We start from the raw sequence: 54284 nt of genomic DNA, 5'->3' as shown, positions 1-54284 counted from the left end.
CCGGGGTTGTGCCGCCGTCCCCTCAGGCCGGGTCGCCCGTGTCGGCGAGCAGGCCCGCGGCCTCGATGCCGGCGATGCAGCATTCCTCGTCCTTGGGCGAGGCATCGCCGCTGATGCCGACGGCGCCGAGCAGCACGTTGTCGGTGTCGCGCACCAGCACGCCGCCCTGCACGGGCACCGCCCTGCCGCCGGTCAGGTCCGACAGCGCATTGGTGAAGCCCGGCACCGCCTGGGCGCGGCGGGCGAGTTCCCGCGTGCCGAAGCCCATGGCGAGCGCGCCAAAGGCCTTGCCCGTCGCGATCTCGGGCCGGAGGATCGAGGCGCCGTCCTCGCGCTTGGCCACCTTCAACTGCCCGCCGGCATCGAGCACCACGACGCAGAGCGGCAGCAGACCGAGCGCGCGGCCCTTGGCGAGCGCGGCATCGGCGATCGTCTCGGCCTGGGCGAGGGTCAGGCCGTTGATCGCGGCCGGATGGGCGGGCTGGGGCATGGGCGTCTCCCTTGGGCGGTTTCCCCGCCGATAGGGGTTCAGCGGCGGCGTGTCGAGCCGCGCCCCTGGCCGCAGAGCCGCTCGCAGGGCACGGCGTCCTGGTCGCCGTCGAGCCTGCGCAGGCCGCAGACCTGGAAATGGAACATCGCCTCGGCGCAGCTCGTCATCTGCGTGCAGTATCGCTTGGTGCCGCAGGCGAAGCCGGAGGCGGGCGGCGGCTCGCGGCGCGGCGCCGGCTGCGCCGAGGCGGCGCCGGCGGCCGTCAGCGCCACCGCGATGGAAAGGAAACAGGCGCGCGCCATCGCCGTGGCATGGCGCGCAAGGCGTCGGTCCATGGGGCGATGCTAGGCCGGGCCGCGTCATCGTGCGTGGTGGAAGATCCGTTGCCGATTTGCGCGTGAGGGTTGGCCTTAGCGACCGGGTCGTGGTGGCCGCGTGCCCGTTTCCCGCGGTGGCGGGGCGCGATCCGCCTCGCGCCCGGGGGGGGCGGGGTGGCCGCGGCCCGCTCCGGCATACCGCCGCCGCCCGATCTCGCCGCCCGCCGCCGGCCGTGCCAGAAGGCGGGGATGTCCCAGCACGAGCACAGTGGCGCGCCGCGCAGCCCGCGGGTGCGGCACCCCGCCGGCGAGGCCCCGACCGAGGCGCGGCTGCGCGAGGCCGCGCTCGCGCATCTCGCGCGTTTCGCCGCGACCGAGGCGGGGCTGCGGCGGGTGCTCGAACGGCGCGTGGAGCGCTGGGCCCGCGCCGCCGAGGCCGAGGGCCGGCCGCGCGAGGCCATCGCCGCCGCCGCCGCCGCTGCCCGCGCCGCTGCCGCGCGGGTGGCGCGCGCCATGGTCGCCGCCGGCGCGGTGGACGACGTCGCCTTCGCCGAGAGCCGCGCGCGGCGGCTGATGCGTGCGGGGCGCTCGCGCCGGGCCGTCGCCGCGCATCTCGCCGCGAAGGGCGTGGATGCGGAAACCAGCGCCACGGCCATTCCCGCGGACGAGGAGGCCGAGCTCGACGCCGCCCTCGCCTATTGCCGCCGCCGCCGCATCGGCCCCTTCGCGCGCGCGCCCGAGGATGCCGAGGCGCGCCGCAAGGCGCTCGCCGCGCTCGCCCGCGGCGGCTTCGCCCAGGCGGTGGCGCGGCGCGCGCTCGCCATGGCGCCCGAGGCGGCGGAGGAGCGCCTGCTGGCGGCGCGGCGGGCATGAGCGGCAGCGCCGTCGTCTTCACGCGCAAGGGCGTGCTGCGCGGCGCGCGCGATGCGGTGCCGCTCGTCATCGGCACCTTTCCCTTCGGCCTGGTGGTGGGCGTGATCTCCGACGCCAAGGGGCTTTCGCTGCTTGAGACGCTGCTGATGTCGGCGCTGGTCTTCGCCGGGTCCTCGCAGCTGCTGGCGCTGGAACTCTGGACCGATCCCGCGCCGGTCGCGGCGGCGACGGTGGCGGCGCTGGTGGTGAACATGCGCCTCGCGCCGATGGGCGCGGCCCTCGCGCCCTGGCTCGACCGGCTGCGCGGGCTGCGGCTGTGGGGCACGCTCTCGACGCTGGTGGACCATTCCTACGCGCTCTCGGCGGCCGAGATGCGGCGCGGCGGGCGCGATGCGGGCTACCTGCTCGGCGTGGCGCTGGCGCTGTGGTGCTTCTGGCTGGTCGCGGTGGGCGTGGGGCATGTGGCGGGCGCGGTGGTGCGGCTGCCGCCGGGCCATCCGCTGTATTTCGCCGCCATCGCGACCTTCTGCGCCATCCTGGTCCCGGTCTGGCAGGGCGTGCGGCGGGACCTCGCGCCGTGGCTGCTGGCGGCGGCGCTGTCGCTGGCGGCCTGGTGGCTGGGCCTTGCGGCGCCCTGGCCGCTGCTGGCGGGCGCGCTCGGCGGCGCGGCGCTCGGGGCCTGGCTCGAGATGCGGCGGCGATGACGCTGCGCCTCGATGTCCTGCTCGCCATCCTCGGCATGGCGCTGGCGACCTATCTCTGCCGCGCCGGGGGGTATGCGCTGTTCCGCGCGGTGCGGCCGCCGCGCTTCGTCGAGGTGATGCTGCAGCACCTGCCGGGGCCGATCTTCGTCGCCTATGTCGCGCCGGCGCTGGCGACACACGGAAGCAAGGGCTTCCTCGCGGCGCTGGCGGTGGTGGCCGCGCAGGCGGCGACGCGCAACCTGGCGGCGGCGATCGCCGCCGGGGTGGCGGCGATATGGCTGCTCGGGCTGGTGATCTGACGGCAGGGGGAGAAGGGTCCGGCCTCGGTTTCCCGACACGGCCTTGCCTCGGGCGCGCGGCCGCCCGCCAGCCCGGCGCGCGCCCCGGATGGTCGCGGGAGCCGGCCTCGCGCGATGACCGCGGCAGGCGGATGCCCTGCGATCGGAACGGCGCGAAATCGGGTGCATGCGCCCCTTGCCCGGGGGCGTAGCCGAAGGGGGATGTCCGGATTGAAACCGCCCACCGGCCGCGCGCTGCCGGGCGCGGGTGACCTCCACCATCCAGCATTCGGTGCCCGAGGCCGCGATCAGTGCCAGGGTGACGGTCTCGGGCGCCTCCTCCTCGGCATCCGGCGCGACGAATACCCCGATGTCGGGGCTCGCCCAGCCCGCCTAGCAAGGTGAGCATGCAGCGGCCGGGCTCACCAGGGGCTGGCGGCGAAGGTGCCGCCACTCGTCGCGGCGATGAGGACGATGTCGCCAGGCGAGGCGGTGCCGCCGTTCTCGAGGGTCACGACGGTGGGGTAGGTGAGGTCACCGCTCCTCTCCACCACGATGAGCAGGACGCTCTGCGGCGTGACGCCGCTCGTTCCTGCCCAAGCGTCGTGCTGGCATCAAGGCTACGGAAGGCGATGGCGGGGAGCACCTCGTCGTTGAGGAACGCCCCCGGAGGCCGAGGCGATGCCCCCACACGCCGTTCGCGACGGCCTTCGTCAGTTCGGGCCGCACCGTCTCCTCCCCCGGAGGCGTGTGGTTGCCGACGGCGAAGACCTCGATCACCTGCCCGCTCGCGCCCACGGCGATGGTCGCCGCGTGGAGGGCGGCACTGCCCTCGAGCACGCCGCCAATGCGCGCCGCGCCGAGGACGCATGTCGGTTCGCCCTACCGGGCGCACACACGCCACGCGCGGCGCTGCGATCCGCCGCCGCGGGCGAAGGATCCCGGCGCGTCAGGTCTGGCTCCGCTCCGCGGCAAGACGCCGCATCACGAAACCGACCGACGGCGACGGACCGAGCCTGCCGTCGCGAAAGCAGCCGCGGTGCCGGCGCGCCTTGGCGGGTGGCGCCAGGGCAGGCCGCGTTCCCTACGCCGCGTCCTCGCGCCGGTCGCGCGGCTTCACATAGGCGAGCGCGGCGTGCTCCGCGCAATAGGGCTTGCCCGCCATCGGCTCGGCGCCGCAGAAGCGGAAGGCCGAGGTTCCCGGCTCGCCGATCGGCCAGCAGCAGGTGCGGCTGCCCAGGCGCGGCCGCGCGGCGGGCGCGGGGAAGGCCCTGAGCACCGGAGCGGCCGGCGCGGGCGGCGGCGCGGCCGGCGCGACGGCGGGGGCGGCCCGCAGCATCGGCGGCGGCACGGCTGCCCGCGCCGGCGCCACCGGGCGCGGCGCGCGCGGAACGGGCGCGGGGCGCGGCTGGGCGTCGCGGCGGATCGGGCTCGGCCGCGCCGGCAGGTTCAGCCGGTGCGCCTTGCCCACCACCGCATTCTTCGAGATGCCCATGCGCCGGCCGATCTCGGCCGTGGAATGCCCCTCGGCCCAGAGCGCCTTCAGGCGCTCGATCGCTTCCGCGGTCCAGTCCATCCGGTGGTCCCCCTGTGTCCCCCTGACACAAGATACGGTAGGGCAAAGCCGCGGCGCGACACAAGTTCTGCGATGCAACCGTGCCGCAATTTCCTGTGGACAAGGCCCGGCAGCGCCGGTGCGGACAGGCTTGCATCATGCAAGCCAGCATGCTTGCATCATGCAAGCCCGCCGGAGCCCCCATGCGCCCCACCGATTTCGCCGCCATGCGCTGCCCGGTCGCCCGCGCCATGGCCGTGCTCGGTGAACGCTGGACCCTCCTGATCCTGCGCGAGGCCTTCGCCGGCACCACCCGCTTCGACGCCTTCCAGCGCAACCTCGGCATCGCGCCGAACATCCTCTCGGCGCGGCTCGCGCATCTCGTCCGGCATGGGCTGCTCGCGCGCATCCCCGAAGGCGGCCGCCATGCCTACAGGCTGACGGCGCGCGGCCGCGACGCATTCCCCCTCTACCTCGCGATCCGCGACTGGGGCGTCCGCCATTTCTTCGAAGGCGAAGGCCCGCCCACCATCATGCTCGACCGCGCAACCGGCGCGCCGGTGATGGCCCCTCGGCCCTGCCGGGCGGATGGCAGCGAGATCGGGCCCGAGGATGTCCGCATCCTTCCGGGCCCCGGCGCGGGAGAGGCCATCCGCCGCCGCTTCGGCGCCGCTGCCGAGCGCGCCGCGCCCGCCGAGGATCCCGGCCGCCATGACTGACGCCGCCGGCCTCGCGCCCGCGCGGGCCACGGCAGGGGACCGGCTGCGCCGCATCCTCGCCCTCGCCGCGCCGACCACGCTCCTGGTCGCGACGCAGGTGGCCGCGCAGCTCATCGAGCCCTGGCTGGCGGCGCGGCAGGGCACGCTCGCGCTCGCCGGCTGGTCGCTGGTGCTGCCCTTCGCGCTGCTGCTCAGCCAGATGTCGGCCGGCGCCATGGGCGGCGGCGTGGTCTCGGCCATCGCCCGGGCGCTCGGCGCCGGCAGGCCGGAGGAGGCGGCCGCGCTCGCCACCCATGCCCTGATCATCGCCTGCGCGGGGGCGGCGCTGTTCGCCGTCCCGCTCGCGATCTTCCCCCATGCCGTGCTCGGCCTGATCGGCGGCGCGGAGACGGCCGCCGCGGCGGCCGCCTATGCCGCCTGGACCTTCGGGGCCGGCGCGCTGCCGGCCTGGCTGACCAATACCCTCGCCTCGATCCTGCGCGGCGGGGGGCGGCATGCGCTGGCGGCGCGCGGGGTGGTGGGCGGCTGGCTCGCCTATCCGCCGCTCGCCTGGCTGCTGATGGAGCCGTTCGGCCTTGGCCTCGCCGGGGCGGGGATGGCCTTCGCGCTGGCGATGACGGGTTCGGCGGTGCTGATGGCCGCGGTCTTCCTCGCCGGCGGCGCGGGCTTCGCGCCGGCGCTGCGGACGCCGATCCGTGCGGCGCATTTCTCGCGCATCCTCTCGGTCGGCCTCGTGGCCTGCGCCATGGCGACCATCGCCAACCTCGCGACCATCCTCGTCACGGCGCGCATCGCCGCGCACGGGCCGGCGGCGGTGGCGGGCTACGGCATCTCGGCGCGCATCGAGTTCCTGATGATCCCGCTCGCCTTCGGCGTCGGCTCGGCGCTGACCGCGCTGGTCGGGCGCTCGGTCGGCGCGGGGGACTGGGCGGAGGCGCGGCGGATCGCCTGGACCGGCGGCGCGCTCGCCGTCGCGGTGACGAGCCTGATCGCCATCCCCGTCGCAATCTTCCCCGCGACGACCGCCGCCGCCTTCACCGCGGACCCCGCCGTGCAGGCGGTCGCGACCCGCGCGCTGTCGGTCATCGCCTGGGCGATGCCGGTCTTCGGCCTCGGCATGGCGCTCTATTTCGCGGCGATGGGGGCGGGGCGGATGGGCTGGCCGGTGATGGCGGGGCTGGCGCGGATCGCGCTCGCGGTCGGCGGCGGATGGGTGCTGGCCGACCTGCTGGGCCTCGGCCTGACCGGGCAGTTCGTGGCGGTGGCGCTCGGCATCACCGCCTATGGGGCGCTCTGCGCGGCGGCGGTGCGGCCGGGGGTCTGGCCGGGGCGGGGGTGAGGCCGGCCAGTGGGCAAGACCCTGCCGCCCGCCGCCATCGCGCGGAACGCCCGTCGATCAAGCCCCATCGGAGAACGCGGCAATCATGCCATCGGGCAGGGCAGGCGGGGCGGCCGAGCGCGGAACCGCGCCGCGATGACCGGCGGGCGAGGGTCCGACCATCATCCGCCAGGCACGAGACCGGCCCGCGCCGGCAGGCCCCTCGCAGCAACCGCCACGTCGTGACAGCACGCCGCGAGACGGCGGGCGGCCTTTGGCGGCCGGAACGGAGTGCGGGCGCGCCTATTCCCAATCGATGTCGCGCGGCGCCGGCGCGGGGGCGGAGGCGCCGCTGCGGTCGCGATCCAGGCGCTCGACCGCCGCCACCGCGAGTGCCGCGACCTGCAGGAAACGCAGCCGCGCCTCATCGAGCGCCCCCTCCCGCGCCTTGACGCGCGCCCAGCCGGCGTAGTCGGCGATCAGCCGGGCGAATTCCGTCATCGTCATCGCGTCGTCGTGGCCGGACCCGCCCCAGCGGGCGTCCTGCCGACTGCGCTCGGCCGCGACCTCGGCGAGGATGTCCTTGCTGGCCATGATGCTCTCCCGCTGCGGCGCCCGTGCACCGCGATCATGCTCCCAGTGATGCCGCCGCGCCACCTTGCGCGGGATCAAGGCGAAGCCGGCGCATCCGCCGCCTGCTGCGCCGGACCGGCGGAGCGCCGGCGGTGCGGGTCCTTGCGCGGCAGGGCACGGGCCGCACCGGCCGCCCCGCGCGCCAGACCGGTAGGAGCGCCATGACCGACACCCCTGTGCTGTGGTTCGGCGATGTCGGCATCGCCGATGTCGCGCGGGTCGGCGGCAAGAACGCCTCCCTGGGCGAGATGCTGCGCGGCCTCGCCGCCGCCGGGGTGCGCGTGCCCGACGGCTTCGCCACCACCGCCGATGCCTTCCGCCAGCACGTCTCGGCCAATGCGCTCGCCGCGCCCGTGGCCGAGGCGCTCGCCGCCTTCCATGCCGGCGCCGCCAGCCTGCAGGAGACCGGCGCTGCCCTGCGTCGCCGCTTCCTCGACAGCGAGATCCCGCCCGCCATCGCCGAGGCGATCCGCGCCGCCTACCGCGAGCTCGGCCGCAGGGCCGGCCGGCCCGACCCCGCGGTCGCCGTGCGCTCCTCGGCCACGGCCGAGGATCTGCCCACCGCCTCCTTCGCCGGCCAGCACGAGAGTTTCCTCAACGTGCGCGGGGAGCGCGCGCTGCTCGAGGCCTGCCGCGCCTGCTACGCCTCCCTGTGGACGGACCGCGCCATCGCCTACCGGGAGATGCAGGGCTTCGACCACGGCAAGGTGGCGCTCTCGGTCGGCGTGCAGCTCATGGTCCACGCCGACACCGGCGCCTCGGGCGTGATGTTCTCCCTCGACACCGAGAGCGGCTTCCCCGGCGTGGTCAGCATCAGCGCCGCCTGGGGCCTGGGCGAGACGGTGGTGCAGGGCCTCGTGGATCCCGACCACTACCTGGTGTTCAAGGCTCCGCTGGCCGACCCTGCGAAGCGGCCGATCCTCGAGAAGGCCTGCGGCGCCAAGGCGCGCAAGATGATCTACGCGAGCGGCGGCAGCGCCCGCACCGCCCTCGTCGCCACACGCCGCGCCGAGCGCGAGGCCTTCGTCCTGGCGGATGAGGAGATCCTCGCGCTTGCCCGCTGGGCGGTGGCGATCGAGGCGCATTACGGCCGCCCGATGGACATGGAATGGGCCCGCGACGGCGAGAGCGGCGCGCTGTTCATCCTCCAGGCCCGCCCCGAGACCGTGCATGGCGCCGATCGCGGCGGCACGCTGCGCTCCTTCCACCTGAAGGCGAAGGCGCGGCCGATCCTCTCCGGCGCGGCGGTGGGCGAGGCGATCGCCGCCGGCCCGGTGCGCATCGTGCACGACCCCTCGGGCATCGCCGATTTCCCGGATGGCGCCGTGCTCGTGGCCGAGGCGACCGACCCCGACTGGGTGCCGCTGATGCGCAAGGCCGCGGGCATCGTCACCGACCATGGCGGCACCACCAGCCATGCGGCCATCGTCAGCCGCGAACTCGGCGTGCCCGCGGTGATCGGCACCGGGGAAGCGACGGCGCGCCTGCGGGACGGCCAGGCCGTCACCCTCTCCTGCGCCGAAGGGAGCGAAGGGCATGTCTATGACGGCAGCCTGCCCTTCGAGGCGCGGGAGATCGACCTCGCCGCCATCCCGGCGACGCGCACCGCGATGATGCTGAACATCGCCACACCGGCGGCGGCGATGCGCTGGTGGCGGCTGCCGGCGGCCGGCGTCGGCCTTGCGCGGATGGAATTCATCATCAGCGCGGTGGTGAAGGCGCATCCCGTCGCCCTGCTGCGCTTCGACGAGATCGAGGACGCCGCGGCGAAGCGCGAGATCCGGCGCCTGACGCGGCGCTTCCCCGACAAGGCGTCCTACTTCGTGGACACGCTCGCGCGCGGCGTGGCGCGCATCGCCGCCCCCTTCCATCCGCGCCCGGTGATCGTGCGGATGTCGGACTTCAAGTCGAACGAGTACGCGCACCTGATCGGCGGCCCGCAGTTCGAGCCGGCGGAGGAGAACCCGATGCTCGGGCTGCGCGGCGCCTCGCGCTACTATTCCGATCTCTACCGCGAGGGCTTCGCGCTGGAATGCCGGGCGATGCTGAAGGCGCGCCGGGAACTGGGCTGCGACAACATCATCCTGATGATCCCCTTCTGCCGCACCCCGGCCGAGGCCGACCGCGTCCTCGCCCTGATGGCCGAGAACGGCCTGACGCGCGGAGAGGACGGGCTGCAGGTCTACGTGATGTGCGAGATCCCGGCGAACGTGATCCTCGCCGAGGCGTTCGCGGCGCGCTTCGACGGCTTCTCGATCGGCTCGAACGACCTGACGCAGCTCGTGCTCGGCGTGGACCGGGATTCGGCCGCGCTGCGCGCCCTGTTCGACGAGCGGGACGAGGCGGTGAAGCGCATGATCGCCGACGTCATCCGCCGCGCCCATGCCTGCGGCATCAAGGTGGGCATCTGCGGCGAGGCGCCGTCCAACCACCCCGACTTCGCCGCCTTCCTCGTGGAATGCGGCATCGACTCGATCTCGCTGACGCCGGACGGCTTCGTGGCGGCGGCGATGCGGGTCGCGGAGGCGGAGGCGGAGGCGGGCTGAGCCGAACGCCGCCGCATCCCGGCGGGCGAGGGGCAAGATCCCCTTCATCCGCCGGCATGGGGCCTGCCATCAACCGCCGATACCCGGCCCATGAAACGCGCCCTGCATCCGCCGGGCATCAGCGCGGCAGGCCGCCCTGCGGGCAGCGCGCCGTCGCGGCCGCGAAAAGGTCGGGCCGTTCGGCCATCAGCGGATCCTCGCGCCCGGCCTCGGTCTCGCGCGCGAGGCGCTCCAGCCGCGCATTCGGCAGGTCGCTGGCCAGCAGCAGGTCGAGCAGGCAGACGCGGTAGGGCCGGTTGCGCAGGATGCTGCGCTCGGGCGCTCCGGCGGCGCGGTCCATCTGCTCGGCGGCGGCGAGGATGCGCCCCGCCAATCCGGGCGGCCGGTCGGGCGCCGCCGCCGCGCCGGGCGCGGCGAGGGCAAGCCATGCGGCAGCGCCCCATGCCGCGACAGGCAGGCGGCGCGCGGCCGTCAGGGCGGCGCGCGCCGGCGATCCGGCGCGGTACCGCGCCTTACCGTTCGAGGCACATGGCGACACCCATGCCGCCGCCGATGCACAGCGTCGCGAGGCCCTTCTTGGCGCCGCGCTTCTGCATCTCGAACAGCAGCGTCGTCAGCACCCGCGCGCCCGAGGCCCCGATCGGGTGGCCGAGCGCGATCGCCCCGCCATTCACGTTCACCTTCGAGGTGTCCCAGCCGAGGTCCTTGTTCACCGCGATGGCCTGCGCGGCGAAGGCCTCGTTCGCCTCGATCAGGTCGAGGTCGTCGATCTTCCAGCCCGCCTTCGCCAGCGCCTTCCGCGATGCCGGGATCGGGCCGGTGCCCATGATCGAGGGATCCACCCCGGCGGTCGCCCAGGAGACGATGCGCGCGAGCGGCGTGATGCCGCGCTTCGCGGCCTCGGCGGCCGTCATCACCACCACCGCCGCGGCGCCGTCATTGATGCCCGAGGCATTGCCCGCGGTGACCGAGCCGTCCTTGGCGAAGGCCGGGCGCAGCTTCTGCAGCACCTCGATCGTGGTCTCGGGCTTGGGGTACTCGTCCTCGGAAACGACGACATCGCCCTTGCGGCCCTTGACGGTGACGGGCGCGATCTCGTCCCTGAAGCGGCCGGCCTTCATCGCCTCGCCGGCCTTGCGCTGGCTGTGGAAGGCGAACTCGTCCTGCTGCTCGCGGGTGATCTGGAACTTCTGCGCGACGTTCTCGGCCGTGTTGCCCATGTGGTAGCCGTGGAAGGCATCCCACAGCCCGTCCTTGATCATGGTGTCCACCAGCGCGAGGTCGCCCATCTTCTGGCCGGCGCGCAGGTTCTGGCAGTGCGGGGCCTGGGTCATGCTCTCCTGGCCGCCGGCGACGACGATGCGTGCATCCCCGGTCGCGATCTGCTGCGCGGCCAGCGCCACCGCGCGCAGGCCCGAGCCGCAGAGCTGGTTGATGCCGAAGGCGGTGTGCTCGACCGGGATGCCGGCGTTCACCGAGGCCTGGCGGGCCGGGTTCTGCCCGGCGCCGGCGGCGAGGATCTGGCCCATGATGACCTCGTCCACCTCCGCGCCCTCGACCTTGGCGCGCTCCATCGCCGCCTTGATGGCGACGGTGCCGAGGGCGTGGGCGGGCAGGGACGCGAAGGCGCCGTTGAAGGAGCCGACCGGCGTGCGGGCGGCGGAGGCGATGACGATCTCGGTCATGACCGGGTGTTCTCCCTGGGAGGTCTTGCGGCGCAGCATGCGCCGGGGCGGGGGTCGGCCACAAGCGGCCATGCCGGTTTGCCTGCGTGCCGGAGGGATGCCAGCCTTGCGCCCGCACCGATGCCGAGAACCCCGCCCATGCGGCGCGCCATGCTCGTCCTGCTGCCGCTGCTGCTGGCGGCATGCGGGACCTCCTCCTATCCGCTGACCTATGCGCCCACCACCAGCGGCATCGGCCCGCGCGCGCCCGGTCCGGTCGCCGCCGTGGCCGAGGTCCGCAACCTCAGGAGCACCGGGCGGGAAGACCCGCGATGGCTCGGGACCATCCGGGGCGGCTACGGGAATCCGCTCAAGGGCATCGAGGCCGACCGGCCGATCGACGAGGCCGTGCGCGCCGCCTTCGAGGAGGCGCTCGCCGCGCGCGGCTGGCTCTCGCGCGGGGCGCCGCGGGTGGATGTGCTGCTCGAGATCACGCAGTTCGACGCCAATCGCTACGTCCGCCTCGAAGCCACGGCCGCGATGACGCTGCGTCTGCGCGAGCGCGCGAGCGGACGCATCCTGCTGACCGAGAGCGAACGCGTGCGGAACGTGACCGGCAGCCTCCTCGCGGTGGATACCGGCATCTTCGCATCCCCCGATGAGCTTCATGCGCTGATGCAGCGCACGATGCGCGAGGCGATGGACCGCCTGCTCGACCGGCCCAGTGTCGCGGCCGCGCTAGCCGAGGCCCGCTAGCCAGGCGGCGAGCGGCCGCCACAGGGCCGTCTCGGCCCCGGCCCCCGCGACCATGCCGATATGCCCGCCCGCCGCGAGATGGGTGGTGCCCCGCCGCAGCCGCGCCGCCGCCGCATGGGCCGAGGCCGGCGGCACGATGCGGTCGCGCTCCGGGATGGCGGCGAAGGCGGGGCCGTCCCAGGCGGCCGGGTCCACCACCGCGCCGGCGATGCGCCAGGCGAGCAGGCCGGGCTCGTTGCGCCCATACCAGCCGGCGAGGCATTGCCGGGCGACCGGGGCGGGCAGCGGCACGCCGTCGTTCAGCCAGTCCTCGAGCGCCACGAACAGGGTTGCGCGCTCGCTCTCCGGCCTCAGCCGGGCGAAGGCGCGGAATTTCTGCGCCACCCCGAAGGGGTCGAGCAGCGCGAACAGCGTCTGCAGCGCATCCACCGGCAGCGCGCCGGTCGGCGCCATGACGGCCTCGAGCCCCGGCAGCAGCGCCGCGGCGGTGCGCGCGCGGCGCGCGGCGTCGGGCCCGGCGTGGAAGTCCCAGGGCGTGGCGAGCAGGGCCAGCGCGCGCACGCGGTCGGGCCGGCGCAGCGCGGCGGCGAGGGCGAGCAGCCCGCCCATGCAGTATCCGGCCAGCACCACCGGGCCGGGGGCGGCCGCGAGCGCGCGCTCGAGCCGGCCGGCGACGTAGTCGGTGAGGGTGAAGTCGCGCTCCGCCTCCCCCGGCCAGCCCCAGTCGAGCAGCAGGCTGCGGAAGCCCTGGCCGGGCAGCCAGCGCATCAGCGAGCGTTCCGGCGTCAGGTCCAGCACATAGGCGCGGTTGACGAGGGAGGGGACGAACATCACCGCCGGCCCCTGCCCGCCATAGTCGAGCAGGCGGGAGCCGCCCTCGGCCCAGATCGCGGGCGGGTCGGGCAGGCGTCGCGTCCAGGGGTGGCGGCGATAGGCGGCGATGCCGGCGATCAGCGCGCGGTCGGCGCGCATCAGGCGCGCGAGGACCGCGCCGCGGAAGGCCTCAGGCGCGTGGCCGCCGGCCGCGAGGGCGCTTAGGATCCGCTCCCGCTCCGCCCGGCCGGCCTTCGAGATCGGCCAGCCGGCGCTCGAGCTCGGCGAGGCGTGCGGCCATGGCGTCCCGGGCAGCGTCCCGGCCGCCGCCATCGCGCGCATCCCCGCCAGGCCCAGATGCAGCGGCAGCGGGCGCGGGCCGCGGCGGCGCAGCGGGGCCGTCATGGCCGTCGGGGCCGCGGAAGCGCGGCGCCGCGGCGGCGGCCGCGCGCATCCAGGCCGCGCCCAGGGCGGCCCAGGCGGCCCATTGCTCGGCCAGTTCCGGATCGGCCGCCAGTCCGGCGATCTCGCTCTGCCACAGCGCGATCCAGTCCTCCGCGAGGCTGTCGAGATCCTCAGGGGCTTCCATCGGGGGGTTCCTCGCGCGGCGGACCATAGCGGCACCGGCCCGCGGAAGGAACGTCCGGATTTCACGGCATTTGCGGCTTTCGTTGCACTGCGGTCCGCGTGCTAGGCTGACTGATCGCGCAAGTCGCGAGGGGAGAGCGAGTCGAGATGTCGATGGCGGGCAATGCAGCCGCACCCGGAGCCCCGGCCGGCGAGGCCGGCGGCACGCCGGTCGTGGTCAAGAAATACGCGAACCGGCGCCTCTACAATACCGAGGCGTCGAGCTACGTGACGCTCGACGACCTTGCGAAGATGATCCGCCAGGGGCGGGACTTCGTGGTCTACGACGCCAAGACCGGGGACGACATCACCCGCTCGGTGCTGACGCAGATCATCGTCGAGGAGGAGAGCAAGGGCGGGCAGAACCTGCTGCCCACGACCTTCCTGCGCCAGCTCATCGGCTACTACGGGGACAACCTGCAGGGGCTGGTGCCGCGCTACCTCGAATTCGCGATGGCCGCCTTCGGGCGGCAGCAGGACCAGATGCGCCGGACCATGGAGCAGACCATGGGCGGTTTCATGCCATTTCCTGCATCCTTTCCAAACCTGGAGGAAATGGGTAAGCAGAACATGGCGATGATGGAACGGGCGATGAGCCTGTTCGCCCCTTTCGCCCGCCGCGACGAGGCGCCTTCCGGCGGTCCAGGCGAGGTGGATGCCCTGAAGGCGGAGGTCGAGGCGCTGCGGCGGGAACTCGCGGCGCTCCGGCAGACGCGCGGCAAAGCCTAGGGACGCTGCGTTCACCGGATGGTAATGCGCGCCATGGTAGAGAGAATTGTTTGCTGGCACACGTATTTCGCGTTATCGTACGAAAGACGACATGATGACCGAACGGCCCCCCACCTCCGCCGCCTCAGAGGCTGACGAGGAGCACTCGACGCAGCGCGCGAGCATCGTTGATCATCACGTCGGCGCACGAATCCGCGAACGGCGGACCATGCTGGGCCTGTCCCAGCAGCAGCTCGCCCGGATGATCGGCGTGACCTACCAGCAGGCGCACAAGTACGAGCGCGGCCTGAACCGCATCTCCGCCGGCCGCCTGTTCGAGATCGCGCAGGTGCTGAACGTGCCGGTGTCCTATTTCTTCGAGGGCCTCGGCCCGGCGGGGGAGGCCCAGCCGGTCTCGCCGCGGCAGCGCATGTTCCTCGAACTCGCCCGCAACTTCGCGCTGATCGACAACGACAAGCACCAGGAGGCGCTGAGCCAGATGGCCCGCGCCCTCGCGGCCCAGTCCCAGGCCGCCCAGCGCGACCGGGACGACTGAACGGTCTCGCGCCTCGGCACCGTGCTGCCCCCCCCCCGGCGGCATGACCGCGGGCGCGCGCAGCCCGGAAACCGTGCAGGCCGAAGAATCTTCGCCTTCTTTCGCGCCATTTGCCGCCGCGCTGCCCACGGCGTGATCGCGCCCGTCTAGGCTCCGCCATCGCCCACCGATTGCGGAGCCTGCGATGAATCCCTCCCTCAGCCGTCGCCTCCTTCTGGGTGGGGGCGCCGGCCTCGGCCTCGCCGCCGCCCTGCCCTACGACATCGCCCTGGCGCAGGCCGCCCCCGGCGGCACGCTGCGCGTCGGCATGACCGCCGCCGCCATCCCGCTGTCCAACGGCGTGCCCGACCAGGGTGCGGAAGGCCACCGGTTCATGGGCATCACGCTCTATGACCAGCTGGCGATGTGGGACCTCTCCTCCTTCGACAAGCCGCCGGTGATCCGCCCGGGCCTCGCCACCGAATGGCGGGTGGATCCGGCGGACACGAAGCGCTGGATCATCACCCTGCGGGAGGGCGTGAAGTTCCATGACGGCAAGGTGCTGACGGCCGAGGACGTCGCCTTCTCCTTCGACCGCGCCTTCCGCAGCGACGCGCCCCATTTCGACAACCGCGCCGCGGCGCAGGCGCGCATCCGCATGCCCACCATCGCCTCCTGGCGCGCCGAGGGCGAGAAGACCTTCATCGTCGAGACGCGCACGCCGGACAGCCTGGTGCCCTTCGGCCTGACCTGGATCGGCATCACCCATCGCGGCGCCTGGGAGGCGGCGGGGCGGAGCTGGGACACCTTCCTCAACCGCGCCGTCGGCACCGGCCCCTACCGGCTCGAATCCTTCAGCATCCGCGAGCGCGCGGTGCTGCTGCGCAACCCCGACTACTGGGACGCCGCGCGCATCCCGCGGCATGAGCGCGTGATCCTGCTGCCGCTGCCCGAGGCGAATACCCGTGTGGCCGCGCTGCGTTCGAACCAGGTGGATTTCATCGAGGCGCCGCCGCCCGACGCCGTGCCCTCGCTGCGCCAGGCCGGCTTCCAGATCGTGACCAACACCTACCCGCACACCTGGACCTGGCATTTCTCCATGATCGAGGGCTCGCCCTGGCGCGACATAAGGGTGCGCCGTGCGGCGAACCTCGCGGTGGATCGTTCGGGCATGAAGACCATGCTGGGCGGGCTGATGGTGGAAGGGGCCGGGTTGCTGCCGCCGGGCCATCCCTGGCATGGCCGCCCCTCCGACCCGGTGCGCACCGATGTCGCGGCGGCGCGCCGGCTGATGGCCGAGGCCGGCTTCTCGGCGCGCAACCCGCTGCGCACCAAGGTGGCGATCTCGCCCTCCGGCTCGGGCCAGATGCAGCCGCTGCCGATGAACGAGGCGGTGCAGCAGAACCTCAAGGAGATCGGCATCGAGATCGACTTCGAGGTGGTGGAGTGGAACGCGCTGCTCGGCCTGTGGCGAGAGGGCGCGCGCGCGCTGGCGCCGCGCGGCATCACCGCGATCAACGTCTCCTATTCGGTGCACGACCCCTTCGCGGCGCTGGTGCGCTTCCTCAAGACCGAGATGGCGCCGCCGGCCTCCAACAACTGGGGCTTCTTCAGCGACCCGGCCTATGACGCCATCATGGACCGCGTCTACACCACCTTCGACCCGGCCGCGCAGGATGCGCTGCTGGCCGAACTGCACGCCAAGGCGGTGGACGACCGGCTGTTCCTGTTCGTCGCGCACGACCTCAATCCGCGCGCGATGAGCCGGCGTGTGCAGGGCTTCGTGCAGGCGCAGTCCTGGTTCCAGGACCTGACGCCGATCACGATCCGCGGGTGAAAGGCAGGGCCGCGCCGCGCCTCAGTGCGGCGCGGCCTGCGCCCCGATCAGCCGCCGCCGGATCCGCCCCGAGATGAAGTCGATCACCGCCACCGTCGCGATCATCAGCAGGATGATGAACGCCACCTCGTCCCAGTGGCGCACGCGGATGCGCTCGGCGATCTGCAGCCCGATGCCGCCCGCGCCCACCACGCCGAGGATGGTGGCCGACCGCGTGTTGCTCTCGAAGAAGTAGAGCGCCTGCGCCAGCATCACGGGGGCGACCTGCGGCAGGATGCCGAAGCGCACCGAGGCCAGCCGCCCGCCGCCAGCGGCAACCACGCCCTCCGCCTGCTTCTTCTCGGCATTCTCTATCGCTTCCGCATAGAGCTTCGCCAGCACCGCGATGTCGGCGGTGAAGATGGCGAGCACGCCCGCGAGCGGCCCGAGGCCGACCGCGCGCACATAGGCCAGCGCCCAGATCAGCTGGTCCACGCCGCGGAAGCCATCCAGCAGGCGGCGCAGCGAGAAGCGCCAGAGCGTGGCGGTGACGATGTTGCGCGCGCCGAGGAAGCCGAGCGGCACCGCCACGATCGCCGCGAGGAAGGTGCCGAGGAAGGCCATCGCCACGCTCTCGGCCATGCCCTGCAGGATCTCGACCCATTGCTCGCCGGGCGAGGGCGGCACCATCAGCACCAGGATGGTGCCGAGCCCCGACAGCCCGGCCCAGATCCGCTGCGGCGTCATGTCGAACCACCACAGCGAGGCGACCAGCCAGGCCGCGAAGACCGCCCAGCCCGCCACGCGCAGCGCGCGCCGCCCGCGCGTGGCGCCGAAGGCCGCGGGCATGCGCGCGCGCCAGGTCTCGACATCCGCGCTCATCGCACCGGCGGTGCGTCGGTCACTCATCTTGCCGCCTCCAGCCGCCCGATCGCGGCGTGGCGCAGGCGTTCCGAGAGCAGGTCCAGGCAGGACACGGTGAGGATGATCAGCAGCACGATGGCGCTGACCTCCTCGTAGTAGTTGAAGGAGATCACCTTGTAGAGCTCCTCGCCCACGCCGCCGGCGCCGACGAAGCCGATCACGCTGGCCGAGCGGATGTTCACCTCGAAGCGCAGCAGCACGTAGGACAGGATGTTGGGCAGCACCTGCGGCAGGAGGGCGTAGCGGCAGCCCTGCACCCAGGAGCCGCCGGCGGCGCGCACGGCTTCCCAGGGGCGCAGGTCGGCATTCTCGATCGCCTCGGCGAACAGCTTCCCGTTGGCGCCCGCGCTGTGCAGCGCGATCGCCAGGATGCCGGCGAGCGGCCCGATGCCGAAGGCCCAGACGAAGATCAACGCGTAGACGATCTCGGGCACGGTGCGCAGCGATTCGAGGAAGCGGCGCGTGACGTGGAACACCATGCCCGAGGGCGCGATGTTGCGCGCCGCCGGGAAGGCGAGCAGAAGCGCCGAGACCGAGCCCATCAGCGTCGCCAGCGCGGCCATGTTCGCCGTCTCGAGGATCAGCCAGGACCACTCCGGCAGCCGGTACATCCAGAAGGCGAGCGAGCCCTCCGTCTCGGCATCCGCGAAGAGCACGCCCCAGCGCAGGTCCGGCAGGATGCGGGCGAAGTATTCGCCGATGCGCGGCAGGCCGGCCCAGAGGGTCGCCGGGCGCACCTCGCTCATCCAGGCGGCGGCGAGGAGGCAGCCCAGCAGGATGGCGCCGCCGAGCAGCGCTTGCAGGCGCTTGGCGCGGCGCGCGGCGAGGAAGGCTTCCTCGCCGCGGATCACCGCGGGCAGGCCGGTGGCGTAGGCGGCCTGCTGGCTCATGCGGCGCGGCCGGTGGCGATGCGGGCGGTGTCCGGCCGAGAGCGCATCACGAACGACGGCGGCGCGCGGCGGCTTCCTCGCGGCGGATCTCGACGATCAGCTCGTAGTCCTCGTGGCGCACCTCGCGGTAGCCGGTGCCGGCGCCGCGCTCCACCTGGCGGTAGATCTCGGGATGCGCCTTGGGCAGGGCGAGGTGGAAGCGCTTCCAGTCCTCCTTGAAGGCGGCCGGCAGGTCGGTGCGCGCGGCATGCGGGCCGTTCACGATCGGCTCGCTGGTCCAGATGATGCGCAGGTCGCGCATGTTCAGCATGCCCTTGTCCACCATGGCGCGCAGGTTGCCGCGGGTGAAGCCGGAATTCACGTCGCCCTGGCCCGAGGCCCAGGTCACCGCGGCGTCGTATTGCCGCTGCAGCACGGCGACCACCGCCTGCTCGTGCCCGCCGCCGAAGCCGGTGCGGGAGAAGAAGCCGGTGCCGTCCACGGCGATGCCCTGGCGGCGCAGCGCGAAGCGCGGGATCAGGTAGCCCGAGGTGGAGTTCGGGTCGGCCCAGGCGAGCGAGCGCCCGCGCATCTGCTCGAGGCTGGTGATGCCCGAATCGGCGCGCACCACCATCACCGCGACATAGGAGATGGAGCCGTCCGCCTCCTCGGCGGCGAGCAGCGGCTCGACGCCGCCATTGGTGTCGAGCCAGGCGCCCGCATAGGCCGAGGGGCCGAGGCCCGCGACCTCGATCTGCCGCGCGCTGAAGGCCTGCAGCACGCCGGCGTAGTCCGAGGCCGGGAACAGCCGCGTCGGCACGCCGAAGGTGCGCTCCAGCAACTCGCGATAGGCGCCGAAGCGGCCGAGCCGGTCGGCCTCGTTCTCCCCGCCGAGCAGGCCGACGCGCAGCTGCGGCACCTGCTCCGCCCAGGGCCTGCGGCCGGCCGGCGGGAAGCCTTCGGTGAAGGTTTCCGTGCGGCGGGGGTTCCAGGCCTGCGCGCGCGCAAGGGCGGGCGCCAGCGCGGTGCCGGCAGCGAGCGCGGCAAGGCTGCGGCGGGTGATCATGGCGTCTCTCCTGTGCGGGGGGGGTCAGGCGGCGGCGATGGCGGGGTGGCGGGGCGGGGGCGCACCGACGGCCGCGGCCGCCTCCTCGGCGAACTCCTCCTCCGTCACGCCGTAGATCTCGCGGATGCGCTGCGCGGTGAGCGCCGGGGGCGGGCCGTCGAAGACCACGCGCCCGGCATTGAGCGCCACGATGCGGTCGCAGTAGTCGCGCGCGGTCGCGAGGTCGTGCAGATTGACCAGCACGGTGATGCCGTCGCGGTTCACGCCGCGCAGCGCGTCCATCACCGTGCGGGCATTGCGCGGGTCGAGGCTCGCGATCGGCTCGTCGGCCAGGATGATGCGCGGTTCCTGCAGCAGCGCGCGTGCGATCGCCACACGCTGCTGCTGTCCGCCCGAGAGCGTGTCGGCGCGCTGCAGCGCCGTCTCCGCAAGGTCGAAGCGGTCGAGCGCGGCGAGCGCCATGGCGCGCTCCTGCGCGGTGAACATGCGCAGCAGGGAGGTGAGCACCGGCCGCCGGTTCAGCCGCCCGACCAGCACATTGGTCAGCACGTCGAGCCGCTGCACCAGGTTGAACTGCTGGAAGATCATGGCGCAGCGCATGCGCCAGTCTCGCAGCGCCTGGCCGCGCAGCGCGGTGATGTCGGTGCCGTCGAACAGTACGCGCCCGGCCGAGGGCTCGGTCAGCCGGTTCAGCATGCGCAGGAGCGTGGACTTGCCCGCGCCGGAGCGCCCGATCACGCCCACCATCTGGCCGGCCGGGATCGAGAGGCTCACGCCGTCCACCGCCGTCTTCTCGCCGAAGCGGCGCGTCAGCCTTTCGATCTCGAGCATGGATGGTCGGTCCCTTCTTGCGGCGGTGCGGTAGCACCGCGGCGTGACGCCCGCGTGACCGGCCCTTGACGGAATGGTTGCACCGCGGGGCCGCGCGGCTTGATCGCGGCCTCCGCCCGCGGCCATCATCGCTTCGGGAGACGACAGCCCCGGGAGGAATCACGCCATGACGACAACACGCCGCGCGGCGCTGCTCGGCGCTGCCGCGCTTTCCGCACCCAGCCTGGCCCGGGCGCAGGCCGGCTGGCCCGATCGTCCGATCCTGCTGGTCAATCCCTATCCGCCCGGCGGCTCGACGGAGTTCTCCGCGCGCATCGTCGCGCAGCGCATGGAACGCGAGCTCGGCCAGAGCATCGTGATCGAGCCGCGGCCCGGCGCCGGCACGGCGGTGGCGAACGCGCATGTCGCGGCGCAGCGCCCGGACGGCTACACGCTGCTGATGGGCACCACCTCGCTCGCGGTGGTGCCGGCGCTGCAGCCCACCTCCCAGCCGCGGGATCCCCTGACGGCGCTGACGCCCTGCGGGACCGCGACCGTCTCGCCCTTCGTGCTGCACGTCCATCCGGACCTGCCCGTGCGCAGCGTCCAGGAGCTCATCGCCTACGCCAAGGCCAATCCCGGACGGCTGAGCTGGGGCAGTTCCGGCATCGGCGCCATCAACCACATGTCCTTCGAGCTGTTCCGCGCGCGCGCGGGCATCGACGCCGTGCACGTGCCCTATCGCGGCGGCGCGCCGGCGCTGCTCGACCTGCAGGCGGGGCGCATCCAGGCGATGTTCGCCGCCGTGCAGGAGGCGCTGCCCTCGATCGAGGCCGGCCGCTCGCGCGGGCTTGCCGTGACGGCCTCGCGCCGCATCGCGCGGCTGCCGGACCTGCCGCCGGTGGCCGAGGCCCTGCCGGGCTACGAGACGCTGTTCTGGCAGGGCATTTTCGGACCGGCGGGCCTGCCCGCACCCATCGTCGCGCGCATCGAGGCGGCGGCCGCGGCCGCGACGCGCGACCCGGGCGTGATCGAGCGCCTGGCCAGCGCCGGGATCGAGGCCTGGCCCGGGGATGCCGCCCTGTTGCGCAGCACGCTCGCGCGCGAGCTCGAAACATGGACGCGCATCATCCGCGAGGCGAACATCACCGCCGGATGAGCCGTCCCGCGCGGGCTTGGCGCTGGCCCCGCGCTTGCTAGGCTGCAGATATCGGGGGCGCCCGCGCGGCGCCCCGCTCAACGGGAGAGGCCGATGAAACCGACTTCACGCCTTCTGGGTGGCGCGGTCGCCGCCGCCGTCGCGATGGGCGCCGCCGGGGCGATGGCCCAGCAACCGGGCACGCTGCGCATCGCCATGACGGCGACCGACGTGCCCACCACCACCGGCATGCCCAACAACGGCTTCGAGGGCATGCGCTTCCTCGGCTACCCGATCTTCGAGTCGCTGGTGCTGTGGGACCTGTCGAACCCGCGCGAGGTGGCGGGGCTGCGCCCGGGCCTCGCCGAGCGCTACGAGCAGGACGCGAACGACCCCAAGGTGTGGCGCTTCCATCTGCGCCGCGGCGTGAGCTTCCACGACGGCACGCCCTTCAACGCCGATGCGGTGATCTGGAACCTCGACCGCTTCTTCCGCAACGACAGCCCGCAATTCGACGCCACCGGCAGCGCCATCACGCGCGGGCGCATCCCGGTCCTGCAGTCCTACCGGAAGGTGGACGACTTCACGGTTGAGATGACGACGACGCGGCCCGTCTCCTACTGGCCCTATCTCGTCACCTACATCCTGATCACCTCGCCCAATTCCTGGGAGCAGGGCGGGCGCGACTGGGGCCGCGTGGCCGCCCTGCCGCCGGCGGGCACCGGGCCGTTCCGCCTCTCGCGCTTCGTGCCGCGGCAGTCGGCCGAACTCACGCGCAACGACACCTACTGGAACGAGCAGGGCCGCGCGCGACTGCAGCGCATCGTGCTGCTGCCGATGCCGGAGGCGAATACGCGCCTTGCCGCGCTGCGCTCGGGCCAGGTGGACTGGATCGAGGTGCCGCCGCCCGATGCCATCCAGTCCCTGCGGCAGGCCGGCTTCACCATCAGCACCGGCTCCTATCCGCATGTCTGGCCCTGGGTCTTCGCCGTCGGGCGCGACGGCAGCCCGGTCGCGGATGTGCGCGTGCGCCAGGCGCTGAACTACTGCTTCGACCGCAACGCCATGGTGCAGCTCCTGAACGGCACGGCGGAGCCCTCGGTCGGCTTCTTCAAGGCGAACGACCCGAACTTCGGCAATCCGCAGAACCGCTACCGGCTCGACCCCGCGCGCGGCCGCGCGCTGCTGGCCGAGGCGGGCCACACGCCGCAGCGGCCGCTGACCATCCGCATCGGCATCTCCACCTCCGGCTCGGGCCAGATGCTGCCGCTGCCGATGAACGAGTTCCTGCAGCAATCCCTGCAGGAACACTGCGGCGTGCGCGTGAACTTCGAGGTGGTGGAGTGGAACACGCTGCTCGGCGCTCTGCGCGTGGCGCCGGACCAGCCGCAATGGCTGCGGGCGGATGCGGTGAACATCTCGCTCGTCTCCTCCGACCCGTCGCAGATGGCCCGCTGGTTCCTCTCGGCCAATTTCTCGCCGGCCGGGTCCAATGCCGGCCATTGGCGCGACGAGGCCTTCGACCGCGCCTTCGCCGAACTGGAGGTCGAGCGCGACCCGGCCCGCCAGGCCGCGCTCCTGCGCACGGCGCATGAGCGGCTGGTGGACAATCCGCCCTGGCTCTGGATCGTCCACGACCTGAACCCGCGCGCCATGAGCCGGCGCGTGCGGAACTTCACCCCGGCGCAGTCCTGGTTCCAGGACCTGACGGTGGTGGAGGTCCAGTAGCGCGTGGCCCGGCTGCGGAGGCCCCGGGTGGGCGATCTGCCGGGGTTCCCCCGCCTGCGCTGACGAACCAGTCCTGCCCGCCGGTGGTGCGGCGGGCAGGGTGCTTCCGTCTCATGCAAGCGGGCGAACGGTTTGGCCTTTCGCCCGCTTGCATGGCGCGCGGGGCTGGTGGGGCGGCCGCGCGCGGAACCAAATCCTGATACCCTGCGGACAAAGGATCGACCTTTGTCCGCAGGGTATCAGCCTCCCGATCCGCCCGGAACCACCACCCGCCGCGGCGCCAGCAGCGCGAGCCCGCCCTCCGGCCCCGGTGCCAGGCGCTGGATCCAGAAGCCGCCGGCCTCATCGGGCCGCCCCATCACCGGGGATGGCGCGGAGAGGATGCGCAGGCCGCCGCTGCGCCCCGCCCAGTCGATGTGCCGGTGCCCGTGCAGCACCAGGATGCGCGGGGCCAGCCGCCTGAGCCGCCCCAGCACCCAATGCCCGTTCACCAGCGCCGTGCCGATGCGGTCGGCCAAGGGCGCGCCCGGCCGCGGATATTCCACCAGGTGATGGTGCATCAGCACCAGCCAGCGCGCCGCGGGCTCGGTGCGCATCGCCGCCTCCGCCGCGCGGCACTGCGCCATGCCGACGAGGCCGAGCGCATTGGTGAAGGAGAAATGCGTCTCCGCATTGGAATCCATCAGCACCAGGCCGAGGCCGTCCGGCGTGCGGGGCGGCACCAGCAGCGGGAACACCTCGCCCCACAGCCGCCGCGCCGCGAAGCCCGCGCGGAGGCCGCCCTGGTCCATGAAGCGCGCGAGCCTCTCCCCGCGCCGCTCCGCCGCCAGCCAGGCATTCAGCGTCGGCCCCGCGCGGCCGGTCGCGCGCTCCACCAGATGCACGCGATCGCCCTGCAGCCGCGCCATGGCGGCGAGGAAGCGCAGCCGCCGCAGCGCGCCTCCGGGCGCGACCGGCAGTTCGAGCCGCGACGGATTGGCGCGGTCCACGATGTTCACGTCGTGGTTGCCCGGGATGATCACCACCCGATCGCGCAGCCCGGGCTGGCGCGCGAGGCATTCCTCGAAGGCGATGAACTCGGCGTTGCGGCCGGCATCGGTGATGTCGCCCGTGACCAGAACCCAGTCGAGCGGCGCGGCCGCATCCGCATCGGCCAGCAGCGCCAGGGCGCGGTCGAGGCGCCCGTTGCCGCGCGGGCCGTCGCGCCCGCATTCGAGGCGGAAGCCATGGGCCTCGCCCACCACATGGATGTCCGACAGATGCGCCACCCGCCAGCGCGCCTCGCCCTCCGGCAGCGTGCCGAGATCCCGCGGCGTGCCGGCCAGCGCCTCGGCGATGCTCCAGGCCGGGGCGCCGAAGGTCAGATAGGCCGCGATCACCCAGATGCCGTTGCGGATGGCATCCAGCACCGCATCGGCGCCGAACCGCTCGACGCGCAGGGAGGGCAGCGGCCCCGCCCACCAGGCGATGCCGGCCGCGGCGAGCGCGATGGCCGCGCCCGCGCCCAGGCCCGCGAGCCGCCGGGTCGCCGCGAGGTCCCGCCCCGGGAGGGCGCGCTCCAGCGCCAGCCGCGCCGCTTCGCGCAGCGCGGTGTAGAGCGGCTGCACCAGCGCCGCGTTCAGCGCCCAGAAGTTCCGCTCGACGATCAGGAAGGCGATCCGCCCCCAGCGCCAGGCGACGAGGCCGGCCGCGGCGGCGAAGACCAGCGCGGCGGCGGCGAGGCCGAGGCGCGCCGCCTCGTGCCAGGCGGCCTCGGTCAGCCAGACCACCGCCTTGGGCGTGGCGCCGAGCAGCAGCGCGGGCAGCACGAGCAGCATCGTCGCCGCCAGCGCGAGCTTGGGCAGGCTGATCTCGAGCAGCATGTGCGTGGCATGGCCGAGCAGCGAATGGCGCGAGGTGCTGGAGGCGTCGTCCTCGAGGTCGCCGTCGCGCGGGTCGAAGAAGGTCATGCCGGCATCGGTGGCTGGGCGCGGATCACGCGCCCTCGCGCAGGATCCGGCGGCAGTGTTCGAGCGAGGCCCCGATCAGGTTGTCCGTCGCCTCCGGCGTGCGGAAGGCGGAATGCGAGGTCAGCACCACGTTCGGAAGCGCCGCCAGCGGATGGCCCGCGGGCAGCGGCTCCTCCACGAAGACGTCGAGGCCGGCGGCGCCGATGCGCCCCGCGCGCAAGGCCTCGGTGAGCGCGGCCTCGTCCACGATGGCGCCGCGCGCGGTGTTCACGAAGAGCGCGCCGGGGCGCATCCTCGCCAGCCGCTCGGCGCTGAGGAAGCCGCGCGTCTCCTCGTTCAGCAGCAGGTGCAGCGAGACGACGTGGCTTTCGCGCAGCAGCGTGTCCAGATCGGTGAAGGTCACGCCGGGATGCGCCTTGGGCGTGCGGTTCCAGGCCAGCACCTTCATCCCCGCCCCGGCGCAGAGTCGCGCCATCTCCGCCCCGATGCCGCCGAAGCCGATGATGCCGACCGTCTTGCCGGTCAGTTGCATGCCATCGGTGCGCGGCCAGCCGCCGCCGACGATGCTGTGGTGCATGTGGCCGATGCCGCGCGCGGCCGCCCACATCAGCGCGAAGGCCATCTCGGCCACCGCGGTGTCGCCATAGCCCTTGATGATGTGGACCTTGACGCCGCATTCGGCCGCGAGCGCCTCGGGGTCCATGTAGGACCGCGCGCCGGTGCCGAGGAAGACGATGTGCTTCAGGTCCGGGCAGCGCTTCACCACCTCGACCGGAAAATGCGTGTGGTCGTCGATCGCGATCTGCACGCCCTTGAGCATCGCGGGCAGGGCCTCGGGCGTGATGTCCGGGTCCTCGTGGATCGCCACCGGCAGGTCGTCCGGCCGGTGCAGGCGGCGCATCACCTCGGCGAGGGAGGCATTGGCATCGACGAAGGCTGCGCGCATCGATCGGTTCCCTTCACTCATCCGCGGCGTGCTTCGCGAGCGCCGCCTCGTCCCACAGGAGGCCCATGCCGGGCCGCTCCGGCACCAGGGCCATGCCGTCCTTCACCTGGACCGGCTCGGCCAGCAGCGGCGCGGCGACGTCGAGATGCTCGAGCAGGTGCGCGGTCGGCGTCGCGTTGAGCAGATGCACGCTGGCCTCGACGAAGATGTGGGAGGACATCGGCACGCTATGTGCCGCGGCCATCGCCGCCGCCCGCTGCCAGCCGGTGACGCCGCCGATCTTCATCGCATCCGGCATGCAGAGATCCACGGCACCCGCCATCAGCGCGCGGTGCATCCCGGCCGGGCCCCACCAGTTCTCCCCGCCCTGGATGGGGATGGACAGGCGGCGGGCGAGTTCGGCAAGCCCCGCATCGTCCTGCACGGGCAGCGGTTCCTCGAGCCAGCGCACGCCGAGATCCTGCAGCGCGCGGCCGCGCCGTTCGGCCTCCGGCAGGCTCAGCGCCTGGTTGTAGTCCACCAGGATGCCGACATCCTCGCCCACCGCCGCGCGCACGGCGCGCACGGTGTCGAGATCCTCCTCCAGCCGCGCGTGGCCGAGCTTGAATTTTACCCACCGCGCGCCGAGCGTCGCGACCGCGCGGCCCGCCTCCTCGGCCAGCATCGCCGCACCCCAGCCGCGCAGGGAGGCGTAGATGGGCACCGGCCGCGCCTCGCCGCCCAGGACCTCGCACAGGCGCAGCCCGGCGCGCACCGCCAGCGCATCCCACATCGCCATGTCGAGGGCCGAGAGCGCGATCTGCACCAGCCCCTCGGTGCCGAGGATCCGCCCGGCATCGTGCATCTCCCGCCACAGCGTCGCGGGCGCGAGCGGCCGCCCGATGAGCCCCGCGCCCAGGCTGCGCGCCAGGGCGGCGGTGGGGCCGAGGGCGGCGGGCGTGTAGGGAAACACGTAGGAGGTGCCCGCCGCGCCGCATTCCGTGCGCAGGTCCACGATCACCAGCGGCGCGCGCGGGATGACGTTGAGGCTGTTGCGCAGCGGCGGCTCGAGCGGCGCATCCACCGCGCGCACGCGGACCTCGGCAATCAGCGGCAAGGGCATGGACGGCGTCCTCCGCGCCCGATCCTGCCCGGGGCTCAGCCATCCGTCGAGGCGGCGGCCTCCATCAGCGCGACATTCAGCTCGGCGCCGAGCAGCACGACATAGACGCTGACCCAGAACCACATCAGCAACCCGATCGCGGCGCCGAGCGGCCCGTACATCAGGTCGTAGGTGGCGTAGTTCGAGACGTAGAGCGAGAAGGCCGCCGAGGCTGCCGCCCAGAGCAGCGTCGCGACCACCGCACCCGGCAGCGTCCAGAGGATGCCCGGATGCCGGCCCGAGGGCCCGAGCCGATAGACCAGCACGAGGCCGACGAAGACGAGGCCGAGCAGCGTGCCCATGGAGGCGCCCCGCAGCGTCCAGGCGCGCGGCGCCGGCAGGCCGAGCAGCGCGGCGACGCCCGGCAGCGCGACCAGCGAGGCGATGGCGAGCACCACCGCCACGGTGATGGACAGCGTGATGCCGATGGCGAGCAGGTGGTAGTGGAAGAAGTTGCGGCTCTCGGTCACGCCATGGGCCATGTTGAGCGCGCCGATCATCGCCCGCGTGCCGGCCGAGGCCGACCAGATGGCCACGCCACCCGAGAGGATCGCGCCCCATTCGAGGCGCGGGCGCGGCTGCGTCACCAGTTGGTGAACCCGGGTGGCGATCAGTTCGAAGGTCTCGTCGGGCACGAGTTCGCGCAGCACCTCGAGTTGCGGCTCGACGGTGGTGCTGTCGAAGGCCATGCCGTAGAGCAGGACGAGCAGGAAGATGCTCGGGAACAGCGCCACCATGGCGTAGAAGGCGCAGCCCGCGGCGGTGAGCGAGATGCGGTCCGAGGCGGCCTCGCGCATCACCCGCCGGGCTATGGCGATAGCCCCCTCGCGACGGGAGGGTCGTGTTCCCGCGGGCGGCATGACATCCATGCGCCACCACCTAGAGCAGATGGCGCCCGGATGGAATCGCGGCGGGCCCTCAGCGCTCGCGCGGCGCGGCCTCGGGCGGGCGCTGGCGGCTCGTGGCGGCCCGCAGTTCCAGCGGCGTGATCCGTCCGTCCTGGTCGGTATCGAGCCGCTGGAGCAGGGCGGCGAGCGTATTGCCCGTGGGGGTTCCCGGCCCCGCCATGTTGGCGGGGCGGTGCTGCACTGCTTGCAGCCTGGCGGCGAAGTCCTCTCCGCCGCGTGCAGCCTGAAGCCGAGCCGCGTCCTGCTGGCTCTGCATGCGGAAGGCCCGGATCGCCTGGGGGGCGGTGAGTGTCCTGTCCGGGATGATCGGCATGGCTGCGGACTCCGTGATGGTCTGGCGCCCGTCATCCTGCCGGGCGGCCCCGTCCTGGGGCGGGCAGGGCATTGCATGTGCCGTGCCAGAGAAGGGCGGGGGAGGGTGAACCTCCCCCGCACCCCCTCCCTTCTTTGATCTCTTGGCGCCGGCCCCGGCTGTCAGTCCCCAAGTGCCGAGGAAGGTTGAGGGGGGTGCGGGGGGAGAAGTTCCCTTCTCCCCCCGCCGCGTCACGCCAGCCGCGCGAAGGTCAGCTCGTGCTTGTTGTGGAACCCATGGAACAGTTGGGCTCCCGGGATCGCCGCGAAGGCCGCGGCGGTGTCGTGGTCCGTCTCGCCCTGGAATTTCAGGGTGCAGACGAAGTTCCGCGCCGCGCCCGCTTCCATCCATCGCCGCACGAGCGCCAGCAGCCGCGCCGGGTAGCAGATGATGTCCGAGAACAGCCAGTCCACCGGCACTTCCTGCCGGGGGTCGAGGCCGAAGGCGCTCTCCTGCCGGCAGGAAACGCCGGGCATGGCGGCGATGGCGGGGTCGAGCGGCGCCTTGTCCACCGCCGTGACGCGCGCGCCGAGGCGCGCCAGCGCCCAGGTCCAGCCGCCGGGGGCGGCGCCGAGGTCGAGGCAGGTCTCGCCCGGCTGCGGGTGCCGCCCGAGCCGCGTCAGCGCCTCCCACAGTTTCAGATAGGCGCGGGAGGGCGGGCCGGTGCGGTCCTCGGCGAAGCGCACCTCCCCGTTCACGAAGGGGCTGGTCTTGGTGGGGCTCGCGAGCATCCGCTCGGGCGCGAGCAGCGTCCAGGCGCCGAGATGCGCGGAAGGGGCGGGTTCGGGAAAGACGAGCGGCCGTGCCTTCACCGGCGGCAGGCGTTCGGCCAGCAGGGCGGAGCGGCGATGATGCAGCAGCGGGTAGTGCGCCCAGTTGCGCTGGATGGCCCGCAGCGCATCGGCGCCGGCCTTGACCGAGGGCACCGCGATCTCGCGCGGGTCGGTCCAGGTGTCGAGCGACCAGGGCGCCGGGACCGGCGGCTCGGGCGAGAGGGCGAGGCGGCCGTGCCAGGCGGCGATGGAGGCCCCGGCGCGGCGCAGATCCTCGGCGAGTTCGGCCTCGAACCCCTCGGCGGCGAGGTAGGCGGCGCGGATCACCGCCGCAGGGCCGCCGCCGCCAGCAGCGCCCAGCCGCCCATCAGGAGCATGCCGCCCGCCGGCGCCACGCCGCCGAGGGAAGGATGCCCCAGCGCGGACCACCACACCGCGCCGCAGAACATGGCGGTGCCGGCCGCGAAGGCCGCCCCGGCGAGATGCGCGAGCCGCCTGCCGCCCTCGGCCATCAGCCCGGCCACGATCAGCGCGAGGGCGTGCCAGCCCTGGATCATCAGGGCGTTGTCCACGGCGCGGCGCTGCGCGCCCTCGAATCCCGCCGGCGTGCCATGCGCGGCCCAGGCCGCGAGGCCCACGGCGACAAGCCCGGCGAGCGCGCCGAGCGCCATCCAGAGACGATGCATGCGCGACCGCTTACGCCGCTCAGGCGCGGATGAACAGCCGGCGCATCCTTTCCCGCGCGGCGGCGAGCCGGCGGAAGGCGCTCGCCTCGATCTCCTCGATCCGCGCCACATGCTGCGGCCAGCGCCCCTGCACCCAGGACCAGCGGCGGGCCGCCCAGACATGCTGGTCGCGCAGCACGAAGACGCCGACGGCGAGGAAGAGGAAGCCCTGCAGGAAGGGCAGCACGAGGCCGAGCACGCCGAGGGCGAGGAAGGCCCAGCCGGTGACCTTGCGGGGCAGGGAGGGGCGCAGGATGACCATGGCCGGGCAGATGGGCCGCGGCCGGCGCCGGCGCAACACCTTGACGCCGCGTGCCGGCGCGCACGTGGCGATGGCGGAGGGAGCGGGGCGATGGCCGCGCCCGCCGCGCGAGGCCCGCGCGCGGCGGCACCGTGCGGAAGGGCGGCCCTTCGCCCGCCGGCCCTCAGATGTGCAGCGGCTTGTCCCAGGCCGCCATCGCCGCCTCCTTCACCGCCTCGTTCAGCGAGGGATGGGCATGGCTGACGCGGGCGATGTCCTCGGCCGAGGCGCCGAACTCGATCGCCATGGCGATCTCGGCGATCAGCGTGCCGGCATCGGGGCCGATGATGTGCGCGCCGAGCACCTTGTCCGTCGCCTTGTCGGCCAGCACCTTCACGAAGCCGTCGGTGGCGCCCATCGCGCGGGCGCGGCCATTGGCCATGAAGGGGAACTTGCCGGCCTTGTAGGCGGTGCCGGCGGCGTTCAGCGCCTCCTCGGTCGCGCCGACCGCGGCGACCTCGGGCCACGTGTACACCACGCCCGGGATGGCGTCGTAGTTGATGTGCGGCTTCTGGCCGGCGAGCATCTCGGCCAGCGCATAGCCCTCGTCCTCGGCCTTGTGGGCGAGCATCGGGCCGGCGATGGCGTCGCCGATGGCGTAGATGCCCGGCACATTGGTCGCGAAATGCGCGTCGGTCTTCACTCGGCCGCGCTCGTCCAGCGCCACGCCGAGCGCCTCCAGCCCCAGCCCCGCGAGATGCGGCCGCCGCCCGATCGCGAGCAGCACGACATCGGCGCGCATCTCTTCCGCAGCGCCGCCCGCGGCCGGCTCGACGCTGAGCGTCACGCCGGCTTCGTCGGCGACTGCGCGCGTCACCTTCGATTTGAGGCGGAAGGTCATCCCCTGCTTGGCCAGGATGCGCTCGAACTGCTTGCGGACCTCGCCATCCATCCCCGGCAGGATGCCGTCGAGGAACTCGATGACCGTGACCTTCGCCCCCAGCCGGCGCCAGACGCTGCCGAGCTCGAGGCCGATCACGCCGCCGCCGATCACCACCAGATGCCCGGGCACGGCGTCCAGCTCCAGCGCGCCGGTCGAGGTGACGATGCGCTTCTCGTCCACCTCCACGCCCTTGAGCGGCGTGCTCTCGCTGCCGGTGGCGATGACGATGTGCTTCGCCGCGTAGTCCGTGCCCGCGACATGCACCACCCCCGGCGCGGCGATGCGCCCCTCGCCCTTCAGCCAGGTGACCTTGTTCTTCCTGAACAGGAACTCCACGCCCTTGACGTTGGCCGAGACCACCTCGGCCTTGCGCGCCTGCATCCGCGCGAGGTCGAGCGTGACCTGGCCGACGCCGATCCCGTGCTCGGCGAAGTGCTTGCCGGCCTCCTCGAACACCTCGGAGGAATGCAGCAGCGCCTTGGAGGGGATGCAGCCGATGTTGAGGCAGGTGCCGCCCAGCGTCTCGCGCTTCTCGACGCAGGCGACCTTCATGCCGAGCTGCGCCGCGCGGATGGCGCAGACATAGCCGCCGGGGCCGGCGCCGATCACGATGACGTCGAAGGTTTCGGGCATGATGGAGGCGTCCTGGGTTCGAAGGGGGTCGGTAAGGCGGGCGGAAACTGCCCGGGCGCGCGGCCGCGATCAAGGCGCGGCGATGGCCCTCGCGGGAAGCGCGGCCTGCGCCTATCCTGCCCCCGGCAGGCGCCGCCAGACGCGCCGCCCAACGGAGGACAGGTCCATCATGACAAAGGCTTTTCCGGCCTTCTCCCGACCGGGCCGCCGGTCGGTCCTCGCGGCCGCCGGGGCCATGCTCGCCGCCCCGGGCATCCCGCGCGCCCAGGGCCGCTTCCCCGACCGGCCGATCCAGATCATCGTCCCCTGGCCGCCCGGCGGCTCGGCCGACCTGCAGATCCGCTCGATGGGCGAGCACATGACCCGCGCCCTCGGCCAGCCGGTGATCGTGCAGAACCGGCCCGGCGTCTCGGGCACGCTCGGCCCGGTGCAGGTGGCCCAGCAGGCGCGCCCGGACGGGCACACGCTGACCCAGATGCACCTCTCCGTGCTGCGCCGGCCCTGGATGATGCGCACCCCCGGATGGGATCCGGTGAACGACTTCACCCACATCATCGGGCTGACGGGCTGGCTCTTCGGCTGCGCGGTGAAGGCCGACAGCCGGTTCCGCACCTGGCAGGAGATGATCGCCTTCGCCCGCGCCAACCCGGAGCGGCTGACCTACACCACCTCGGGCATCGGCACGACCAACCACCTCGCGATGGAAACCATCCAGGAGCGCGAGGGCATCAAGCTGACCCATGTGCCCTTCCGCTCGTCCAACGAGGCCGTCACGGCCGCGCTCGGCGGGCAGGTGGACATGGTGTGCGACAGCTCCACCTGGGCGCCCTTCGTCGAGGCCGGGACCATGCGCGCCCTCTCGGTCTGGACCGCCGAGCGCGTGCCGCGCTTCCCCAACGTGCCGACGCTGAAGGAGCTCGGCTACGACATGACCGTCACCTCCCCCTACGGCATCTCCGGCCCGCGCGGGATGGACGAGGGCGTCGTGCGCATCCTGCACGACGCCATGCGCGACGCGCTGATGACGCCCGAGAACGCCGAGGTGCGCGCGCGTTTCGACATGCCGCTTGTCTATCTCGACACGCAGGCCTACCGCGCCTTCGTCGCCGAGCGGGTGGAATACGAGAAGGCGATGGTCCGCCGCCTCAACATCACCCTCGACGGCTGAGGGGAGGGCGGGGAGCATGACGACGATCGCGCGCCGCCTCCTGCTCGCGGGGGCGGCCCTGCCGCTGCTCGCGCGGCCTTCCCTCGGCCAGGGGCAGTTCCCCAACCGGCCCATCCGCTTCCTGATCCCCTGGGCGCCCGGCGGCATCCTGGACGGCTTCATCCGGCTGCAGGCCGAACTCTTCCAGCAGAACCACGGCCAGCCCGTCATCATCGAGAACCGGCCGGGCGCGCGCGGCACGCTCGCCGCCCGCGCGCTGATCTCCGGCACGCGGCCGGACGGCTACACCATCGCGCACCACCACCTCTCGGTGATCCGCCACCCCTTCCTGACGCGCCAGCCGAGCTGGGATCCGGTGAACGACTTCACCTACATCATGCAGCAGACGGGCTTCGTCTTCGGCATCGTGGTGCGCCCGGATTCCGGGTGGAACACGCTGGCCGAGATGTGGGCGGCGGCGCGCGCCCGGCCCGGCCAGCTCACCTACGGCACCTCGGGCGTGGCCACCACCAACCACCTCGCCATGGAGGAGCTGTGCGAGAAGGAAGGCGTGCAGATGCTGCACGTGCCCTATCGCGGCGCCACCGAGAACATCACCGCCATCCTGGGCGGGCAGCTCCATGTGATCGCCAATGCCAACTCCTGGGCTCCCAATGTCGAGAGCGGGCAGCTCCGCCTGCTCGCCGCCTGGACCCGCACGCGGCTGCGCGCCTTCCCCGACGCGCCGACGCTGATGGAACTCGGCTACAACATGGTCGTCACCTCGCCCTACGGCATCGCGGGGCCCAAGGGGATGGACCCCGAGGTGACGGAGTTCCTCCACCAGGCCTTCCGGCGCACGCAGAACCACGAGCGGGTGAAGGCCTACATGGCCCAGCACGACATGCCCGACGAATACCTCGGCCCGGCCGAATACACCGCCTTCGCGCGCGAACGCGCCGTCTACGAGGAACGCATGGTCCGCAGGCTGAACCTCAGCATCGACTGACGCTGGCGGGGCGGGGGCTCGCGCCTCCCGCCCCGCAGATGCCGCGCCCTGCCCTGAAGCGATTCAGGGCGCGGGGCCGCATCCGGCGGCATCCTCCCGCGCGAGGGCCTTATCGGCCCGAGCCGAGGATGCCATGCCCGTCCGTCGCGCCGCGCTTGCCGCGGCTGCCTTCGCTGCGCTGCTGCCCGGCCTTGCCGGCGCGAACCCGCTCGCCGGCACCTGGCGTGCCGAGCTCGGCGGCCAGGCGGTGGAATTCGCCTTCGCGCCCGATGGCAGCTTCGCCCGCCGCGACGCCGGGCCGGACGGCCGCGCCATGACCGTCTCCGGCCACTGGACGCTCGACCGCGACGCGCCCTGGCTGCGCCTCGTCATCGAGGACTGGGCGCCGCGCCGCGTCTGCGGGCTGCTCGGCTGCGCGGCGGTGCCCATGCTGCCGCGCGAGACCTACCGCTACCGGCTGGAGGGCACGGACATGCTGCTGCTGGAGGATGCAGGCGGGCGCATCGCGCTGCGCAGGGCGGGATAGGCGCCATGGCCGGGGCAAGGCAGGAGCGTTGTGCGGCGAGCTTCGCGCTGGCCGCGGACCTCGCGCAGTGCCGCGCGGGATTCGGCGCGCTGCTCGCGCGCGCGGACCTTCCGCTCGAAGCGGCGAGCGAGATCGCCCGCCGCTACGCCGAACCGCATCGCGGCTACCACGACGCGGCGCATGTCGGGCTGCTCTGGCTGCGCCACCTGCTGCATGGCGGCGATGCCGGGGACCGCGACCTCGCCCTCGCCATCCTGTTCCACGACGCGGTGTACGACCCGCTCGCCCGGGACAACGAGGAACGCTCGGCCGCGCTGCTCGCGCGCCTCGTGCCCGGCGACACCGCCTGGGCGCAGGCGGCGATCCGCGCCACCGCCGACCACCTGGGCCATGCCGGGCAGGATGCCCGGGTGCTGTGGCTGCTCGACCTCGACCTGACGCCGCTCGCCGAGCGCGAGGAGGTCTTCGCGCGCAACGCCGCCGCGCTGCGCCGGGAATACGCCGCGGTGCCGGAGGCCGGCTGGCGCGCCGGCCGCTGCCGCGTGCTCGAAGGCTTCGCGCAGGCCCCGACGCTGTTCCGCACGCGCCTCGGCGCGATCTACGAGGCCCCGGCGCGCGCCAACATCGCCGCCGAGATCGCGAGCCTCCGCGCCGTCAGCGGGGCGGCATGAAGCGGAAGGCGCCGGCCGTGACGAGGCCGAGCGCCAGCCCCTCGATCGCGCCGCCCACCGCCGCCCCGGCCACCAGCGAGGCCTGGTCCGGTGTCATCGGCAATACCGTCCAGCGCATCGCGCCGATCAGCGCGCCGAGCATCCAGCCCACCGTCACGACGCGCAGCCAGGCCTCGCGCGCGGCCACCACCGCGTCGAGCACCCGCGCCTGGATCAGCCCGAAGGCGAGGCCCGCCGCGATGCCCTTCACCGCCGCCCCGGCCACGACCAGCGCCATCACCGGCAGGCTGCCCGCGCGCGCGATGATCAGCGCATAGGCGAGGTTGACCGCCAGCGCGGCAAGGAAGCCCGCCGCCGCGCTCGCCGCGACCCAGCGCGCCGGCGGCAGGCCGCGATAGGTGCGCGCCAGCGCCCAGGCCTGCGCGGCGCCGAGGCTCGCCCCGATGATCGCGCCGCCGAGCGCCATGGCCGGCGCCGCCGCGGCTCCGGCGAGGCCCGGGAACAGCACCGGCAGCAGCATCGCGTTCCACAGCACCGCGACCGGCCCGCCCAGCGCCAGCCCGCCCACGCAGGCCGCGATCCAGCGTGCGCCATGGCCCGGCGGCGGCGACCAGCCGGCCATGCCTCACGCCTCCTTCGGCACCGTGATGTCGAGCCAGCCGCGCCCATCCATCCGCGCCGCGTCGCCCGGCAGCAGCAGCACGGTGGTGGTGTCGCTCTCCACGATGGCCGGGCCCTGCACCACCTGCCCCGCGGCCAGCGCGGCGAAGGCGAAGACCGGCAGCGCCTGCTCCGCGCCCGCGAGGCGCGCGCGGCGCGTGGCGAAGGGCTCGGCCGGCGCGGCGGCGGTGGTGGCGGCCGCGGCCGGCATGGGCGGCAGCCGGCCGATCACGGCGAGACGCGCATTGACCAGCACCACCTCCTCGCCCTGCAGCGCATAGGTGAACAGCGCGCGGTGCCGGGCGTGGAAGGCCTCGGTCACGCGCGCGGCAAGGCCGGGCGAGTCCCATTCCACGCCGTCGAGCGGCACCGGGATCTCGAAGACCTGCTCGCCATAGCGCATGTCGGCGGCACGGCGCGTCTCGATGGCGCCGCCGAACCAGGCGGCGACGCGCGCGCGGCCCTCGGATTCCAACCCCTCCCAGATGGCGCGGAGCGCGTCGTCGGCGGGCACGCCCCCGGTGCCGAGCTCGCTGCGCGCCATCTCGTAGCGCAGGTCGGTGTGCAGCATCCCCCAGGCCGAGAGACCGGCGGCGAAGACCGGCACCGCGACGCGCGTCATGCCGAGTTCCCGCGCCACCGCGCTCGCATGCAGCCCGGCCGCGCCGCCGAAGGAGAGCAGCGCGAAGTCGCGCGGATCCACGCCGCGCCGCACGGTCGCGACGCGGATGCCATCCGCCATGCGGACATTGGCGAGGCGATGCACGCCCTCGGCCGCCTCCATCGCGGTGATGCCGAGCGCGGCGCCGAGCCGGCCGAAGGCGGCCAGCGCGCCCTCCCGGTCCAGTTTCCGCGCCCCGCCGAGGAAGTTGTCCGGGTCGAGATAGCCGAGCACGAGGTTGGCATCCGTCACCGCGGGTTCCGTCCCGCCCTGCCCGTAGGCGACCGGGCCAGGCACGGCGCCGGCGCTGCGCGGGCCGACCTGCAGCGTGCCGCCCGCGCCCACATGCCCGATCGAGCCGCCGCCCGCGCCCAGCGTCACGATGTCGAGGCTCTCGAGCGCGATGCGCTCCCCGCCCACGGTCCGCCCGCGGCCGAGCGCGGCCTCGCCCTCCTGGATCAGCGCGATGTCGGTCGAGGTGCCGCCGACATCGAAGGTGATGAGGTCCTGCCCCAGCCCGCGCTGGGCCAGCGCCACCCCCGCCGCGACGCCGCCCGCCGGGCCCGAGAGCGCGGTGCCGGCGGCGAGCCGCGCGGCCTCCTCCACCGGCGCGACGCCGCCATGGGAGAGGATGACGAAGACCGGGCCGCCATAGCCGGCATCGGCGAGCCTGCCGCGCAGCCGCGCGAGATAGCGCGAGACCACCGGCCCGACATAGGCGTTCACGCAGGCGGTCGAGAAGCGCTCGAACTCCTTGATCTGCGGCAGCACCTCGGCGCTGGTGGTGACGAAGACGCCGGGCAGCGCCGCGCGCACCGCCTCGGCCGCCGCGCGCTCATGCGCGTCGTCGCGCCAGGAATGGAGGAAGCACACCGCCACCGCCTCGACCTGCTCGGCCTTCAGCGTCGCGATGGCGGCATCGAGGGAGGCGGCATCGAGCGGCACCTCCACCCGGCCATCGGGGCGGATGCGCTCCCGCACGGGAAGGCGCAGCCGCCGCGGCACCAGCGCCGGCGCGGCGGGCAGGCGCAGGTTGTAGCGGTCGGGCTTCAGCCCCTCGCGCATCTCGATGACGTCGCGATGGCCTTCGGTGGTGAGCATTGCCACCTTGGCGCCGCGCCGTTCCAGCAGCGCGTTGGTGGCAACCGTCGTGCCGTGCACGATGCGTTCCGTTCGCGCCAGCAGGTCCGCGAGGGACAGCCCCAGCCGGTCCGCCAGCACGCCGAGCCCGTTGACCACGCCCTCGCTCTGGTCCGCGGGCGTGCTCGACGCCTTGGCGAGCGTCGTCGCGCCGTCGGAAGCGACGCAGACCACGTCGGTGAAGGTGCCGCCGACATCCACGCCGATGCGGAAGCGCGCGGTCATGGCCTGCACCCCGCATGCGGGAAGGGCGGGGGAGGGGAACCTCCGCCGCTTTCGGATCCTGGCGTCACCACGGCGGCGGAGGGTGCCTGGATGAGCCAAAGCGAAGGCGGGTTGGCGAGGATGTCTCTCGCCACGGGCGGCATCGACGCCATCACAGCAGGCCCTCCGCTTCGTCGCGCGCGCGCGCCGCCGGGTCGCGCCCCTCGGGCGGCCCCCAGCCGCCGCCGCCGCCCGCGCGCACATGCAGCACATCCCCCGGCGCGAGCGGGATCCCGACCTCCTTCGTGCGAAGGACGCGCTCGGTCCCGTCCGCGCGTTCCAGCGTGTAGTGGTGCGGCGCCGCGTCGCGCCCGCCGAGCATCCCCGCCGCGCCGTAGCGCACGCCATCGCCCGCCGTGTTCGCCACCGCCGGCCCCTCGGTCTCGAGCCGCATCACCAGCTCGCCGCCGAGCCCGCCGCGGAAGGTGCCGTCCCCGGCGCTGCCCGGGCGGAACTCGTGCTTCGCGAAGAAGAGGGGAAAGCGCGCCTCGGCCATCTCGACGCTGCCGAACTTCAGACCCCCGGCCGAATGCCATTCGCCCGCGGTGGACCAGCCATCGCCCTGCGAGGAGGCGCCGCCGCCCGGCCGGGCATGGAACATGTGCCAGACGAAGTCGCGCCCCGGCCGGCGCGGATCGCGCCCCTTGATGGCGACGCGGTAGCGCCGCCCCCAGCCGCCCATGGCGCGGTCAGGGCAGGCGTTGGCGAGCGCCTTGACCACCGCCTCCACGATCTCGTTGGAGCAGTGGGAGGTGCACATCGTCACCGGCGCGCCCTCGCGCGGCAGCACGATGGTGCCTTCCTTGGCGAGGATCTCGATCGGGCGGAAGCAGCCGTCGTTCTTCGCCACATCCGGGTCGAGCAGGAAGGCGATCGCCATGCGCACCGCGCTCGCGGTGTTGGGCCAGGAGGAATTGAGGAAGGATGGAACCTGCGGGTCGCTTTCGGTCAGGTCAACGGTGATCGAATCGCCGCGCTTGGCCACGCGCGCGCGGATCGCGATGTCCTCGCGGCCGAAGCCGTCGTCGTCGAGGAAGGCCTCGCCCCGCCATTCGCCGTCGGCCCAGGAGGCGATGATGCGCCGGGCATGCGCCTCCGACAGCGCGAGGATGGCGGCGATGGCCGCTTCCGTCTCCACGGCGCCATGCCTGTCGAGCACCGCGAGCAGGCGCTTCTCCCCCAGATGCGCCGCGCCGATCATCGCCATCAGGTCGCCGCGCACCTCGCGCGGCAGGCGGGTGTTGGTGACGATCATGCGCACGAGGTCGGCCCGCGGCTCGCGCCCCTGGCCGAGCAGGATCGGCGGCAGCCGCAGCCCCTCCTGGAAGATCTCGGTCGCGGCGGGGTTGTAGGCGCCGTGCGTGCCGCCGCCGATGTCGGTGTGGTGCGCCCGCACCACCGAGAAGAAGATGAGCCGCCCGGCCGCGAAGACCGGCACCACGATGGTCAGGTCCGGCAGGTGCGAGCCGCCGTGATAGGGGTCGTTCAGCAGGTAGATGTCGCCCTCGGCGATGGCGTCGCCGAAGGCCTCCAGCACCGCCTGCACCGCGAAGGGCATGGCGCCGACATGGACCGGGATGTGGTCGGCCTGCGCGACGAGCCGCGCCTGCCCGTCGCAGAGCGCGATCGAGAAGTCGCGGGACGAGTTCAGGATCTGGGAATAGGCGGTGCGCAGCATCGCCTCCCCCATTTCCTCGACGATGGCGCGGAAGCGGTTGTCGAGGACCGAGAGCGTGACGGGATCGGGCGCGGACATGCGCGCAACGCTCCGGCGCGGCGTGGCCGCCGTCAAGACTTCGCAGCCGGCGCGCGCCGCGCCATCATCGGCGCAACGAGGGAAGGAAGCGCCATGACCGTCACCGTCGAGAACCCTGACCTGCGCATCGTCGCCGAGGGGCTGCGCTTTCCCGAAGGCCCGGTCGCGATGCCGGACGGCTCGGTGGCGCTGGTCGAGATCGAGGCCCGGCGCATCACCCGCGTCGCGGCGAATGGCGCGAAGACCACCATCGCCACGGTCGGCGGCGCGCCGAACGGCCTGGCGCTCGGGCCGGGCGGGATGCTCTATGTCTGCAACAATGGCGGCTTCTCCTGGCATGAAGAGCCGGGGATGCTGCGCCCCACCGGCCAGTCCCCCGATTATTCCGGCGGCCGCATCGAGCGCGTGGACCCCGCCACAGGCGCCGTCGAGACGCTGATCCGCGCCGTGGACGGCCGCCCCCTGCGCGGCCCCAACGACCTGATGTTCGACGGCCGGGGCGGCTTCTGGTTCAGCGACCTCGGCAAGGTGCGCGCGCGCGACCGCGACCATGGCGGCGCCTACTGGGCGGCCGAGGACGGATCGAAGGTCATCGAGGCCGCCTTCCCCATCTTCGGCGGCGCCAACGGCATCGGCATCAGCCCGGACGGCAAGACGCTGTATGTGGCGGAGACCGAGACCGGCCGTCTCTGGGCCTGGGACATCGAAGGCCCGGGCAGGCTGAAGAAGGAACCCTGGCCGTCGAGCAATGGCGGGCGCGTGCTCTGCCAGTTCCCCGGCTATCGCCGCCTCGACAGCCTGGCGATCGCGGCCTCCGGCAACATCATCGTCGCGACGCTGGTGAGCGGGGAGATCACCACCGTCTCCCCCGCCGGGGAGATCCTGCGCGTGGTGAAGATGCCCGAACGCATGCCGACGAACATCTGCTTCGGCGGCCCGGATATGCGCACCGCCTACATCACGCTGTCCACCAGCGGGAAGCTCGCGGCGATGCAGTGGGACGAGCCGGGATTCCGCCTGCCGCACGGTTGACAGGCGCGCGGCGCAGGCGGACGCTGCGTCGCAACAAGCAAGACCGCCTGAGGGAGTAACGCCATGTTCGGTCCGCTGATCGCGCGCCGCGCCCTGCTCGGCACGGCGCTCGCCGCACCCTTCATCCGCCCGTCCTTCGCGCAGGGCTCCGACCCCTACGTGATCGGCACGCTCTTTCCCATGAGCGGGCCGAATGCCGAATACGGCAAGCTGTTCACCGACGGCGTGCAGCTCGCGATCGACCACATGCGCGCGGAGAACCTGCTGCGCCGCCCGGTGCGCGTGCAGTCGGAGGACAGCCAGGCGCTGCCGCAGCAGGCCGTGATCGGCATGACCAAGCTGATCAACGTGGACCGCGCATCCTGGGTGCTCACCGGCTTCACATCCGTCTCCAAGGCTGTGGCCCCGGTCGCGGACCGCGCCCGGACCATCACCGTGAACGGAGGGGCGGTCGGCCCCGACCTCGAACGCCTCTCGCCGTATTTCTGGAACGTCATCCCGCTCGCGCACCTCGAGACGCGAGCGATCTTCCCCTTCCTGATCCGCCGCGACCTCAAGCGCGTGGCCCTGATCTACGTGGACGACCCGTTCGGCGACGCGATCCTGCAGCTCATGCAGCGCGAGTTTCCCGCCGCCGGCGGCACGGTGGCGGGTGTTTTCTCCATTCCCCGCGCGCAGCAGAACTTCGGCGCGGTCGCCGCGCGGGTCCGTCAGGCGCGGCCGGACGCGGTCTACATCGCCTCCTTCGGGGCGCAGCAGCCCCAGATCATCAAGGGCCTCAGGGACAACGGCGTGCGCCAGCCGCTGATCTCCTACTCCGGCATCAATATCGGCTCCGTCCTCTCCCTGCCCGAGGCCGAGGGGCTGATCTTCACCAGCCAGAAGTTCGACTTCTCGGCGGGCGACGCGCTGACGCGCCGCTTCGCCGCCGACTTCCGGGCGCGGCACGGCGCCGATCCGGCCATCTACAACACCAACTACTACAACGGCACGCGCCTCTTCGCGCTGCTGGCGGCCGAGCTGGAACGGGAAAACAAGCCCGTCAACGGCGACACGCTGCGCGAGACGCTGCTGCGCATCCGCGAATTCGACCTCGTCGGCGGCAAGGCGAGCTTCGACGAGCATGGCAGCATGACCGCCGCCATCCAGATCAACGAGATCCGGGGCGGCAGGATGACGCCGATCGCGGGCTGAGCCCGTGCTGCTGCTGCAGCTCTTGCTGCAGGGACTCCAGACCGGGGCCCTGTATGCGCTGACCGCTGCGGGTTTCGCCCTGATCTTCGGCGCCACCCGCATCTTCCACTTCGCGCACGGCACGGCCTTCACGCTCGCCGGCTATGTTTTCCTGTTCGGCTTCACCGGCGGCCTGCCCTGGTGGGCGGCAGCCCTGTGCGGGATCGCGGTGGCGACGCTGTTCGGCATCGCCATGGAACGCCTCGTCTATCGCCCTATCCAGCGGCACGAAGGCTCCTTCTTCACCGTCTTCGTCGCCGCGTTCGGCGTCGCGGTGGTGGTGCAGAATCTCATCGGCATGCTCGCCGGGCGAGGCTTCGCCTCGGTGGACACAGAACTCTCCCGCGCCAGCGAAGTGCTGCCCGAGGTCTTCCTCGCCCCGGTCTTCTGGATCGCGATCGGGGTGGCCGTGGCGCTGTTCGCGGCGCTGTCGGCGTTCCTCACCCGGCACCCGGCGGGCGTGGCGCTGCGTGCCCTCGCGCAGAATCCGGACCTGATCCGCACCTACGGCCTGTCCTCCAACCGGCTCTCGGTGCTTGCCTTCGCGCTCGGCTCGGCGCTGGCCGCACCGGCGGCGATCCTGACGGCCATGACCTCGGGGCTGAACGAGGCGATCGGCCACCATGCCATGCTGATCTCGATTGCGGCGACGATCGTCGGCGGTGTCGGCTCGCTGCGCGGCGCGGCGCTGGCCGGGCTGATGCTCGGCGTCGCGGAAAGCCTGGCGCTCGCGGTGGTGGACACCCAGTGGGCAGAAGGCGTCTCCTTCTTCGTCCTTTTTGCCTTCATCATCTTCCGCCCCTCGGGCATCTTCGGCGTGGTGCAGACGCGATGATCGCCTATCTCATGAATCTCGCGACGATCGTCGCGATCTTCGGCATCCTCGCCGCCACCCTGAACTTCATCATCGGCTTCGCGGGCATCTTCTCGGTGGCCCATGCGGTGTTCTTCGGCCTCGGCGCCTATGCCGGGGCGCAGGTGGCGCTGCTGCTCGTCCCCGACGCCCTGCTCGCCTGCCTCGTCGGCGCCGCCATCGCGGGCGGGCTGTCGCTCTGCCTCGCCCTGCCGGCGCTGCGCGTGCGTGGGGAGTATTTCGTCGCCGCCTCGCTCGGGCTGCAGATGATGGCCGCGACCCTGTTCGCGGAGGTGAAGCCGCTGACGGGGGGCATCGGCGGCCTGGTCGGCATACCGCGCCCGACGCTACTGGGCGTCCAGATCGGGGTGCTGCCGGTCGCTGTCGCGGCGCTGGCACTCATCCTGTTCCTGACGGCGCGGCTGCAGCGCGGCGCCTTCGGCCGCACGCTGCAGTCGATCCGCGACGCCGAGAGCGCGGCCGAGGCGCTCGGCAAGAACGTCGCCGCGGCCAAGACGCTGGCGGTGGCCTTCGCCTGCGCCGGGGCGGGCATCGCCGGCGCGCTCTTCGCCCTGCACCTCTCCTTCGTGAACGTCGAATCCTTCACCATGGACCAGTCGGTGCTGGTGATGGCGATGGTCATCATCGGCGGCACCGGCACGCTCTGGGGGCCGATCATCGGCGCGGTCATCCTGCTCTCCCTGCCCGCCGGCCTCGCCTTCCTGCCCTTCATCCCGGCCACCGAGGTCGGCGCGGTGCAGCAGATCATCTACGGCCTCGCCATGACGCTGCTGATGATCTTCCGTCCCGCCGGCCTGGTGGGCGACCTCTCGAAGGGGAGGAGCACGGCATGAGCGAGATCCTGCTGAAATCGGAGAACCTCGCGCGTTCCTTCGGCGGGCTGCAGGCGGTGGCGGGCGTCTCGCTCTCCCTGCCCGCGGGGCAGGTCACCGCGCTGGTCGGGCCGAACGGCGCCGGCAAGACCACCACCTTCAACCTCATCACCGGCAACCTGCGCGCCGATTCCGGCACCGCCTCGATCCGCGGCAAGCCGATCATGGGGCTGAAGCCGTGGCAGGTGGCCCGCCTCGGCGTCGCGCGGTCCTTCCAGGACCTGCGGCTCTTCACCCACATGACCGTGCGGGAGAATGTGCTGGCCGCGACCGAGACGGCGTCCTGGTTCTGGCAGCCGGGCGGCACCCGCGCCCGCGCCCGCCGGCAGGAACGCGCCGAGGCGGCGATGGAGGCCACGGGCCTGACCGCCCTCGCCGATGCGCGCGCGGTCGATCTTGCCTATGCCGAGCGCAAGTTCCTCTCCATGGCGCGCATCCTCGCCGCCGAGGCCGACATCTGGCTGCTCGACGAGCCGGCCTCGGGGCTCGACCTCGCCTCCCGCATCCGCTTCGGGCAGTTGCTCCGGGACGCGCAGGCGCGCGGCGTCGCCATCTGCCTGATCGAGCACAACCTCGACGTGGTGGTGGAACTGTCCAACCGCATCGCGTTCCTCGACCAGGGCAAGGTGCTGGCGGAAGGTGACCCCGAGACGATCCTCCGCGACCCCGCACTCGCCGCCATCTACTTCGGCGACCGGCCGCAGGAGGCCGCATGACCGACTACGCCATCCAGGCCCTGGGCCTGTCCGCCGGCTATGGCGGGCGGGAAGTGCTGCAGGACGTCTCGCTGAGCCTGAAGTCCCGCGAGATCCTCTGCCTCATCGGCCACAACGGCGCGGGCAAGTCCACGCTGCTGCGCGTGCTGTTCGGGCTGCACCGGCCCTCCGCCGGGACCATGCGCATCTTCGGGCAGACGCCGGCGAACCATACGCCGGCCGCGCTCGGCGGCCTCGGCGTCGCGCTCGTGCCGGAAGGCCGCGGCGTCTTCCCCGACCTGACGGTGGAGGAGATCTTCGGCCTCGCCCTCTGGTCCGCCAGCGTGCCGAAGGGCGAGCAGCGCGAACGCATTGAGGAAGTGCTCGAGGTTCTGCCGCGGATCAGGGAGTTCCGCACGCGGCGCGCGGGCACGCTCTCGGGCGGGCAGCAGCAGATGGTCTCGATCGGCCGCGCGCTGCTGACCCGGCCCAAGGTGCTGCTGCTGGACGAGCCCTCCATCGGCCTCGCGCCGAAACTCTTCCAGGATCTGATCCGGCCGATCGCGGCGCTGCGGGAATCGCGCGGCATGTCGATCCTGCTCGTCGAGCAGAACGTGCGCGAAGCCTTCGCCGTCTCCGACCGCGTGCTGGTCATGCGATCGGGCCAGTTCATCTTCGAAGGGGCGCCGGGCGAACTCGACGACCACACGCGCCTGATGGAACTGTTCTGACGCGGCACGCGGAGAGGGGCACCGCCCCTCTCCACACCTCACCCCGCAAAGGGTCGAAAGGCCCTTTGAACCCATCATCCGCGATGGCCCGAAACCTCGGCGCCGGCATCGGCCGGCAGGCGGGCGTGCAGCGGCACGGCCAGCACCACCACCAGCGCGGCCACCACGAAGCCGAGCGAGAAATCCACCGGCAGCAGCGCATCCCGGCCCGCCAGCGCCTGCGACACCTCGAGCGTCGCGGTGGCCAGCACCACGCCGAGCGCGGGCGAGAGCTGCTGCAGCGTGCCGTAGAGCGCCGTCGCGCGCGACATGCGCTCGGGCGGCACGTCGGCGAAGGCGAGCGTGTTCAGCGCGGTGAACTGCAGGCTGCGCGCAAGCCCGCCCGCGGCCAGCAGCAGGAAGATCGCCGCCGCCGGCCAGGCGGGCGTCACCAGCGCCAGCGCCGCCACGCCGGCCGCCGCCAGCACGCCATTGGCCATGAGCGCCGTGCGGAAACCCGTGCGCCTGAGCAGCGGCCGCACCAGCGGCTTCATCGCGAAGGCGCCGAGCGCGGTGGCGAAGGAGACGAAGCCGCTCTGCGTCGCGCTCATCCCGAAGCCGATCTGCAGCATCAGCGGGATCAGGAAGGGCACGGCCCCCGCGCCGGTGCGGAACAGGCTGCCCGCGACCGCCGGGTCGCGGAAGGTGGCGATGCGGAACAGCCCGAGATCCACCGCGGGCGACGGCGCCCGCCGGCAATGGCGGATCGCGAGCCAGCCCATCGCGCCGCCGCAGACGAGCCCGCTCCAGGACATCCAGCCCGGCACCACGTGCCGCCCCACCGTCTCGAGGCCGAACATGAGCAGCGCCAGCGCCCCGCCGGTCAGCGCGAGGCCCACCACATCCGGCGGGCCCGGCCGCGCCGGCGGTACATGCGGGATCCTCCAGGCCACCAGGACGAGGCCGACCAGCCCGATCGGCACGTTGATCCAGAACACCGCGCGCCAGGAGAAGAGGTCCGTCAGCACGCCGCCCAGCGGCGGGCCGGTCACGGGGCCGAGCAGCGCCGGCATGGTCAGCCAGGCCATGGCCGAGAGCATGTCCTTCTTCGGCACCTCCCGCAGCAGGAGCAGCCGGCCGACCGGGACCATCATCGCCCCGCCCACGCCCTGCAGAACGCGGAATGCGACGAGTTCCCCGAGCCCCTGCGCCCGGCCGCACAGGATGGAGGAGGCGACGAAGACCAGGATCGCCAGCATGAAGACGCGCTTCGCGCCGAAGCGGTCGGCGATCCAGGCCGAGAAGGGGATGAAGACGGTCAGCGCCACCAGGTAGGAGGTGATCGCCGCGCCGAGCCGCGCCGGGTCCTCGTTCAGGTCGCGCGCCATCGCCGGCAGGGCCGTCGCCAGCACCGCGCTGTCGAGATTCTGCATGAACAGCGCGGAGGCGACGATCAGCGCGACGCCGCGATGGTCCTTCATGCGGCGCGGGCGGGCGGCGGCGACGTCTCCCCGCCCTCGGCCGCTTCCGGGATCCGGCGCGCGCCAGGAGAACCGTTGCCGCGCGCTGCGCCGCCACCCATCACGGCCGCAGCACCACCCGCCCGGCGCTGCGCCGCTCCCGCACCTCAGCCATGGCCTCGCGGAACCGCTCCAGCGGGAAGGCGGCATGCACCTCGGGCCGCAGCGCGCCGGCCTGCCACCACGCCATGAGCTGCGCCCAGAGCGCCCGCGCGCGCGGCGCGTGCAGGCGGCGCGCATCGCCCGGCGACCACCCGACATAGGTGCCCCAGTTCACCCCCGCGACGGCGATGTTCTTGAGCAGCAGGATGTTGGCCGCGACCGTCGGGATGCCGCCGCCCGCGAATCCCACCACCACCAGCGTGCCGCCATCGCCGAGGCAGCGCAGGGACTCGTCGAAGGCATCGCCGCCGATCGTGTCGAGCACGCAGGCGACACCCTGCCCGCCCGTCGCCTCGCGCACCGCGTCCCGGAAGGGCTCGGCGCTGTCGAGCACGACATCCGCTCGGCGCGCGCGCAGCAGCCCGTGCTTGGCGGCGCCGGCGCGCGCGATGACGCGGCAGCCCACGGCCTTCGCGATCTCCACCCCCGCCAGCCCGACGCCGCCCGCCGCGCCATGCACCAGCACCCAGTCGCCCGGCGCGATCCGCCCGCGCCACAACAGGCCGGCCCCGGCGGTCGGGTAGGAGATGGGGAAGGCCACCGCCGCCTCGGCCGGCAGGCCTTCCGGGATCGCCACCACATGGATGTCGTCGGCGATCGCCTCCTCGGCATAGCCGCCCCAGTCGAGCACGGCGAAGACGCGCGTGCCGGCCGGCGGCGCCTCGGCATCCGGCGCGGCCTCGATCACGGTGCCGACGATCTCGGTTCCCGGCACGAAGGGCAGCGGCGGCTTGCGCTGGTACTTGCCCGCGACGACGAGTTGCGTCGCGAAGGAGACGCCGGCGGCCTCGACACGGATGCGCACCCCGCGCGGCCGCATCGGGGGCGGCGGGATGTCCTTCACCTCCAGCGCATCGAAGTCGCGCCAGGATTCGCACAGGATCGCGCGCATGCCGCCTCAGTTCATGGTGATGTTGGCGCGGCGCACGATGGCGCCGAACTTCTCGGACTCGCTGCGGCAGAAGGCGTCGAAGGCGGCCGGCGTGTCCGCCACCGGATCGGCGCCGAGCGTGGCGAGCCGCGCCTTCACCTCCCCGTCCTGCACCGCCACCGCGATGGCGCGCTGCATCCGCTCGGCGATCGCCGCGGGCAGGCGCGCCGGCCCCCAGAAGCCGTACCAGGTGGAGATGACGAGATCCGGGAAGCCGGCCTCCGCGCTGGTGGGCAGGTCGGGATGGACGGCGATGCGCCGCGCGTTCAGCGCCGCGATCGGCCGCAGCATCCCCTCCCGCACGGCGGAGGCGCCGGCCGGCACGCTGTCGAACATCACCTGCACATTGCCCGCGATCAGATCCTGGATCGCCGGTCCCGCGCCGCGATAGGGCACGTGCACCATGTCCACGCCGGCGAGCATCTTGAACATCTCGCCCGCCAGGTGCTGCGCGCCGCCGATCGAGGAGGAGGCGTAGCTCACCCGCCCCGGATTGGCCTTCGCGTGCTCGGCGAGTTCGCGCAGCGAGCGCACCGGCAGGCGCGGGTTCACCAGCGCGATCAGCGGCACCATCGCCATGTTGGTGATGGGCGTGAAGTCGTTGAGTGCGTCGTAGGGCAGGTTGCGGTTGAGGTGGGGGATGATGACATGCGCCGAGGCGTTGACCAGCAGCACCTGCCCGTCCGGCGCCGCCCGCGCGACCTCCGCCGAGCCGATGGTGCCCGAGGCGCCGGCCTTGTTCTCGATGACCAGCGGCTGGCCGAGTTCGCGCTGCGCGCGCTGCGCGACCACGCGCCCCACGAGGTCGGTCGGCCCGCCGGGCGGGTAGGGGACGATGCAGCGCACCGGGCGGCTCGGCCAGTCCTGCGCCAGCGCGGGTGCCGCGAGCGGCGCGAGGCTCGCCGCCAGCGCGGCGTGTGATGGTCATGGCGTCCCCTTCCCTTCCTCGGCCTTCGCGTCAGGATAGGCGCGGAACGCGCAGGAGGGAACGTGATGGACGAGGCGATGCGCCCCTACCGGGGCATCAGGGTGCTCGATGCGGGCCAGGGCATCGCGGGGCCCTATTGCGGGATGATGCTCGCCGCCTGCGGCGCCGATGTCATCAAGCTCGAACCGGCGGAGGGCGACTGGTCACGCGGCCTCGGCACCGCGAAGGACGGCGTCTCGGTGATGACGGTCTGCTTCAACCGCGGCAAGCGCAGCGTCGTGCTCGACCTGAAGTCGGAAGAAGGCAGGCGCGCCGCCGCGAAGCTCGCCGCGAGCGCCGACGTGCTGATCGAGGCCTTCCGCCCCGGCGTCGCCGCGCGCATCGGCCTCGGGCCCGAGAACGCCAAGGCCGACGCGGTCTGCCTCTCGATCTCGGGCTTCGGCCAGACCGGCCCCTATGCCGAGCGCCCCTGCACCGATTCCGTCGCCCAGGCCTTCTCCGGCATGGTCGCGCTGAACGAGGGCGCGGACGGCGTGCCGCACAAGGTCGGCGCCTTCATCTCGGACATGGCCACCGGCATCTACGCCTTCTCGGCGGTGCAGGTGGCGCTCGCCGCGCGCGCGCAGGATGCCGCGCCGCGACGCCGCGTCATCGACATGTCGCTGATGGCCGCGACGTCCAACCTGCTCACGCACCAGATCGCGGAATGGGGCTTCCAGGGCGGCGTGGCGGCCGCGCCCAACGTGCCGGCCGGCGCCTACCGGGCCGCGGACGGCGCCTGGGTGATGGTGACGCTGGTGCGCGAGGCCGAATGGCTCGCCATCTGCGACGTGCTCGGCATACCCGAGGCGAAGGCCGATCCGCGCTTCGCCGACTTCAAGGCGCGCTGGACGAACCGCGAGGCGCTCTACGCCATCATCCGCGCCGCCTTCGCGACGCGCCCTTCGGGCGAATGGATCGCCCGCCTGCAGGGGGCGCGGCTGCTTGCCGACCGCGTGAACACGCCGCTCGACTGGCTGGCGAACGAGCATGTCCTCGCCAGCGGCGCGGCAGCCCGCATCGCCCAGCCGCAACTGGGCGAGGTGCCGCTGCCCGCGCTGCCCGGCCTCGGCCACTGGCGCGCCGAGGCGCCCGCGCTTGGCCAGCACACGGCGGAGGTGCTCGCCGAACTCGGCGCGTGAGGCGCGCCGCGCCCCGCCCTCAGGAGGGCGTCACGCCCAGCCGGCGCACCAGCGCGCCGTAGGTCTCGCGTTCGCGGGCGACGCGCGCGGCGAAGGCCTCGCCTTGCTCGAAGAAGGGCGCCATGCCCATCGGCGCCATGCCGCGCGTGGCCTCGGGCGTGGCCAGCGCCTCGCCGGTGGCGCGGGCGAGGCGCTCGATCACCTCGCGCGGCGTGCCGGCCGGCGCGGCGATGCCGTACCAGGGCACGGCGAGCGCGTTGGGGTGGCCGAGCTCGCCGATGGTCGGCAGGTCCGGCAGGTCCGGGTTGCGGCGCTCGGCGAGCGTCGCCAGCGCGCGCAGCCGTCCCTCCTTGATCGCGGGCAGCGCCACCGGATCGAACAGAAGCTGCACGCGCCCGCCGAGCAGGTCGGTCAGCGAGGGCGCCGAGCCGCGATAGGGCACGTGTTCGAGCCGGATGCCGACCGCCTCGGCGAACAGCTCGCCCGAGAGCTGCGTGATCGTGCCCGGTCCGGCCGAGCCGAAGCGCAACTGGCCGGGATGGGCCTTGGCATGGGCGATCAGCCCCGCGACATCGCGGAACGGCACATCCGGATGCGCCGCGATCACGTTGTAGGCGATCGAGGTCATCGCCACCGGCACCAGCGCCGTCGCCGGGTCGAAGGCGAGGCGCATCACGTGCTGGGCGATGGTCATCACCGCCACGGGGAAGACCAGGAAGGTGTGCCCGTCCCGCGCCTGGGCCACCGCCTGCGCGCCGATAGTCCCGCCCGCGCCGGCGCGGTTCTCGATCACGACGGTCTGCCCGAGCGCGCGCCCGAGCGGCTCGGCGATCGGGCGGATGGAGAGATCCGTCGTGCCGCCGGGCGGGTAGGGAACCAGCATCGTCACCGGCCGGTTCGGCCAGGCGCCCTGGCCATTCGCCAGGGCGGGCGCCATCAGCGCGGCGGATGCGCCCAGCAGGCTGCGGCGGCGCAGCCGGGTTGCTCTCGTCATGTCCGTCCTCCCGAGGCCCGTCTGTGGCGCGGGCTGGCTTCGAGACTACGCGCAAAGGGCGGGCGGGGTGAAATGCTTCGGGGGCGCGGGATCGTCATCGCCTCGTCCCGTGCGCGCGGGGCCGCGGCGTGCCATGCTGCCCGCGCACGCCGCCATCCGGAAACGCCCCCATGCGCCTGATCCGCCTGCTGCTGGTCCTCGGCCTCCTTCTGCCCGGCCTCGCCGCGGCGCAGGGCTTCGACCTCCCCGGCCTCGGGCGGGATGCCACGGCGTATCTGCAGGAGATGACGCGCCGTTTCCCCGCCGGCGGCAGCCCGGCCCAGCGCGCCGCGGCCGAGCAGCGGGCGCGCGAGGCCGAGGCGCGGCGCGACTTCGCCGCCGCCGCCGCGGCGCTCGAGGAGCGCATCGGCATGGGGCAGGCGAGCGGCGAGCACTGGCTCGCGCTCGCGCAGGCGCAGCTGAACCGCCAGCCGCCGGACAACCAGCGCGCCCTGCGCGCCGCCTGGCGCGCCTTCCAGCTCGCCCCCTATGGGGAGCCCGAGATCCCGGCGCTGCTCGTCATCGCCGAGGCGCTGCGCCGCCTCGACCGCCCGGTGCAGCAGATCGAGGCGCTGGAGGCCGTCCTCGAACGCCGCGACAGCCCGCAGGACCGCCAGCGCCTGGAAGCCGCGCGCCGCGCCGCGGGGATGCTGGTCCGCCGCGTCGCCACCGAGCCCGAGGCCGAGCCCGCGCGCGCCTGCATTTCCTTCACCAACGCCCCCGCCCGCCGCACCGACTGGGTGCCGGGGGACTGGATCCGCGCCGACCCGCCCATCCCTTCCCTGGCCGTCGAGCGGGAGGGGGACCTGCTCTGCGTCGCCGGCCTGCCCTGGGGGGCGACCACGCGGCTGATCCTGCGCGCCGGCCTGCCCGGCGAGGACCGCCAGAACCTCCGCCAGGACACGCCGGTCGCCATCGCCATGCCGAACCGGGAGGCGCGCATCGCCTTCGACACCCGCGCCTTCATCCTGCCGCGCGGGCAGGAGGCGCGGATCGGCGTCGCCACCGTCAATGTCGAGGCGATGACGATGCGCCTCGTGCGCGTCGCCGAGCGCAACCTCGTGCCCCTGCGCCGCGACTGGACGCCCGGCGAGGCGCTGGAATCCTGGTCGGCCGAGACGATCAGCGAGGAGATGGGCCGCATCCTGTGGGAGGGCCGGGCCGAGGTGCAGCGCGCCGAGCCCAACCGGACCCACCGCTCCATCCTGCCGCTGCCGGACGTGCTGCGCAGCGCCGGGCCCGGCGCCTATCTGCTCGTGCTGCGCAACGCCGATGCGCGCCGCGGCGGAGCGATCTCGGCGCTGCCCTTCTTCGTCTCCGACATCGGGCTGACCGCCTGGCGCGGGGCGGACGGGCTCGCGGTGCAGGCGCGCAGCCTGCAATCGGCCGCGGCCACCGCCGGGCTGCGCGTGATGCTGATGGCGCGCAACAACGACATCCTGGCCGAGGCCCGCACCGACGCCGACGGCCTCGCGCGCTTCCCCGCCGCGCTGCTGCGCGGCACCGGCCCCGTCGCGCCGGTCGCCATCCATGCCGAGACGGCGGACGACCTCGCCGCGCTCTCGCTCGAGGCCGCCTCCTTCGACCTCTCCGACCGTGGCGCCACCGGCCGCCCGCATCCCGGGCCGGTGGACGCCTTCCTCTGGCTCGACCGCGGCATCTACCGCCCCGGCGAGACGGTGAACGCCGCCGCGCTGATCCGCGACGCGGCGGGCCGCCCGCTCGACCTGCCGGTGCGGCTGCGCCTGCGCCGCCCGAACGGCCAGGTGGCGCAGGAGATCGTCCCGCCGCGCCAGGAGGGCGGCGCGCTCTACTGGCCGCTGCGCCTCTCGGCCGGGGCGCCCTTCGGGCAATGGACCATCGAGGCGCTGGCCGACCCCGGCGCGCCGCCCATCGGCCGCGCCAGTTTCCGCGTCGAGGCCTTCCTGCCCGAGCGCCTCGCCGTCGAGGCCGGCCCGGTGCCCGGTCCGCTGGTGCCGGGGCCGCAGGGGCTGCGCGTGCCCGTCACCGCGCGCTTCCTCTATGGCGCGCCGGGCGCGGGCCTCTCCGGCCAGGCCGAGATGCGCCTGCTGACCGACCCCGAGCCCTTCGAGGCCTGGCGCGGCTGGCGCTTCGGCCTCGCGCAGGAGCAGTTCGCCCCGGACCTGCTCACCTTCGAGGTGCCCGAGACAGACGACCAGGGCCGCACCACGCTGACCCTCGCCCTGCCCCAGGCGCCGGACACCACGCGCCCCGTCAAGGGCGAGGTCACCGTCTCGGTCAGCGAACCGGGCGGGCGCGAGACGCGCACACGCTTCACCGTGCCGGTGCGCGCGCGCGGCACGCTCGTCGCCGTCCGCCCCGCCTTCGCCAACGACGCGATCGACGCCGGGGCCGAGGCCGCCTTCGACATCGCCGCCGTCTCGCCCGAGGGTGCCGCCGTGCCCGCCACGCTGCGCCTGCGCCTGGTGCGCGAGAGGCCGAACTGGCGCATCGTCGTGCGCGGCTCGATCGCGCGCTGGGAGACGGTCTGGCGCGACGAGCCGGTGGACGCGCAGGAGATCCGCGTCAGCGCCGGCCAGCCCGCCCGCTTCGCGCGCAGCCTCGGCTTCGGGCGCTACCGGCTGGAGGTGACGGACGCGAACGGCCTCGGCATCACCTCCATCCGCTTCCGCTCCGGCTGGGCCGGGGTGGAGGCGGCCGAGATCCCCGACCGCGTGGATGTCGCGGCCGACCGCCGGGCCTATGCGCCGGGCGAGACGGCGCGGATCCGCATCACGCCCCCCTTCGCCGGCCGCGCCTCCATCGCCGTGCTGACCGACCGGCTGGTCTCGCTGCGCGAGGTCGCGGTGAGCGAGGCCGGCACGGAGGTGGAGGTGCCGGTGGACGCCGCCTGGGGGCCCGGCGCCTATGTCGCCGTCACGGTCTTCCGCCCCGGCGAGGCGCGGCAGGGCCAGCCCGGGCGCGGTCTCGGCCTCGCCTGGCTCGGCCTCGACCCCGCCCCGCGCACCCTCGGCGTCGAGATCGCCGCGCCGCCGCTCGTGCGCCCGCGCCAGCGCATCGAGGTGCCGGTGCGGGTGAGCAATGCCGGCGGGCCGGTGCTGCTCACGCTCGCCGCGGTGGATGAGGGCATCCTGCGCCTGACGAGCTTCGCGAACCCCGATCCGGTCGGGCATTTCCTCGGCCGCCGCCGGCTCGGCGTGGACATCCGCGACGACTACGGCCGCCTCATCGCCCCGGCCGAGGGCGAGCTCGCGCTGCTCCGGCAGGGCGGCGACGAGGATTCGGCGGCGGATTCCCTGCAGCCGCCGCAGCGTCTCGTCTCGCTCTTCTCGGGCGTGGTGCGCGCGGGGCCGGACGGGGTGGCGATGGTGCCGCTCGACATCCCCGACTTCGCCGGCGAGCTGCGCCTGATGGCGGTGGCCTGGGAAGGCACGCGCATCGGCCAGGCGGCGGGCGCGCTCACGGTGCGCGACCAGGTGGTGGCCGAGGCCCTGCTGCCGCGCTTCCTCGCCCCCGGCGACGAGGCGCGCATCTCCGTCCTGCTGCACAACATTGAACTGCCGCAGGGCGAGATCGCGGCGGAACTGACGGCGAGCGGCGGGCTGGCGCTCGCCGGCCCGGCGCGGCTCGCGGCCACGCTCGCCACCGGCGCCCGCGCCCAGCCTTCCGTCACGCTGCGCGCGACCGACGGCGGGGAGGGCGTGCTGCGCCTCGCCGTCACCGGGCCGGGCGGTTTCCGCGTCGAGCGCGAGAGCCGCATCACCATCCGCTCCTCCCGCCCGCGCGTGACCGAGGTGGC

General features: G+C 73.5%; 54 protein-coding genes (1 of these 54 cut by a window edge). 25 read left to right on the top strand and 29 right to left on the bottom strand.

The window, feature by feature from the left end; genetic code table 11:
- Positions 1-22 precede the first annotated feature (22 nt).
- Positions 23-490 (bottom strand): GlcG/HbpS family heme-binding protein, encoded by a 468-nt coding sequence (locus FHS88_RS17380; protein WP_184486745.1) that lies wholly within the window; start codon positions 488-490, stop codon positions 23-25.
- A gap of 38 nt (positions 491-528) precedes the next feature.
- Positions 529-825 (bottom strand): excalibur calcium-binding domain-containing protein, encoded by a 297-nt coding sequence (locus tag FHS88_RS17375; RefSeq protein ID WP_184486744.1) that lies wholly within the window; start codon positions 823-825, stop codon positions 529-531.
- A gap of 231 nt (positions 826-1056) precedes the next feature.
- Between FHS88_RS17375 and FHS88_RS17370 the strand changes: the two genes are divergently transcribed.
- The 4 genes from FHS88_RS17370 (at position 1057) to FHS88_RS21155 (ending at position 3059) form a co-directional block, all read left to right on the top strand.
- On the top strand, positions 1057-1680 hold the full coding sequence (locus FHS88_RS17370) for a RecX family transcriptional regulator (protein ID WP_184486743.1): 624 nt from the start codon (positions 1057-1059) through the stop codon (positions 1678-1680).
- The gene (locus FHS88_RS17365; protein WP_184486742.1) at positions 1677-2384 is read left to right on the top strand and encodes an AzlC family ABC transporter permease; all 708 of its coding nucleotides are present in this window, start codon (positions 1677-1679) and stop codon (positions 2382-2384) included. Before FHS88_RS17370 ends, FHS88_RS17365 begins: the two co-directional genes overlap by 4 nt.
- Complete coding sequence (locus FHS88_RS17360) at positions 2381-2683, top strand: AzlD family protein (protein ID WP_184486741.1); 303 nt, start codon at positions 2381-2383, stop codon at positions 2681-2683. Before FHS88_RS17365 ends, FHS88_RS17360 begins: the two co-directional genes overlap by 4 nt.
- A gap of 247 nt (positions 2684-2930) precedes the next feature.
- Positions 2931-3059: a hypothetical protein gene (locus FHS88_RS21155; RefSeq protein ID WP_272872843.1), complete on the top strand. Its 129-nt coding sequence runs from the start codon at positions 2931-2933 to the stop codon at positions 3057-3059.
- Between the two features lie 25 nt (positions 3060-3084).
- On the opposite strand, the gene FHS88_RS21150 is transcribed toward FHS88_RS21155, so the two are convergent.
- Both FHS88_RS21150 and FHS88_RS17355 read right to left on the bottom strand, forming a co-directional pair.
- Complete coding sequence (locus FHS88_RS21150; protein ID WP_272872842.1) at positions 3085-3213, bottom strand: hypothetical protein; 129 nt, start codon at positions 3211-3213, stop codon at positions 3085-3087.
- Positions 3214-3746: 533 nt separating this feature from the next.
- The gene (locus FHS88_RS17355; RefSeq protein ID WP_184486740.1) at positions 3747-4238 is read right to left on the bottom strand and encodes a GcrA family cell cycle regulator; all 492 of its coding nucleotides are present in this window, start codon (positions 4236-4238) and stop codon (positions 3747-3749) included.
- A gap of 182 nt (positions 4239-4420) precedes the next feature.
- Between FHS88_RS17355 and FHS88_RS17350 the strand changes: the two genes are divergently transcribed.
- Positions 4421-4936 (top strand): winged helix-turn-helix transcriptional regulator, encoded by a 516-nt coding sequence (locus FHS88_RS17350; RefSeq protein ID WP_184486739.1) that lies wholly within the window; start codon positions 4421-4423, stop codon positions 4934-4936.
- A complete protein-coding gene (locus FHS88_RS17345) occupies positions 4929-6275 on the top strand; it encodes an MATE family efflux transporter (RefSeq protein WP_184486738.1) in 1347 nt (448 codons plus the stop codon). The genes FHS88_RS17350 and FHS88_RS17345 overlap by 8 nt, the downstream gene beginning before the upstream one ends.
- Positions 6276-6557: 282 nt before the next feature.
- Here the strand turns inward: FHS88_RS17345 and FHS88_RS17340 are convergent, their stop codons facing one another.
- Positions 6558-6848 (bottom strand): hypothetical protein, encoded by a 291-nt coding sequence (locus FHS88_RS17340; RefSeq protein ID WP_184486737.1) that lies wholly within the window; start codon positions 6846-6848, stop codon positions 6558-6560.
- 200 nt (positions 6849-7048) lie between these two features.
- Between FHS88_RS17340 and ppsA the strand changes: the two genes are divergently transcribed.
- Positions 7049-9433 (top strand): phosphoenolpyruvate synthase, encoded by a 2385-nt coding sequence (gene ppsA / locus FHS88_RS17335; RefSeq protein WP_184486736.1) that lies wholly within the window; start codon positions 7049-7051, stop codon positions 9431-9433.
- 118 nt (positions 9434-9551) lie between these two features.
- On the opposite strand, the gene FHS88_RS17330 is transcribed toward ppsA, so the two are convergent.
- Both FHS88_RS17330 and FHS88_RS17325 read right to left on the bottom strand, forming a co-directional pair.
- Positions 9552-9806 (bottom strand): hypothetical protein, encoded by a 255-nt coding sequence (locus tag FHS88_RS17330; RefSeq protein WP_184486735.1) that lies wholly within the window; start codon positions 9804-9806, stop codon positions 9552-9554.
- 139 nt (positions 9807-9945) lie between these two features.
- Positions 9946-11118 carry an acetyl-CoA C-acetyltransferase gene (locus tag FHS88_RS17325; RefSeq protein WP_184486734.1) on the bottom strand — a complete coding sequence of 391 codons (1173 nt, stop codon included), beginning with the start codon at positions 11116-11118 and terminating at the stop codon, positions 9946-9948.
- 138 nt (positions 11119-11256) lie between these two features.
- Here FHS88_RS17325 and FHS88_RS17320 point away from each other — a divergent pair, with 138 nt between their 5' ends.
- A complete protein-coding gene (locus FHS88_RS17320; RefSeq protein WP_184486733.1) occupies positions 11257-11853 on the top strand; it encodes a YajG family lipoprotein in 597 nt (198 codons plus the stop codon).
- Here FHS88_RS17320 and FHS88_RS17315 read toward each other — a convergent pair.
- A complete protein-coding gene (locus FHS88_RS17315; RefSeq protein ID WP_338146638.1) occupies positions 11836-12825 on the bottom strand; it encodes an alpha/beta fold hydrolase in 990 nt (329 codons plus the stop codon). The two genes, FHS88_RS17320 and FHS88_RS17315, sit on opposite strands and share 18 nt — an antisense overlap.
- A 31-nt stretch (positions 12826-12856) precedes the next feature.
- Positions 12857-13255 (bottom strand): hypothetical protein, encoded by a 399-nt coding sequence (locus tag FHS88_RS21250; RefSeq protein ID WP_338146636.1) that lies wholly within the window; start codon positions 13253-13255, stop codon positions 12857-12859.
- A 152-nt stretch (positions 13256-13407) separates the two neighbouring features.
- Here FHS88_RS21250 and phaR point away from each other — a divergent pair, with 152 nt between their 5' ends.
- The 3 genes from phaR (at position 13408) to FHS88_RS17300 (ending at position 16373) form a co-directional block, all read left to right on the top strand.
- Entirely contained in the window at positions 13408-14022 is a 615-nt protein-coding gene (gene phaR, locus FHS88_RS17310; RefSeq protein WP_184486775.1) for a polyhydroxyalkanoate synthesis repressor PhaR, read from the top strand.
- 94 nt (positions 14023-14116) lie between these two features.
- Positions 14117-14557 (top strand): helix-turn-helix domain-containing protein, encoded by a 441-nt coding sequence (locus tag FHS88_RS17305; RefSeq protein WP_184486731.1) that lies wholly within the window; start codon positions 14117-14119, stop codon positions 14555-14557.
- A 184-nt stretch (positions 14558-14741) separates the two neighbouring features.
- Positions 14742-16373, top strand: a complete 1632-nt coding sequence (locus tag FHS88_RS17300; protein WP_184486730.1) for an ABC transporter substrate-binding protein — start codon at positions 14742-14744, stop codon at positions 16371-16373.
- A 21-nt stretch (positions 16374-16394) separates the two neighbouring features.
- Here the strand turns inward: FHS88_RS17300 and phnE (FHS88_RS17295) are convergent, their stop codons facing one another.
- Genes phnE (FHS88_RS17295) through phnC form a run of 4 tightly spaced genes read right to left on the bottom strand, consistent with a single transcriptional unit; the run spans position 16395 to position 20042 of the window.
- The gene (gene phnE, locus FHS88_RS17295) at positions 16395-17261 is read right to left on the bottom strand and encodes a phosphonate ABC transporter, permease protein PhnE (protein WP_184486729.1); all 867 of its coding nucleotides are present in this window, start codon (positions 17259-17261) and stop codon (positions 16395-16397) included.
- Positions 17258-18166 carry a phosphonate ABC transporter, permease protein PhnE gene (gene phnE / locus FHS88_RS17290; RefSeq protein ID WP_184486728.1) on the bottom strand — a complete coding sequence of 303 codons (909 nt, stop codon included), beginning with the start codon at positions 18164-18166 and terminating at the stop codon, positions 17258-17260. The genes phnE (FHS88_RS17295) and phnE (FHS88_RS17290) overlap by 4 nt, the downstream gene beginning before the upstream one ends.
- A gap of 46 nt (positions 18167-18212) precedes the next feature.
- Complete coding sequence (gene phnD, locus FHS88_RS17285; protein WP_184486727.1) at positions 18213-19211, bottom strand: phosphate/phosphite/phosphonate ABC transporter substrate-binding protein; 999 nt, start codon at positions 19209-19211, stop codon at positions 18213-18215.
- A gap of 24 nt (positions 19212-19235) precedes the next feature.
- Positions 19236-20042 carry a phosphonate ABC transporter ATP-binding protein gene (gene phnC, locus FHS88_RS17280; RefSeq protein WP_184486726.1) on the bottom strand — a complete coding sequence of 269 codons (807 nt, stop codon included), beginning with the start codon at positions 20040-20042 and terminating at the stop codon, positions 19236-19238.
- 166 nt (positions 20043-20208) lie between these two features.
- Between phnC and FHS88_RS17275 the strand changes: the two genes are divergently transcribed.
- Both FHS88_RS17275 and FHS88_RS17270 read left to right on the top strand, forming a co-directional pair.
- Positions 20209-21180: a Bug family tripartite tricarboxylate transporter substrate binding protein gene (locus FHS88_RS17275; protein WP_184486725.1), complete on the top strand. Its 972-nt coding sequence runs from the start codon at positions 20209-20211 to the stop codon at positions 21178-21180.
- Positions 21181-21273: 93 nt separating this feature from the next.
- The gene (locus FHS88_RS17270) at positions 21274-22887 is read left to right on the top strand and encodes an ABC transporter substrate-binding protein (protein WP_184486724.1); all 1614 of its coding nucleotides are present in this window, start codon (positions 21274-21276) and stop codon (positions 22885-22887) included.
- A gap of 239 nt (positions 22888-23126) precedes the next feature.
- Here FHS88_RS17270 and FHS88_RS17265 read toward each other — a convergent pair whose 3' ends face one another.
- From FHS88_RS17265 to lpdA, 9 genes are all read right to left on the bottom strand, one after another.
- On the bottom strand, positions 23127-24836 hold the full coding sequence (locus tag FHS88_RS17265; protein WP_184486723.1) for a metallophosphoesterase family protein: 1710 nt from the start codon (positions 24834-24836) through the stop codon (positions 23127-23129).
- A gap of 25 nt (positions 24837-24861) precedes the next feature.
- Positions 24862-25782 carry an NAD(P)-dependent oxidoreductase gene (locus FHS88_RS17260; RefSeq protein WP_184486722.1) on the bottom strand — a complete coding sequence of 307 codons (921 nt, stop codon included), beginning with the start codon at positions 25780-25782 and terminating at the stop codon, positions 24862-24864.
- A 13-nt stretch (positions 25783-25795) separates the two neighbouring features.
- On the bottom strand, positions 25796-26884 hold the full coding sequence (locus tag FHS88_RS17255; RefSeq protein ID WP_184486721.1) for an enolase C-terminal domain-like protein: 1089 nt from the start codon (positions 26882-26884) through the stop codon (positions 25796-25798).
- Between the two features lie 35 nt (positions 26885-26919).
- A complete protein-coding gene (locus tag FHS88_RS17250; protein WP_184486720.1) occupies positions 26920-27720 on the bottom strand; it encodes a YihY/virulence factor BrkB family protein in 801 nt (266 codons plus the stop codon).
- 121 nt (positions 27721-27841) lie between these two features.
- A complete protein-coding gene (locus FHS88_RS17245; RefSeq protein ID WP_184486719.1) occupies positions 27842-28144 on the bottom strand; it encodes an EF-hand domain-containing protein in 303 nt (100 codons plus the stop codon).
- Between the two features lie 230 nt (positions 28145-28374).
- Entirely contained in the window at positions 28375-29283 is a 909-nt protein-coding gene (locus tag FHS88_RS17240) for an SAM-dependent methyltransferase (protein WP_184486718.1), read from the bottom strand.
- On the bottom strand, positions 29280-29642 hold the full coding sequence (locus FHS88_RS17235) for a DUF423 domain-containing protein (RefSeq protein WP_184486717.1): 363 nt from the start codon (positions 29640-29642) through the stop codon (positions 29280-29282). The genes FHS88_RS17240 and FHS88_RS17235 overlap by 4 nt, the downstream gene beginning before the upstream one ends.
- 19 nt (positions 29643-29661) lie before the next feature.
- Positions 29662-29943: a PGPGW domain-containing protein gene (locus tag FHS88_RS17230; protein WP_184486716.1), complete on the bottom strand. Its 282-nt coding sequence runs from the start codon at positions 29941-29943 to the stop codon at positions 29662-29664.
- Positions 29944-30106: 163 nt separating this feature from the next.
- Positions 30107-31498: a dihydrolipoyl dehydrogenase gene (lpdA, locus tag FHS88_RS17225; RefSeq protein ID WP_184486715.1), complete on the bottom strand. Its 1392-nt coding sequence runs from the start codon at positions 31496-31498 to the stop codon at positions 30107-30109.
- 169 nt (positions 31499-31667) lie between these two features.
- Here lpdA and FHS88_RS17220 point away from each other — a divergent pair, with 169 nt between their 5' ends.
- The 4 genes from FHS88_RS17220 (at position 31668) to FHS88_RS17205 (ending at position 34851) form a co-directional block, all read left to right on the top strand.
- On the top strand, positions 31668-32666 hold the full coding sequence (locus FHS88_RS17220) for a tripartite tricarboxylate transporter substrate binding protein (protein ID WP_184486714.1): 999 nt from the start codon (positions 31668-31670) through the stop codon (positions 32664-32666).
- Positions 32667-32682: 16 nt separating this feature from the next.
- Entirely contained in the window at positions 32683-33654 is a 972-nt protein-coding gene (locus FHS88_RS17215; RefSeq protein WP_184486713.1) for a tripartite tricarboxylate transporter substrate binding protein, read from the top strand.
- Positions 33655-33787: 133 nt separating this feature from the next.
- Positions 33788-34180, top strand: a complete 393-nt coding sequence (locus tag FHS88_RS17210; protein ID WP_184486712.1) for a hypothetical protein — start codon at positions 33788-33790, stop codon at positions 34178-34180.
- Positions 34181-34185: 5 nt separating this feature from the next.
- Positions 34186-34851, top strand: coding sequence for an HD domain-containing protein (locus FHS88_RS17205; RefSeq protein ID WP_184486711.1), 666 nt, complete (start codon positions 34186-34188; stop codon positions 34849-34851).
- Here FHS88_RS17205 and FHS88_RS17200 read toward each other — a convergent pair.
- From FHS88_RS17200 to FHS88_RS17190, 3 genes are all read right to left on the bottom strand, one after another.
- Positions 34835-35473, bottom strand: a complete 639-nt coding sequence (locus tag FHS88_RS17200) for a hypothetical protein (protein ID WP_184486710.1) — start codon at positions 35471-35473, stop codon at positions 34835-34837. The genes FHS88_RS17205 and FHS88_RS17200 overlap by 17 nt on opposite strands.
- Before the next feature lie 3 nt (positions 35474-35476).
- Positions 35477-37537, bottom strand: a complete 2061-nt coding sequence (locus tag FHS88_RS17195) for a hydantoinase/oxoprolinase family protein (protein WP_184486709.1) — start codon at positions 37535-37537, stop codon at positions 35477-35479.
- A gap of 151 nt (positions 37538-37688) precedes the next feature.
- A complete protein-coding gene (locus FHS88_RS17190; protein WP_184486708.1) occupies positions 37689-39332 on the bottom strand; it encodes a hydantoinase B/oxoprolinase family protein in 1644 nt (547 codons plus the stop codon).
- A gap of 93 nt (positions 39333-39425) precedes the next feature.
- Between FHS88_RS17190 and FHS88_RS17185 the strand changes: the two genes are divergently transcribed.
- From FHS88_RS17185 to FHS88_RS17160, 6 genes are all read left to right on the top strand, one after another.
- A complete protein-coding gene (locus FHS88_RS17185; RefSeq protein WP_184486707.1) occupies positions 39426-40364 on the top strand; it encodes an SMP-30/gluconolactonase/LRE family protein in 939 nt (312 codons plus the stop codon).
- A 63-nt stretch (positions 40365-40427) separates the two neighbouring features.
- Positions 40428-41558, top strand: coding sequence for an ABC transporter substrate-binding protein (locus tag FHS88_RS17180; protein ID WP_184486706.1), 1131 nt, complete (start codon positions 40428-40430; stop codon positions 41556-41558).
- Between the two features lie 4 nt (positions 41559-41562).
- Entirely contained in the window at positions 41563-42432 is an 870-nt protein-coding gene (locus tag FHS88_RS17175) for an ABC transporter permease subunit (RefSeq protein WP_184486705.1), read from the top strand.
- A complete protein-coding gene (locus FHS88_RS17170; RefSeq protein ID WP_184486704.1) occupies positions 42429-43304 on the top strand; it encodes a branched-chain amino acid ABC transporter permease in 876 nt (291 codons plus the stop codon). Before FHS88_RS17175 ends, FHS88_RS17170 begins: the two co-directional genes overlap by 4 nt.
- On the top strand, positions 43301-44059 hold the full coding sequence (locus FHS88_RS17165; protein WP_184486703.1) for an ABC transporter ATP-binding protein: 759 nt from the start codon (positions 43301-43303) through the stop codon (positions 44057-44059). The genes FHS88_RS17170 and FHS88_RS17165 overlap by 4 nt, the downstream gene beginning before the upstream one ends.
- Entirely contained in the window at positions 44056-44769 is a 714-nt protein-coding gene (locus FHS88_RS17160; protein WP_184486702.1) for an ABC transporter ATP-binding protein, read from the top strand. The genes FHS88_RS17165 and FHS88_RS17160 overlap by 4 nt, the downstream gene beginning before the upstream one ends.
- 74 nt (positions 44770-44843) lie before the next feature.
- Here FHS88_RS17160 and FHS88_RS17155 read toward each other — a convergent pair whose 3' ends face one another.
- The 3 genes from FHS88_RS17155 to FHS88_RS17145 all read right to left on the bottom strand — a co-directional run bounded on the left by FHS88_RS17155 (position 44844) and on the right by FHS88_RS17145 (position 48207).
- Complete coding sequence (locus FHS88_RS17155) at positions 44844-46229, bottom strand: MDR family MFS transporter (RefSeq protein ID WP_184486701.1); 1386 nt, start codon at positions 46227-46229, stop codon at positions 44844-44846.
- A 100-nt stretch (positions 46230-46329) separates the two neighbouring features.
- Entirely contained in the window at positions 46330-47322 is a 993-nt protein-coding gene (locus FHS88_RS17150) for an NADPH:quinone oxidoreductase family protein (protein WP_184486700.1), read from the bottom strand.
- Between the two features lie 6 nt (positions 47323-47328).
- A complete protein-coding gene (locus FHS88_RS17145) occupies positions 47329-48207 on the bottom strand; it encodes a tripartite tricarboxylate transporter substrate-binding protein (protein ID WP_184486699.1) in 879 nt (292 codons plus the stop codon).
- A gap of 147 nt (positions 48208-48354) precedes the next feature.
- Here FHS88_RS17145 and FHS88_RS17140 point away from each other — a divergent pair, with 147 nt between their 5' ends.
- On the top strand, positions 48355-49470 hold the full coding sequence (locus FHS88_RS17140; RefSeq protein WP_184486698.1) for a CaiB/BaiF CoA transferase family protein: 1116 nt from the start codon (positions 48355-48357) through the stop codon (positions 49468-49470).
- A gap of 19 nt (positions 49471-49489) precedes the next feature.
- Here FHS88_RS17140 and FHS88_RS17135 read toward each other — a convergent pair whose 3' ends face one another.
- Positions 49490-50464, bottom strand: coding sequence for a Bug family tripartite tricarboxylate transporter substrate binding protein (locus FHS88_RS17135; RefSeq protein WP_184486697.1), 975 nt, complete (start codon positions 50462-50464; stop codon positions 49490-49492).
- Positions 50465-50634: 170 nt separating this feature from the next.
- On the opposite strand from FHS88_RS17135, the gene FHS88_RS17130 reads away from it, so the two are divergent.
- Positions 50635-54284, top strand: the 5' portion of a protein-coding gene (locus FHS88_RS17130) for an alpha-2-macroglobulin family protein (protein ID WP_184486696.1). Its footprint extends 1453 nt past the window's final position; only the first 3650 of its 5103 coding nucleotides appear in the window; the start codon lies at positions 50635-50637; the stop codon falls past the right edge of the window.

Source organism: Neoroseomonas alkaliterrae, from assembly GCF_014199195.1.
Taxonomy (GTDB): Bacteria; Pseudomonadota; Alphaproteobacteria; order Acetobacterales; family Acetobacteraceae; genus Neoroseomonas; species Neoroseomonas alkaliterrae.
This window is presented reverse-complemented; position numbering and strand designations above follow the sequence as displayed.

What these genes read in the sequence shown, in the direction of transcription:
- FHS88_RS17380 (WP_184486745.1), bottom strand. Translation starts at nt 490, where the DNA reads ATGCCCCAGCCCGCCCATCCGGCCGCGATCAACGGCCTGACCCTCGCC.
- FHS88_RS17375 (WP_184486744.1), bottom strand. Translation starts at nt 825, where the DNA reads ATGGACCGACGCCTTGCGCGCCATGCCACGGCGATGGCGCGCGCCTGT.
- FHS88_RS17370 (WP_184486743.1), top strand. Translation starts at nt 1,057, where the DNA reads ATGTCCCAGCACGAGCACAGTGGCGCGCCGCGCAGCCCGCGGGTGCGG.
- FHS88_RS17365 (WP_184486742.1), top strand. Translation starts at nt 1,677, where the DNA reads ATGAGCGGCAGCGCCGTCGTCTTCACGCGCAAGGGCGTGCTGCGCGGC.
- FHS88_RS17360 (WP_184486741.1), top strand. Translation starts at nt 2,381, where the DNA reads ATGACGCTGCGCCTCGATGTCCTGCTCGCCATCCTCGGCATGGCGCTG.
- FHS88_RS17355 (WP_184486740.1), bottom strand. Translation starts at nt 4,238, where the DNA reads ATGGACTGGACCGCGGAAGCGATCGAGCGCCTGAAGGCGCTCTGGGCC.
- FHS88_RS17350 (WP_184486739.1), top strand. Translation starts at nt 4,421, where the DNA reads ATGCGCCCCACCGATTTCGCCGCCATGCGCTGCCCGGTCGCCCGCGCC.
- FHS88_RS17345 (WP_184486738.1), top strand. Translation starts at nt 4,929, where the DNA reads ATGACTGACGCCGCCGGCCTCGCGCCCGCGCGGGCCACGGCAGGGGAC.
- FHS88_RS17340 (WP_184486737.1), bottom strand. Translation starts at nt 6,848, where the DNA reads ATGGCCAGCAAGGACATCCTCGCCGAGGTCGCGGCCGAGCGCAGTCGG.
- ppsA (WP_184486736.1), top strand. Translation starts at nt 7,049, where the DNA reads ATGACCGACACCCCTGTGCTGTGGTTCGGCGATGTCGGCATCGCCGAT.
- FHS88_RS17325 (WP_184486734.1), bottom strand. Translation starts at nt 11,118, where the DNA reads ATGACCGAGATCGTCATCGCCTCCGCCGCCCGCACGCCGGTCGGCTCC.
- FHS88_RS17320 (WP_184486733.1), top strand. Translation starts at nt 11,257, where the DNA reads ATGCGGCGCGCCATGCTCGTCCTGCTGCCGCTGCTGCTGGCGGCATGC.
- FHS88_RS17315 (WP_338146638.1), bottom strand. Translation starts at nt 12,825, where the DNA reads ATGCGCGCCGACCGCGCGCTGATCGCCGGCATCGCCGCCTATCGCCGC.
- FHS88_RS21250 (WP_338146636.1), bottom strand. Translation starts at nt 13,255, where the DNA reads ATGGAAGCCCCTGAGGATCTCGACAGCCTCGCGGAGGACTGGATCGCG.
- phaR (WP_184486775.1), top strand. Translation starts at nt 13,408, where the DNA reads ATGGCGGGCAATGCAGCCGCACCCGGAGCCCCGGCCGGCGAGGCCGGC.
- FHS88_RS17305 (WP_184486731.1), top strand. Translation starts at nt 14,117, where the DNA reads ATGACCGAACGGCCCCCCACCTCCGCCGCCTCAGAGGCTGACGAGGAG.
- FHS88_RS17300 (WP_184486730.1), top strand. Translation starts at nt 14,742, where the DNA reads ATGAATCCCTCCCTCAGCCGTCGCCTCCTTCTGGGTGGGGGCGCCGGC.
- phnE (WP_184486729.1), bottom strand. Translation starts at nt 17,261, where the DNA reads ATGAGTGACCGACGCACCGCCGGTGCGATGAGCGCGGATGTCGAGACC.
- phnE (WP_184486728.1), bottom strand. Translation starts at nt 18,166, where the DNA reads ATGAGCCAGCAGGCCGCCTACGCCACCGGCCTGCCCGCGGTGATCCGC.
- phnD (WP_184486727.1), bottom strand. Translation starts at nt 19,211, where the DNA reads ATGATCACCCGCCGCAGCCTTGCCGCGCTCGCTGCCGGCACCGCGCTG.
- phnC (WP_184486726.1), bottom strand. Translation starts at nt 20,042, where the DNA reads ATGCTCGAGATCGAAAGGCTGACGCGCCGCTTCGGCGAGAAGACGGCG.
- FHS88_RS17275 (WP_184486725.1), top strand. Translation starts at nt 20,209, where the DNA reads ATGACGACAACACGCCGCGCGGCGCTGCTCGGCGCTGCCGCGCTTTCC.
- FHS88_RS17270 (WP_184486724.1), top strand. Translation starts at nt 21,274, where the DNA reads ATGAAACCGACTTCACGCCTTCTGGGTGGCGCGGTCGCCGCCGCCGTC.
- FHS88_RS17265 (WP_184486723.1), bottom strand. Translation starts at nt 24,836, where the DNA reads ATGACCTTCTTCGACCCGCGCGACGGCGACCTCGAGGACGACGCCTCC.
- FHS88_RS17260 (WP_184486722.1), bottom strand. Translation starts at nt 25,782, where the DNA reads ATGCGCGCAGCCTTCGTCGATGCCAATGCCTCCCTCGCCGAGGTGATG.
- FHS88_RS17255 (WP_184486721.1), bottom strand. Translation starts at nt 26,884, where the DNA reads ATGCCCTTGCCGCTGATTGCCGAGGTCCGCGTGCGCGCGGTGGATGCG.
- FHS88_RS17250 (WP_184486720.1), bottom strand. Translation starts at nt 27,720, where the DNA reads ATGCGCGAGGCCGCCTCGGACCGCATCTCGCTCACCGCCGCGGGCTGC.
- FHS88_RS17245 (WP_184486719.1), bottom strand. Translation starts at nt 28,144, where the DNA reads ATGCCGATCATCCCGGACAGGACACTCACCGCCCCCCAGGCGATCCGG.
- FHS88_RS17235 (WP_184486717.1), bottom strand. Translation starts at nt 29,642, where the DNA reads ATGCATCGTCTCTGGATGGCGCTCGGCGCGCTCGCCGGGCTTGTCGCC.
- FHS88_RS17230 (WP_184486716.1), bottom strand. Translation starts at nt 29,943, where the DNA reads ATGGTCATCCTGCGCCCCTCCCTGCCCCGCAAGGTCACCGGCTGGGCC.
- lpdA (WP_184486715.1), bottom strand. Translation starts at nt 31,498, where the DNA reads ATGCCCGAAACCTTCGACGTCATCGTGATCGGCGCCGGCCCCGGCGGC.
- FHS88_RS17220 (WP_184486714.1), top strand. Translation starts at nt 31,668, where the DNA reads ATGACAAAGGCTTTTCCGGCCTTCTCCCGACCGGGCCGCCGGTCGGTC.
- FHS88_RS17215 (WP_184486713.1), top strand. Translation starts at nt 32,683, where the DNA reads ATGACGACGATCGCGCGCCGCCTCCTGCTCGCGGGGGCGGCCCTGCCG.
- FHS88_RS17210 (WP_184486712.1), top strand. Translation starts at nt 33,788, where the DNA reads ATGCCCGTCCGTCGCGCCGCGCTTGCCGCGGCTGCCTTCGCTGCGCTG.
- FHS88_RS17205 (WP_184486711.1), top strand. Translation starts at nt 34,186, where the DNA reads ATGGCCGGGGCAAGGCAGGAGCGTTGTGCGGCGAGCTTCGCGCTGGCC.
- FHS88_RS17200 (WP_184486710.1), bottom strand. Translation starts at nt 35,473, where the DNA reads ATGGCCGGCTGGTCGCCGCCGCCGGGCCATGGCGCACGCTGGATCGCG.
- FHS88_RS17195 (WP_184486709.1), bottom strand. Translation starts at nt 37,537, where the DNA reads ATGACCGCGCGCTTCCGCATCGGCGTGGATGTCGGCGGCACCTTCACC.
- FHS88_RS17190 (WP_184486708.1), bottom strand. Translation starts at nt 39,332, where the DNA reads ATGTCCGCGCCCGATCCCGTCACGCTCTCGGTCCTCGACAACCGCTTC.
- FHS88_RS17185 (WP_184486707.1), top strand. Translation starts at nt 39,426, where the DNA reads ATGACCGTCACCGTCGAGAACCCTGACCTGCGCATCGTCGCCGAGGGG.
- FHS88_RS17180 (WP_184486706.1), top strand. Translation starts at nt 40,428, where the DNA reads ATGTTCGGTCCGCTGATCGCGCGCCGCGCCCTGCTCGGCACGGCGCTC.
- FHS88_RS17170 (WP_184486704.1), top strand. Translation starts at nt 42,429, where the DNA reads ATGATCGCCTATCTCATGAATCTCGCGACGATCGTCGCGATCTTCGGC.
- FHS88_RS17165 (WP_184486703.1), top strand. Translation starts at nt 43,301, where the DNA reads ATGAGCGAGATCCTGCTGAAATCGGAGAACCTCGCGCGTTCCTTCGGC.
- FHS88_RS17160 (WP_184486702.1), top strand. Translation starts at nt 44,056, where the DNA reads ATGACCGACTACGCCATCCAGGCCCTGGGCCTGTCCGCCGGCTATGGC.
- FHS88_RS17155 (WP_184486701.1), bottom strand. Translation starts at nt 46,229, where the DNA reads ATGAAGGACCATCGCGGCGTCGCGCTGATCGTCGCCTCCGCGCTGTTC.
- FHS88_RS17150 (WP_184486700.1), bottom strand. Translation starts at nt 47,322, where the DNA reads ATGCGCGCGATCCTGTGCGAATCCTGGCGCGACTTCGATGCGCTGGAG.
- FHS88_RS17140 (WP_184486698.1), top strand. Translation starts at nt 48,355, where the DNA reads ATGGACGAGGCGATGCGCCCCTACCGGGGCATCAGGGTGCTCGATGCG.
- FHS88_RS17135 (WP_184486697.1), bottom strand. Translation starts at nt 50,464, where the DNA reads ATGACGAGAGCAACCCGGCTGCGCCGCCGCAGCCTGCTGGGCGCATCC.